The sequence below is a fragment of the Natrinema salsiterrestre genome, from assembly GCF_029502005.1.
In the GTDB taxonomy this organism is placed as follows: domain Archaea; phylum Halobacteriota; class Halobacteria; order Halobacteriales; family Natrialbaceae; genus Natrinema; species Natrinema salsiterrestre.
The window spans coordinates 283,415-337,978 of sequence record NZ_JAMQOT010000003.1 but is presented as its reverse complement, the minus strand read 5'-3'; the positions used below and the strand labels follow the sequence as shown (position 1 = coordinate 337,978).

Genomic DNA, 54,564 nt, shown 5'->3' with positions numbered 1-54,564 from the left:
GCGAGTTCCGGCAGCTGCTCGGAAACACGGCGAACGGCGAACTGTTCTACCGGCTGCAGTACAGCGAGGAGGTCGGCTCCGTCTGTCGGTGCGTCTACGGACACGATGGGACGGTTCTCGATGCCCGAATCACCGACGCCCAGTGGACGCTCCGGCTCCTCTTTCCGCACCGCGAGGAGCTTTCGAGCGCCGTGTCCGACATCGAAGACCGCGGCGTCCGGATCGACGTCAAACGAATGGTCGAGGCCGGTCAGGACGAGGAGCTCGAGACGACCGCAGCGCTGACCGAACCCCAGCAAGAGGCCATCGCCGAGGCCTACCGGCAGGGCTACTACGACGTCCCCAGGGAGATCTCGCTCGAGGAACTCGCGAACGAACTCGACATCTCCCATCAGGCGCTCTCCGAGCGCCTCCGCCGGGCGAACCGCGTCCTCGCGGGCGAGCAACTGGACGAGCCGGAAAGCGAGATGGCGACGCCCGATTGAGGCTCGATCGTACCGCCGGCGAGATCGGTTGGACGCGACGGGGTTAGACAGACGGCGGTCGTTTTTTGCACGTACTCGGTGGACGCTCGGCCATGGCGTACCACGATCCCGGCGCTGGCGATCCGCTGTCGCTCCACGGCGTCGTCCCGCCGACGGTCACCGCGTATCACGAGGACGAGTCGGTCGATTACGAGACGACGGCCGCTCACGCACGCTTCGTCGTCGACCGCGGCGCTCACGGCGTGTTCCCGCTGGGAACCAACGGCGAGTTCCCGCTGTTATCGGGCGAGGAACGCGACCGGGTGGTCGAAGCGGTCGTCGACGAAGTCGGTGACGAGGTGCCGGTCATCGCCGGCGTCGGCGCACCCAGTACGCATCGGACGATCGCCCGCGCCGAGCACGTCGAGTCGGTCGGCGCAGACGGCATCGTCGTCGTGACACCGTACTACTATCCTCTGGACCACCAGGGGGCCCTCGAGCACTATCGTCGGGTGGCCGAGGCCGTCTCCCTGCCGGTCTATATCTACCACATTCCGAGCAAGACCGGCAACGAACTGTCCCTCGAGACCCTCGCCGACCTCGCGGCGATCGACGCCGTCGCGGGGGTCAAGGACTCGAGCAAGGACGTCCCCTGGCTCGCCCGGGCGATCGACGCCCACCCCGACCTGACTTTCCTCGCGGGGTCGGACTCCCTGGTCTTCACCGGGCTCGAGATCGGCTGTTCGGGGGCGGTCAGCGCCGTCGCGAACGCCTTCCCGGAGCTCGTCGTCGACTGTTATGCGGCCTACGACGCGGGCGAGGAGGACCGAGCGCGCGAGCTCCAGAGCGACATCTTCCGGGTTCGCAACGCGTTCAAAACCGGCGGTGCGTACATGTCGGGCGTCAAGACCGCGCTCCGGATGCGCGAGTTCGACGCCGGGCCGCTCCGGAGCCCGCTTCGGCGCAAAGACGACGACTCCGCCGCGGAGATGCGCGAGCTGCTCCGAGGGCTGGATCTCGAGGGGATCTGAGGGCCGCCCGCCGACCCGCGAGTGAGACACGGAGATTTTTGCCACGGCCGTCGAATGGCCGCCATGGAGCTCACCGAGGAGCAGGCCGCGGTTCGCGACGTCGTCCGGGAGTTCGCCGGCGAAGAGATCAGGCCGACCGCGCTCGAGGCGGACGAGACGCAGGCGTTCCCGGAAGACGTCTGGGACGGGCTCGCCGAGCTGGACCTGACCGGGCTGACGGTTCCCGAGGAGTACGGCGGTTACGACGCGCATCCGGTCACGGCTGCCGTGGTCAACGAAGAAGTCGCCTACGGGATGTTGGCCGTAGCGACGGCCCTGTCGGTCCACTCGCTCGCGACCTCCTGTATCGCCGAGTTCGGTAGCGAGAACCAGCGGGAACGATGGCTGCCCGAGATGGCCGAGGGTCGTCCGGTCGGCGCCTTCGCGCTCTCCGAGCCCCACGCCGGCTCGAATCCCGCGGAGATGTCGACGGTGGCGAGGCGGGACGGGGACGAGTACGTCATCGACGGCGAGAAACAGTGGATCACGAACGGTCGGCGCGCCGGCGTCTACGTCCTCTTCGCGAAGACCGACCGCGACGATCCGTCGTCGGTCACGCAGTTTCTCGTCCCCGGCGACGTCGACGGGCTGACCGTCGGCGAGAAAGAGGACAAACTCGGCTTGCGCGCCAGCGACACGACGAGCCTGACGTTCGACGACGTTCGGATTCCGGCCGAAAATCGACTGACAGAGGAAGGAAAAGGCCTCTCGGCCGCGTTCCACATCCTCACCGGCGGCCGGATCGCCATCGCCGCCCAGTCGGTCGGCCTCGCACGGTGTGCCCTCGACGAGGCGACGGCCTACAGCCGGGAGCGCGAGCAGTTCGGCGGCCCCATCTCGGACATCCAGACGATCCGGCACAAACTCGCCGAGATGGCGACCAGGACGCGAGCCGCGCGATTGCTGACGCGGGACGCCGCCCGAAAGCGGGCGGCCGGCGATGCGGCGCTCGAGGCCAGCATGGCGAAGTACTTCGCGAGCGAGGCGGCGATGTTCGCGACCAACGAGGCCGTCCAGATCCACGGGGGCTACGGCTACGTCACGGAGGGCGAGGTCGAACGCCTCTACCGCGACGCCAAGATCACCGAGATCTACGAGGGGACGACGGAGATCCAGAAGACGGTCATCGCGCGGGAGTTGCTCGAGTGAGAGCGGTCGATCGACCTCGCGGTTCGCTCCGACCGAAGTCCCTATTCCCCTGTCGGTCGTATCACCGACAGTGACGGAGTACGATGCCGTCGTCTACGACCTGGACGGAACGCTCGTCGATCTCGACGTCGACTGGAATGCGGTTGCCATCGACGTCCGCGCGGTGTACGACGACGCGAACGTCGAACCGCCGAGCGACGGCCTCTGGGACATGCTCGAGGCCGCGGCCGACGTCGGGCTCGCCGCCGAGGTGGAAGCGGCCATCGCCAGCCACGAGCACGACGGCGCGCGGACCTCGGATCGGCTCGCCCACGCGGACGAACTGCTCGAGCGGTCGCTGCCGGCGGGCGTCTGTTCGCTGAACTGCGAGCGGGCCTGCCGGATCGCGCTCGAGGAACACGCGCTGGCGGCCGCGGTCGGCGCCGTCGTCGGCCGCGATACGGTCGAAACGTGGAAGCCCGATCCGGAGCCGCTGCTCGCGACGATCCGAGCGCTCGAGGTCGACCCGGAGCGGGCGCTGTTTATCGGTGATTCGGCGCGCGATCAGCGGACGGCGGAACGGGCGGGCGTCGACTTCGAGTACGTCGGCGACGGGCCGTCGGGCGTGTGAACTCGGGTCATCGCTCGCGGCGTCGCGTCGCTACGTCTGCTTGCGTCTGGCGTACGCGAAAACCACGAGCGACGTGACCAACCAGACGGGGGCACCGACCCGGATCGCGAACTCGACGCGGTCGGCCCACGTGGGGAGGGTCGCGGTCGCCGACAGCGCGGCGACGAGCGGTGCGCCGACGAGGATGGTAGCGACGAACGTCGTCTGCATCACCCAGCCGTAATCGACCCCGTCGGGAGTGGTCGTGTCGACGCGTTCGGGCACAGATGGGTATGACTACCGGGTCCTCTTAAATACGCCGGCTCGTCCGTGAACGCGTGACGAGAGCTATCAGAAAAACAACGACGTTTAATCGCGGGACACCAATCTGTGCGTATGCCTACCGTGCGGGACATCAGGGCAAACGCGGGCGAGGAACCGATTACGATGCTGACGGCCTACGATGCGCCCACGGCGTCGATCGTGGACGAGGCCGGCGTCGACATCATTCTCGTCGGCGACAGCCTCGGGAACACCAGTCTGGGCCACGAGAACACGCTCCCGGTGACCGTCGACGATATGGCCCGTCACACCGGGGCGGTCGCGCGTGCGACCGACGACGCGCTCGTCGTCGCCGACATGCCGTTCCTCTCGATCGGCGTCGACGAAGCGGCCAGCCTCGAGAACGCCGGACGGATGCTCAAAGAGGAGGACGCCCACGCGGTCAAACTCGAGTGCGGTCCGCACACCGTCGACCTCACCGAAAAACTGGTCGAACTCGGGATTCCAGTGATGGCCCACCTCGGGCTGACGCCCCAGCACGTCAACCAGTACGGCGGCTACCCGCGACAGGGGACGGAACAGGCGGCCGCGGAACGCATCCTCGAGCTGGCCCGGGCGCACGCGGACGCCGGAGCGTTCTCGCTCGTCCTCGAGCACGTGCCCTCGAACCTCGCGGCCGACGTGACGGCGGCGCTGGATATTCCGACGATCGGGATCGGTGCCGGCCCGGACTGTGACGGACAGGTGCTCGTGGTCGACGACGCGGTCGGGCTCAGCGAGTGGTCGCCCTCGTTCTCGAAGCAGTTCGGGAACGTTCGTCGGGAGATGGAATCCGCCATCGGGGAGTACGTGTCTGCAGTCGAGTCCGGGGAGTTCCCCGCCGAGGAACACAGCCACGAAGAGGGCGAACTCGAGGACATCTATTGAGCGGCCGGTGGTTGGGCCCGGGCTGACAACGTCACCGCGGCGTTTCGGATCGACTGGCGAGCGCCACACGGACTCGCGTTCGCGACGACTGTCAGCCCGTCGAGCGTAATAGGTGTATATTACCACATACAGATGGAGGCTGTATATGGAGACAGTATTTATATGTCGTGCGAGCGTGTCTCGAGACACAGCGCGGAGGATCAAACCATTTCAAACTCTTCGAGCCACACGCCCGGTGAGCGGGGCTGGGCTGCCGATCGGTCGTCGCGGTTACAACACGTCACCGTCGAGCAGGAGGACGTGGCCGTCTGTACGATGTTTCCGAAAGAGATCGACGAGGACGTGATGTCGACCCAGTGGATCACTGCCACCACGGATTCGTTCGTTCCGCTCGAGCAACATCGGTAGCACCGACGTCCGGAGACCCCGGCTCCGACGCTCCCCTCCTCTCGGTTTCTTAGTACCAGTCTCGGCTTCGTTCGCTATCGACTTCCGCGAGAAATTCGTCGACGACATCGTTGAACGCAGCCGGGCGTTCGACCATCGCCAGGTGTGCGGCGTCTTCGATTTCGGCCAGTCTGCCGCCGTCGATCTCCTCGGCCAGATACTCGTGGAACCACGGCGGCGTCAACTGGTCGTGTTCTCCGTACACCGCGAGCGCGGGAGTCTCGATCTCGGCGACGCGGTCGCGGACGTCGAACTCGTGGCAGGTCAGAAAATCCCGGCGCGTGACCGCCTGTCCGCACTCGCGCATCCGTTCCATCGATCGCTCTCGCTGGCCCGGGTCGGAGTCGTGGAAGAGCCGGTCCGGTCCGTGGAGGAACTCGAGCGCCTGTTCGAAGTCCGACTTGAGCCACGTCAGCAGGTCCTCGAGCACGCCGAGCCGGGCACCGGACCCCGTCAGGACGACCGCTTCGGGATCGTACTCGCGCTCGAGGAGGATCTGGAGAACGACGGCACCGCCGAGGGAACTTCCGATGAGGACCTCCGAGTCCGTTTCCTCGACGACGGCCAGGACGTCGTCGGCGTACGCGGACAACGCCGAGTAGCCGGCGCTCGCATCGATATCGTCGGAGTCACCGTGGCCGCTGAGATCGATCGGAACGATCGGTGCCTGATCCGCGAGCGCTCGCTGTCCCTCCCAGACGTCGCGTGACCCACCGCTCCCGTGAATACAGCAGATCGGCGGTCCGTCGTGACCTCGATCGACGACCTCGTACGCCGTTTCCCGGCCGTGATGTGATACCGTTACCATGTCGAACGACACGACCGGAACGGTGATAAAGACTCGATTCGGCCGGGGCCGGGAAACGCCACCAACGGGAATATATCCGTCCCGGCCCATTATCGCGGTACCGTCTCGGACGGGTAGTCGCGGTGATTCTACTGTGAACTACGAACAATCAACTCTCCACCGATATGCTGCCTTCATGCGGTATATCGACGAAAGATTTATATAGTGTCGGCGCTAACTTTGGGTTAGTTGAAGCATGACTCTCGAACAATTCTCCCCCGAAGAGGGGCAAGTGGCCCGACGGTACGAATACGACGACAGCACGGTGATGGCTGTCGACTTCGGTACCGAAGAGGCCGATGCGTCTGTCGACGTCGTCGACGACACGGTTATCGTCGTCCTCGCCGACGACCAGTACGAAATCGAACTCCCAGACGATATCGAGAACGCGCACACGTTTATGAAAAACGGGGTTCTCACTATCGAACTGGAGGAGGAACTATGAAACTCACTGTCAAACCACTCAAACAGAAGGACGCGGGCCGCGGACTGGCCGCGATCGACCGCGTCTCCATGAACGAACTCGACCTCGAGAACGGGGACTACATCGTCATCAAGGGCAAGGGCGACAATCAGGCCGTCGCCCGCGTCTGGCCCGGCTACCCCGAAGACGAAGGACGCGGAATCGTCCGCATCGACGGCCGCCTGCGACAGGAGGCCGACGTCGGGATCGACGACAACGTGTCCATCGAACCCGCCGACGTCAAACCCGCCAACTCGGTCACCGTGGCGCTTCCCCAGAACCTGCGCATCCGCGGCGACATCGGCCCGCTCGTGCGGGACAAGCTGAGCGGACAGGCGGTCACGGAGGGCCAGACGGTCCCGTTCTCGCTCTCCTTCGGGCCCATGGCCAGCTCCGGCCAGTCCGTCCCGCTGAAGATCGCGGGTACCTCGCCGTCGGGCACCGTCGTCATCACGGACTCGACGAGCATCGAAATTTCGGAGACGCCCGCCGAACAGGTCGAATCCGGCGGCGGCACCTCCGCGGAGGGCGTCCCGAACGTCGCTTACGAGGACATCGGCGGTCTCGACGAGGAACTCGACCAGGTCCGAGAGATGATCGAGCTGCCGATGCGCCACCCCGAACTGTTCCAGCAGCTCGGGATCGAGCCGCCGAAGGGCGTCCTCCTGCACGGCCCGCCGGGCACGGGGAAGACCCTGATGGCCAAGGCCGTCGCCAACGAGATCGACGCCCACTTCGAGACGATCTCCGGGCCGGAGATCATGTCGAAGTACTACGGCGAGTCCGAGGAGCAGCTCCGCGAAGTCTTCGAAGAAGCCGAGGAGAACGCGCCCTCGATCATCTTCATCGACGAGCTCGACTCCATCGCGGCCAAGCGCGAGGAAGCCGGCGGTGACGTGGAACGACGCGTCGTCGCACAGCTCCTCTCGCTGATGGACGGCCTCGAGGAACGGGGCCGCGTCACGGTCATCGCCGCGACCAACCGCGTCGACGCGATCGACCCCGCGCTCCGGCGCGGCGGCCGCTTCGACCGCGAGATCGAGATCGGCGTTCCGGACAAGGAGGGCCGCAAGGAGATCCTGCAGGTCCACACCCGCGGGATGCCCCTCGACGAGGGGATCGATCTCGATCAGTACTCCGAGAGCACGCACGGCTTCGTCGGTGCCGACCTCGAGTCGCTGGCCCGCGAGAGCGCGATGAACGCGCTCCGCCGGATCCGCCCCGAACTCGACCTCGAGTCCGAGGAGATCGACGCCGACGTGCTCGACTCGCTGGAAGTCACCGAACGCGACTTCAAGGAGGCGCTCAAGGGCATCCAGCCCTCCGCGATGCGTGAGGTCTTCGTCGAAGTCCCCGACGTCACCTGGAACGACGTCGGCGGCCTGGGCGAGACCAAAGAGCAGCTCCGCGAGACGATCCAGTGGCCCCTGGACTACCCCGAGGTGTTCGAGCAGATGGACATGCAGGCCGCCAAGGGCGTCCTCATGTACGGCCCGCCGGGCACGGGGAAGACCCTGCTCGCCAAGGCCGTCGCCAACGAGGCCCAGTCGAACTTCATCTCGATCAAGGGCCCCGAGCTGCTGAACAAGTACGTCGGGGAGTCCGAGAAGGGGGTCCGCGAGGTCTTCGAGAAGGCGCGGTCGAACGCACCGACCGTGATCTTCTTCGACGAGATCGACTCGATCGCGGGCGAACGCGGCCAGCGCCAGGGTGACTCCGGCGTCGGCGAACGCGTCGTCTCCCAGCTCCTGACCGAGCTCGACGGGCTCGAGGAGCTCGAGGACGTCGTCGTGATCGCCACGACCAACCGACCGGACCTCATCGACAGCGCCCTGCTCCGTCCCGGCCGGCTCGACCGCCACGTCCACGTGCCGGTCCCCGACGAGGACGCGCGCAAGGCGATCTTCGAGGTCCACACCCGCAACAAGCCCCTGGCCGAGTCGGTCGACCTCGAGTGGCTCGCGGGCGAAACGGACGGCTACGTCGGTGCCGACATCGAGGCGGTCTGTCGCGAAGCGTCGATGGCGGCCAGCCGCGAGTTCATCAACTCGGTCGACCCCGAGGAGATGGGCGACACCATCGGCAACGTTCGCATCAGTCGCGAGCACTTCGAACACGCGCTCGGCGAGGTCAACCCGAGCGTCTCACCCGACACCCGCGAGCAGTACGAGGAGCTCGAAGACGAGTTCCAGCAGGCCGAACCCGGACAGGACGAACAGCTCGGACGGACCTTCCAGTAAGGGCTGTCCCCGGCGACGACCGGCGTTGCCGCCGTTCGCGTTCCGCCTCCCGCCGTTCACATTATTCTTCGACCGCCGCACGATTCGCGTATCGTCGGTAGTAGTCTTCCCGCCGGCAGGTTCGAACTCGAGTACCACCGGTCGATACTCGAAGACGGGCCGGTCGCGGAGAAGCGAGTCCGCTCGGTCGATAGACCGCGGATCGATCCGTACGTATCAAAAAGTGACTTCTGAAGGAATCTGCTTCGTCCGGGCTCGCGTCTCAGTGGGCGATGTCCGCCGGCTGGAGGTCCGCGAGCACCTCGTCGGCGTGGCCCTCGGGCGAAACACCTTCGTAGACCGCCTCGATCCGTCCGTCCGGGCCGACGACGTAGGTGTTCCGGAAGACGCCGTCGAAAGTGTTCCCGAACATGCGTTTCTCGCCGTAGGATTCGTACAGGGTCGCGACTTCGCCGAACTCGTCCGAGAGCAGATCGAACTCGAGGTCGTAGTCGGCCGCGAAGTCGGCGATGTCGTCGACGGGATCGTCGCTGATGCCGACGACTGCGGCGTCGAGTTCGTCGAGTTCCGGGAGTGCATCGTTGAACTCGCAGGCCTCGGTCGTACAGCCGTCCGTGTTGGCGCGGGGATAGAAGTAGACGACGAGCCGCTGCCCGTCGAAATCGGAGCGGCGGACCGTCTCGCCGTGTTGGTTTTGCAGTTCGAACTCAGGTGCCTCGTCGCCGGCGTCGAGCATGAATGCGAGTTAGCGACGGGTAATGTATGCGTTACGGTTTCACACGACAGCTGTCCGCGGGGCCGAAACCGAGACCCCGATCGCCTCACTCGAGCCGTTCGGCGGCCTCCCGCTCGAGGAGCGGGGCGGCGTTTGCTTCCGGCAGCGTGACCACGTCGTCGCTCGACAGGGTGTACTCTCGATCGTCGACGCCGAGAATGGAGCCGATATCGGCGGTGATTCTGACGGTCGTGCGATCGACGTCGGCGGACGAGTCGTGTGGCTCGTCGGGTCCGGAACCGTCGTCGGGGTCCGAGACTGCTGAGTCGGCGTCGCGGTCCGACCCGTCGGAGCTCGGTTGCGCCGGGTCCGCAGCATCGACGGCATCGCCGTCCGCGGACCGAGGAGACGGTTCGTCGATGTCCCCGCTCGGTCGCTCGGTCCCATCGGGTCGGCCGGTTCCGGTCCCGTCAGTCGCGCCGACCGACGGTTTGTCGCCGCCCATGACGTCCGCTGGAGAGACGCCGCTCGAGTCCTCCGGGTCCGGTTCCGCCTCCGCCGAGGAAGGGTCGCCCGGTGACGGCTCCTCGGGCGGTGCCGGCGGCGGGTCGTCGGAAGCCGTGGTATCCGCTGATGGGTGGCCGGGAACCGACTCGGGATCCCCGCGCGTCTCGGCCGCGGCGGGATCGGAGCCGGCCGCCGAATCCGTGTTCGGACCCGGCCCGGCGTCCGGATCCGTGACGCCCTCGAGTACGTCCAGCACGCGGCTCTTGTTCGATCCGATACGGTCGACGAGGTCGTCGAAGAGGTCGGACTCTTCGGCGGTGAGGCCTTCGTCGTTGGCCGGCATGCCGGCCGCGGCGAGGCTGGCCTGCTTGACGAGTTTCCCCATCCGGCGCTCGTAGATCGCTTCGACCACGTCCTTGGCGGTCTCGATCTCGTCGGTCAGCTGCCCGACCTCGGGTTCGGAAAAGGGGTCCTCGGCCTGCTCGGCCACGCGGTCGCGTTCGTCCTCGAGATCGGCGATGTACTCGCCGACCTCCTGGTAGAACGAGGGGCGCAGGTTCTGGAGGCTATCCTTCTGGCGCTCCTTGCTCTGGACCGAACGCAGTTCGTCTAGATTCATTGCTTTGCTCACTCCCCGTTCCGGCGGGACGGTCGGCGGAACTCCTGACCGGAGTGAACAGTCTCCGGGGTTGTAAACATATCGTCGTCGGCGCGACGGTCGCTCACTCTCGGGCATCGGTCAGCCCGACGAGCCGACGACTATCGGACGGTAACCGGTCCCTCGGTCTCGATACCGATCACTCCTTTTCTTTCTCGGCTCGACCGCGTGCCATCAGGAACACGGCGACGTACTCGGGAAGCGATTGGACGCCCTCGGACACCGAAAACGCATCTCCGTTCAGCTCGACCTCGCCGCCGTCGCTCACGTCGACGGTAATCTCGTGGCCGACGAAGGTCTCCGGGACGGCGTCGATCAGGGGGTCGAAGTCCGCGATCTCGTCGCGCTCGAGGCGGACCGTTTTCAACCCGCTCCCGCCGTGCAGACTGCCCGGGAGCCGAATCAGTCGGTTCGTGTCCGTCGTGACCGGTTCGTCGATCGGCGCGTTGTCCCGCTCGACGGCCGTGCTCGCGAACCGTTCCGCGAGTTGCGCGATCGCAGTGTGGACGGTGACGTTGCCCGCCTCGAGCTCCTCGCGGTTGTTGCGGGCCGCGTTGAGGGTCGCCGTCGCTTTCCCCTCGCCGATGCCGTCGAACGCCTGGAGGCGCTCGAGGGCGGCGTCTTCCTCCAGTTCGAGCAACTCGTCGACGAACCCCATGAAGTGGTCGTGCGTCCGAGCGCCCCAGCCGCCTTCGATCTGTAGCGTGCGACGTTGCGTCGGGGTCTTCCGTCCGAGCCCGGCGACGGTCTCGGTCTCGATCAGGTCGTCGAACTCGAGGCCGATGCCGCGGACGTAGTCGACGATCTCGCGGCGGTGCTCCCGCTCTAAGTGCAGGACGTTCTCGTCGCGGACGTGGACGTGATAGCCGCGGCCGCCCGAGAAGACGATCTCGAGGTCTTCGAAGGCGAAGTCGTCCGCGAGGAAGTCGAGCAGCCGGAAGAGGGCGTCCTTACACTTCGCGAGCATCTCCCCGTAGCTGTCCTCGCCGAGCGTGACGCTCGGGAGGTGGTCGGCGTCGAGGTCGAAGACGAGATCCGCGGACTGCCAGTCCTTCTCGTTCATCGAGCTCGCGCCGGGGTCGCGAAAGCGCCCCGCGGAGAAGTAGACGTGTCGCGGGCGCTTTCGGACGAGGAACTCCGAGAGATCGCCCAGCTCGAGCAGCGAACGGTGGCGGACCATCGTCGTGTCTGGTCCCTCGGTCCAGGGGATGAATCCCCACTCGCGTTCGTTTGCCGCGGGCGGCGGCGTGAGCTCAGTCCGCCGATAGTAGTCCCGAAATCTCCCGCGGAGGTAGGCCCTCGTTCGCTCTTCCATACGCTTCGCCTACTCATCGTGGGTCGGGTATAATTGTATTGGACTGACCGTGTGAGTCCGGACGGGACCGACGGGTCGACGACGGTTATCCGTCGGCGCTCCGCTTCGTAGATCCGTCGACCGTGACGAACCCGTCACCGCGCAAGATCCGCTCGACCCGGCCGTGCCAGGCCTCGGCGAAGGCCGCGCGTTCGTCCGCGGTCGCCTCGCCGTCGATCAGCGACGGGAGGTGTCGCGTGGCCGGTCCGGCGTCCGGAATCTTCGAGGTGTCGTACGTGACGCGGACCGTCTCGTCCGTATCGGTTCGCGTGAACTCGTACGTGATGCCCGCCGTGCCGATGGCCCCGAACCGCAGCAGGTCCGTTCGGCCGCCGTGGCCTCCGGCCAGACCGCCGAATCCGTCCTCGCCGGCGGCACCCGTCACGTACGAGATCAGTCGCGACGTGACGCCGTAACTCGGATCGGTTCGCGGCCCGCCCGCGAGCACGGCGACCTCGCCGCGGACGGGGAGTTCGTCCGGATAGAGTGCTTCGAGCCCATCCTGAGCGATTCGGTACGCACCGGCCGCCGTGGGACAGGAGTGGCCGGCTATTTTGACGACGTCCCTGTACGTGACGACGAACGGGTCGCCGGGCTGGAGGACGGCGAGCGCTTCTGCAACGGGGTCTCGCAGTCGGATCGGCTCGACGTCGGTGTAGTCGACGGTCCAGTTCGTTCGGTCGGTTTCGTGGGTGGATTGAGTCATTGTCGGACGTGTGATCGCAGTGGGCGTCGTCAGTGCCGCAGCAGCCGCATCCCGTTGAGGATGACCAGTAGCACGCTTCCGATGTGGACGAGCATGCCGCCCGCCATGTGGACGTAGCCCGCGAAGACGCCGGCCAGCAGCAGGGCGACCGTCGCCACGGCGACGGCGACGTTCTCGAAGACGTTCCAGCGGGTCGCCTTGCTGAGCGTCACGGCATAGGGAATGCGTTCCAGGTCGTCCGCCATCAGCGCCATGTCCGCCGTCTCGATCGCGGTGTCGGTTCCGGCGGCACCCATCGCGATGCCGACGTCGGCGGTCGCCAGCGAGGGCGCGTCGTTGATGCCGTCGCCGACCATCGCCACGACGCGGCCCTCGTCTTGAAACGACCGGATGGCGTCCTGTTTCTCATCGGGCAGTAGTGCCGCCCGGTAGTCGTCAATATCGACTGTTTCGGCGACGCTGCGTGCCGTTCGCTCGTTGTCGCCGGTCAGCATCACCGTGCGGACGCCGGCGTCGTTCAGTGCCGCCACGACGCCGGCCGCGGCGGGACGGAGTTCGTCCCGGAGCGAAACGATACCGACGACCTTCCCGTCGAGAACGACGTGAACCGCGGTCTCACCGGACGCCTCGCGTTCGCGAAGGCGGTCGGTGATCCGGGTCGGAACGTCGATATCATGGTTTTCGAGGAGCGCGCGGTTGCCGACGAGGATCCGACGGCCGTCGTCCCGGGCGACGACGCCCTTCCCGGCGACGACTTCGAACTCGTCGGGATCGGGAATCGTCGGCCGTTCGACGACCGCGCCGCCGTCGGTGCGGTGCTCCGACGAGGGACGTCTCGTGCCGGTCGACTCACCGCCGTCAGTGGCGTGGGCAGTACCGGCTCCGTCACCCGCCCCGGCAGCCTCGAGAACGGCGTCTGCGAGGTGGTGTTCGCTCTTCTTCTCCGCGATAGCCGCGTAGCGGAGCACCTCGTCGTCGGCGGTACCGAACCCCTCGACGTGCGAGACGGTCGTCTCGCCTCTCGTCAGGGTCCCGGTCTTGTCGAACGCGACGAGGTCGATCTTGCCGGCCGTCTCGAGGTGCTCACCGCCTTTCATGAGCACGCCCGAGCGCGCGGCGTTGCCGATGGCGCTGACGATGCTGACCGGCGGGCCGATGACGAGCGCCCCGGGACAGCCGATGACGAGCAGCGTCAGCGACACGATGGCGTTCCCGGTACTCGCGTACGTCCCGACCGCCAGCACGACGATCGCGGGCGTGTAGTATTTCGCGAAGCGCTCGATGATCGTCTCCGTCGGCGCTTTCGCCTCCTGGGCCTCCTCGACCCGGCGGACGATCCGCTCGAGCGTCGTGTCCGAGCCGGTGTCGGTGGCGACGACCTCGAGTGCGCCCTCCCGATTGATCGTCCCGGCGTAAACCTCGTCGCCGGTCGATTTGTGGACGGGCGCGCTTTCGCCGGTGACGGGGGCCTGATCGATCGCACTCTCGCCGTCGGCGACCTCGCCGTCGACGGGGACCTTCGCGCCGGGCTTGACGATCACGGTCTCGCCCGGATCGACCTCGCGAGCCGGTACCTCGAGGGCTTCCCCGTTCCGGCGAACGATCGCCGTGTCCGGTGTCATCTCGAGGAGCTCCCGGAGCGCGCTTCGAGTCTTGCTCATCGTCCGCGCCTCGAGGTAGTTCCCGAGCGCGAACAGGAAGACGACGGCGCCGGCCTCCCAGTACTCGCCGATGACGATCGCGCCGATCGCGGCCAGGGTGACGAGTGTGTTGATGCCGACGGTGCCGCTGCGTAGCGTATAGGAGGCCTTCTTCGCGACGTCGTACCCGCCGACGACCGCCGCGAGGATCACGAGGACCGCGCTTGCCTGATCGAGGTCGCGGGCGTAGCCGAGGCTCCAGCCACCCGCGAGGAGCAGGCCGCTGGCGGCGACGATGACCGGCTGTCGGTGTTTCCGGAAGTACCGGTTGAGATTCACTGGCCGTCACCGTTCCCGGGGCGTATACCCCTGGTTCGAGATCGTCCGTTCGAAGACGTCGGGATCGACGGTGCCCTCGTCGTACTCGATTTCGACGCGTCCGGTCGTGTAATGGACTTCGACGCGCTCGACGCCGTCAGTTTTCGAAAGCGATCGTTCGACGTTGCTCGCACACGTCGGGCAGTCGAAGTCGGTCACGCGGTATTCTTCGGTTCGGGTCATTGCGTCTCGAATAGGCCTCCGTGCCCCGTCCGTAAATATATAACTAAGATGACTTGTTTGAATTCCATCACGGTCGATTCCACCGGTCAAACGACTCGTCTAGACGGTCGCGCGGTCTGAGCGACTTATACGGGTCGCGGCCCAACGACCGGGTAACCGATGCCCGAATTCACGTCGGACGTGACGATCGACGACATCGCGGTCCGGGACACGAACGTCTCGAGCGCCGTCGACGAACCGGTCCGTGCGATGATCCTCGACATGCTCGCCGAAGAGGCCCTCTCCGTGACGGAGATCGACGACGACCTGGAAGGGCGGGGCTACGACCGGACGCTCAATACGGTTCGTCACCACGTCAACGAACTCCGCGACGCGGGTCTCGTCGAGGTCGCCCGACTCGAGGAGCAAAACGGCGGGACGACGAAGTACTACCGTGCGAACACGATCGTTCTCTCGTACGCGCTTCCCGACGACGCGCGGGACGATATCGGGGAAATGGCCCACGCTCTCGCACCCGACGTGGCCGCTCTCGTGGCTGACCTCGAAGCGGAGTACGGCGAAACCATAGATCGGATCGCCGACGAGATGGCGCCCTGTGCGCACTGTCGGAGCCAGAAGTACGAAACGTACCTGCTGCTGACGGTTCTCCGTCGAGCGTTCGTCGAGGGAACCGTCCGGAACGAGCGGGACGACCCACCGACTCGGTGAGGGCCGCCGAGACCGCGAACCGCTCGTTACCGACGAATCAGATCCGAAATCCGGTCGGCGATGCCGACGTCGGAGCCGAGTTTCAGGTAGTACGCGTCGCCGCCGTCCTCGTAGTAGTCGTCGATCCGGCGCTTGATCTCGAAGCCGAGGTGTTCGTAGAACTGCAAGGCGTTCTCGTTGCTCGTCCGCGCGTGACACGTGATCGTGTCGTGATCGTCCGCGACGTGGGCGACGAGGCGCTTGCCGATATCGTTGCCGCGGAACTCCGGATCGACTGCCAGAAAGAGAATGTAGCCGTCACGTCGAACCGCGGCGAATCCGATGAGGTCATCGTCCTGAACGTAACAGTGTACTTTCGACCGACGATAGGCGTCAGTAAAGAAATCGTACCGCTGCTTGAGCACACCCTCCTGACGATTTATCTCCTCCTTCAGCTGCCAGGCTTCGTCGACGAAGTCGTCGCTCCCCGGCGCGACGACGCGACTGTCGATGTTGACGCTCACTACCACGACCTACCATCGTCGTCAATATAATTCCACCGGCAGTCGACGCTGCGGAACGTCAGACGCGATCGACATGTTCGAGACGATTTATAATAGCCACTGCAACTATTTACACACTGATTGCACAGCTGTCGTGCGATCAGGTGTGCATTGACTTGCAGCGGCTACTATGTCTATAATCGGACCTCTCAGAGAAACCGTCGGACCTGAAACGACGGACATAGGGACTCGGCCCGACAAGGGACCGCCACATGGGGTTCGAACTACGCGATCACACCGCCGACGTGGCAGTGTCGGCGACCGGCGACTCGCTCGAGGCGACCTTCGCGGCGGTAGCCGACGGCCTCGCCGCCGCCTCCTGCGACGAGATACCGGCCGGTGTCGGGGAGCGCTTTTCGCTCTCCGTGACGGCCGAGAACCGCGAGGCGCTGTTGTTCGATTACCTCGACGAACTGGTCTATCTGCGGGACGTTCGAGCTGAATTGCCCGTCGGCAATCGGGTCGAATCGATCGAGACGACCGGCTCAGACGACGGTCCCGGCCACGGTGATGAACCCGTCGAGTGGCGCCTCGAGGCGAGCGCCCGCGGCGTTCCCCTCGCCGAGATCGACGCCCGAGAGGTGAAGGCGGTGACGTACTCGGAGATGCGCCTCGAGCGAACCGGGGACGGGGAGTGGGAAGCCTACGTCGTCTTCGACGTCTGAGACCGTCGATGGGTGTCGGTACTTCTCATCACGGGAAGCGGGCCGTACGCCACCGATCGGCGACTCGAGACAGTGGAATCCGAGGCGGACGCGGAGCCGATACCGGAGCCCGCGTAATCGTGCCGCGGTTTGCCAGTGTGAGCGAGTGTCGAAGATACCGGAGAGACGAACACCTTTCATTACGGCGGTCCGAGTTCCCCGTATGACGACTTTCGACGCCAACGGCATCACGCTCGAGCGGGTACGCGAGTACGTCTGGGAGATTCCGCGGGAGGGCGACATGCGCGTTCCTGCCCGGGTACTGGCGAGCGAGGCGTTGCTCGAGGAGATCGAGGACGACAAGACCTTGGAACAGATCAAAAACACGACCCACCTGCCGGGAATTACGAATTACGCGATCTGCATGCCGGACGGGCATCAGGGCTACGGCTTCCCGGTCGGCGGGGTCGGCGCGCTCGACGCCGAAAACGGCTGTATTTCGCCGGGTGCGGTCGGATACGACATCAACTGTGGCGTCAGGATGATGCGGACGAACCTCACCTACGACGAGGTGCAGGGTCACGAGGAGGAACTCGTCGACTCGCTCTTCGCCAACATTCCGTCGGGTCTCGGCGGCGGCGGCATCGTCGAAGCCGGCGTCGACACGATCGACGAGATCCTCGCACGCGGCGTCGACTGGGCGCTCGAGAACGGCCACGCCGTCGAGGACGACCTCCTGCACTGCGAGGACGAGGGGATGCGCGAGGGCGCGGATCCGGACAAAGTCAGCCAGAAGGCCAAGGACCGCGGGAAGAACCAGATCGGCTCGCTGGGGTCGGGGAACCACTTCCTCGAGGTCCAGCGGGTGACCGACGTCTTCGATTCGGCCGTGGGCGACGCTTATGGGCTCGCGGAGGATCAGATCGTCGTGTTGATCCACTGCGGTTCCCGCGGGCTGGGCCACCAGACCTGCAACGACTACCTGCGGAAGATCGAGCAGCAACACAAGGGGCTGCTGGACCAGTTGCCCGACAAGGAACTCGCGGCCGCGCCTGCGGGCTCGCAGCTGGCCGAGGACTACTACGGCGCGATGAACGCGGCGATCAACTTCGCGTGGGTCAATCGCCAGCTGATCATGCACCGGACGCGACAGGTCTTCGAGCGCGTGTTCGATCGCTCCTGGGAGGAGATGGAGATGGAGTTACTCTACGACGTGGCCCACAACATCGCGAAGAAGGAAACGCACGCGGTGAACGACGAGGGCGACGAGCGCGAACTCTACGTCCACCGCAAGGGCGCGACGCGGGCGTTCCCAGCCGGCCACCCCGAGGTCCCCAAAGCCTACCGCGACGTCGGCCAGCCGGTGATCATTCCCGGGAGCATGGGTGCCGGGAGCTACGTCCTCCGTGGCGGCGAGAACTCGATGGACCTGACCTTCGGCTCCACCGCTCACGGCGCCGGCCGGCTGATGAGCCGTACGCAGGCGAAAAACGAGTTCTGGGGCGGCGACGTCCAGCAGGACCTCGAGGATCAGCAGGCGATCTACGTCAAGGCCCAGTCGGGAGCCACGATCGCCGAGGAAGCCCCGGGCGTCTACAAGGACGTCGACGAGGTCGTCCGCGTTTCGGACGAACTCGGCATCGGCGACAAGGTCGCGCGGACGTTCCCCGTGTGTAATATCAAGGGCTGATCGGGGTTCGTCCGTCACCGTACGACCAGCAGAAGAGTCATATATTGTTGTCGGGAATTCGACGTATGCGCGTCAGTGCCGACGACGGTCGTCTTTCGCTTCCGGAATCGGTTCAGGAACGGTTCGGCGAGGAGTTCGAACTCATCGAGCGCTCCGACCGGCTGGTACTCGTCCCGGTTCCCGACGATCCCCTCGAGGCACTCCGAGAAGCGGCTACTGAAAGTGACAAAACGGTAGCGGAACTCAAAGAGAGCGCACTGGACGAGGCACTCGAAGAAGCCGGTCGGTGACGAAACCGCAATTGTTGTTTCCTCCGGTCAGGCCACGACAACGACCCTGAGTAGACCGAATCGAATGAGAGGGGACGGACTATCGTCGAATCCGAGCACTATTTCAATCGATACGGACTTTCGTCGTCTTCCCCGTCCCCGTCGTCGTCTCCGCCCTCGTAAGGTTTTCGGGCAGTGATCGTCACCGTCGCTTCCGGGTCGTCCTCGTCGGCCCACGGGCTGTCGTAGGCCGAGATCTCGAGGTCGGTGACGTCCCATCCCTCCGCCTCGATGAGTTCTACGAGGCGACGCTGGTCCGCGAGCATGTCCTCGTCCATGGCTCGTCGTTCGAGCGTGGTCGGTGTAGGTCTTCCGCCGGCCGGAGAGATGGACCGCGCCAGACGTCACTCGTTGTCCCCGGGTCGTCCGATGTCGACGACCTCCTCGACGAGCCTTCGGTGGGCGCGGCGGAGCCGCTCGGACAGGGCCTGATGTGAGATACCGAGCTCGTCCGACAGTTCGTCCATGTCCGCCCCGCGAGGGATTTCGTAGTAGCCGTACTCGAGGGCGGCGACCAGCGTCTCGTGTTGGGCATCGGTGAGGCCGTATCGACCGTGGCGGTTCTCCTCGAGGCGGTGTATCTTCCGGACCTCGACGGAGAGGCCTCGATCGGTCGCGAAGTCGTAGGTCCGGGAGAGCGCGGCCCGTTCGGGGAAGAGAACCCGAAATCGCCACCGATCGGTTTCCACGTGTGCGTCGAGGACCGTCGCTTGCTCTTCGGTCAGCAGGTGGAGCGTGACGGTGACGTCGTCGACCCAGCTCATTCGGTAGAGACACTCGTCGTCGAGATCAGTGAGCCGTTCCGCGTCCTCGACGCTGGGATCGTCCGTGAGGGCGTCGTCCACGGTCCGGAGCGTCGGTTCGTCGCCGGAAAACCAGACGTAGGGGATGACCTGGTCCGGATTGTGCGCGACAACGCGCTCGATCTCGACGTCGAGATCGTCCGTCTCCTCGAGCGTGTGCCGGAGCGCGAACTCGGCGGTGGGGACCGCGAGTTCACCGATGGTACTCATGGGAACGGCCACCACGCGGACCGGTAAGATACCGGGGCCGTGCCGACCGCGTGAGACTGTCGTTTTTGTAACGCACTGACAGTAATCCGAAACCGAAATCGGTTACAGGAGACGGAATTCCCCGGCGTGTTTAAGCGGATCCGACTGCAAATCGATGGTATGCTCGCCGACGAATTCGGGCGGGAGGTCACTGGGGTACGCGTCTCTCTCACCGATCGGTGTAATTTCGACTGCATCTACTGTCATAACGAGGGGCTCGGGGACACTCGCGGACCGATGGATCCGCAGGACGACGAGATGTCGACCGACGACGTCGTCCGGTTTCTCGAGGTCGCCGCCGAGTTCGACGTCGACGCGGTCAAGTTCACCGGGGGAGAACCGATGTTGCGACAGGATCTCGAGGAAATAATCGAGCGCACGCCGGAGCAAATGGAGGTCTCGCTAACGACTAACGGCACGTTCCTCCCCGGCCGCGCCGAGGACCTCGTCGACGCCGGGCTCGAGCGGGTCAACGTCTCCCAGGACGCGCTCGATCCGGAGGACTTCGCCGCGGTGACGAAAAGCGGAGCGTACGAGAAGGTGCTCGAGGGCGTCGAAGCGGCGCTGGATGCGGGTCTCGATCCGGTCAAGCTCAACATGGTCGTCTTCGAGCACACCGCGGGGTACGTGCCGGAGATGGTTGATCACGTCGCGGAAAACGACGGGCTTCAGCTCCAGTTGATCGAGTACATGCCCGAGCTGACGGGCAAGCCGGAGTGGAACATCGACATCGGGCGGGTCCACGACTGGCTGGCCGAGCAGGCCGACGAGATCGAGCATCGAGAGATGCACGACCGAAAGCGGTACTGGGTCGATGGCGGCATGGTCGAAATCGTCGATCCCGTGGAGAACCCCACCTTCTGTGCGAACTGTCACCGCGTTCGGGTCACGCACGAGGGGTATTTGAAAGGGTGTCTCAACCGCAACGACGATCTCAAGTCGATGGGGGAGATGACGAAGCCGGAGATCAGGGAAACCTTCCGCGAGACCGTGGCAAACCGTGTCCCCTACTACGGCGAGTACATGATCCAGAACGACGAGGGCCAGTGGGAAATCAACGAGAAGTATATCGAAGAGTACGCGGGAGCGTAACCGGACCAGCGAATACGACCTCCTCGGATACGGCCGACCGGAACCGTCTCTTTCTCCGACTCGAGCGCGGATATCACGGTAAAGAGGGACACGCGAGCGGCCGCGACCTTTCGTTGCCCTTAAGTAGTCGACGGGGGTAGGTTCGGGTGCAATACGTGTAGGGGAGTGATCCCCGAGTCCGGGAGGGCGATGATAGACGGACGGTGTTGTGGTAGCCAAGCGGCCCAAGGCGCATGGTTGCTAACCATGTGGCGTCAAGCCTCCGGGGTTCGAATCCCCGCCACAACGTCGGACACTTCGCTGGCGTTTTCCCGCCAGTCGATTTGCAACGCTCGCAGACCAGACACAGATACACGACAATATGAGCGCCGAAGAACCTCAAGAACAAGAAGACGACGAAGATCTTCGATACTTCGTCCGCATCGGGCAAACCGACCTCGATGGGACGAAGTCCGTCGAGCGCTCGCTCTCGGAGATGAACGGGATCGGTCGCCGAACCGCCCGACTCATCGCCGACGAAGCGGGTGTCGACCGAACGGCGACGTTCGGCCGTCTCGACGACGACGTCATCGATGGCGTCATCGAAGTCGTCGAGAACTACGCTGCCGAAGTCCCGGACTGGCTCAACAACCGCCAGGACGACTTCTACAGCGGTGAAACGACCCACGAGATCGGGAACGATCTCCAGTTGACTCGACAGCACGACATCAACCGGATGAAGATGATCGACTCCTACAAGGGCTCGCGCCACAAGCGCGGCCAGAAGGTTCGCGGTCAGCGAACCAAGTCCACCGGTCGTACGGAGGGCACCATCGGAGTCAACGTCGAAGAGATCCGCGAAGAACAGGCCGAAGAGGCCGCCGCGGCCGAAGAAGAAGAGGACGAGGGTGAATAATGCCACTCGGCACTGACACCAAGCAATACGAGACGCCGAACCACCCCTACCAGGGTGAGCGCATTGCATCCGAACACTCCCTCGTCGACCGCTACGGGCTCAAGAACAAGGAAGAGCTCTGGCGAGCACAGTCCGAGCTTCGCTCCTACCGGCGCGAGGCCCGAGAGCTGCTCGGCCAGCCCCAGGACGACGAAACCGTCATCCGCCGCTCCGAGGAGTTCCTCGGTCGGCTCAAGCGCGTCGGCATCCTCGACGAGACCGACGAGCTTGGCGACATCCTGTCGCTCGAGATCGAGGACATCCTCGAGCGCCGACTGCAGACGATCGTCTACCGGAACGGACTGGCGAACACGACCCAGCAGGCCCGCCAGTTCATCACCCACGGCCACATCGTGGTCGACGGACAGCGCCACAGTATTCCATCCTACGTCGTCGACATCGACGAAGAGGACCTGGTGGCCTTCGACGAGAACAGTTCGCTCGCGGACGACCTCCACCCGGAACGCGCGGAGGGCCAGTAACATGAGTCAGGACGACGACAAATGGGGCATCGCCCACGTACACGCATCGTTCAATAACACCGTCATGACCGTGACCGACCTCACGGGCGCGGAGACGATCGCCAAGTCCTCCGGTGGGACCGCGGTCAAGCAAAACCGCGACGAGGCGTCGCCGTACGCGGCCATGCAGATGGCCGAGTCCGTCGCCGAAGAGGTCAAAGCGGCCGGCATCACGGGCCTGCACGTTCACGTGCGCGGCCCCGGCGGCAATCTCCAGAAATCCCCCGGTCCGGGCGCACAGGCGACGATCCGTGCGCTCGCCCGCTCGGGCATCGAGATCGGGCGCATCGAGGACGTCACGCCGATCCCGCACGACGGATCGCGCGCTCCGAAAGGGAAGGGCGGCTACTAGATCATGACTGCAGAGTACGACGTCGAGTTCGTCGAACGCGAGGATCGCGAAGCCCGATTCCTCGTCCGCGGCGTGACACCCGGGTTCGCCAACGGCATCCGTCGAGCGATGGTCGCCGACGTGCCGACGATGGCCGTCGACACCGTTCGGTTCGTCGAGAACTCGTCGGTGATGTTCGACGAGCAACTCGCCTTGCGACTCGGGCTCGTCCCGCTGACGACGCCGCCGGTCGGCGAGTTCGCCGAGGACGATACCGTCACGCTCTCGATCGACGTCGAAGGGCCGGCAACCGCCTACTCCGGCGATCTCGTCTCCAGCGACGATCTCGTCCGACCCGCGGACGAGAACATTCCGATCATCGAACTCAAAGACGACCAGCGCCTCGAGGCCGAGGCCGACGCCGTGATCGACCGCGGGAAGGACCACGCCAAACATCAGGGCGGGGTCGCGGTCGGGTACCGACACCTCCAGCGCGTGGAGGTCGACGGTGATCTTCCGGAGTTCGAGGACGAGGAGAGTCGGATCATTCGCGGCGTTATCGAGGACGAGGGCGAACTCGTGTCGACGAGCGAGTTCGACCACGATCTCTCGAACCGCTACCCGGGCAAAGAGGTCCGGGTCGAGGACGTGCCGAACGCCTTCGTCTTCCACGTGGAGACCGACGGCTCGTTCCCGATCGAAGAGCTCGTGACGCGGGCCGCGGATACGCTCGCGGAACGCGCGACCGAACTCGAAGACGCAGTACAGCTGTAAACATGAACCGACGCCCCCAACCCACTCAGGAGACGCCGCTCGCCGACGCCGTGAGCGACGAGACCGGCGATCGCGTCTCCGCCGGAATCGAAAGGGGTTTGAAGGGGCGACGGGTAGACGGAAGTGCGAGCAGGGATAGCCAAGTTAGGCCAACGGCGCAGCGTTCAGGGCGCTGTCTCGTAGGAGTCCGCAGGTTCAAATCCTGCTCCCTGCATCACTTCTCTACGACCGAGCGACAGTCGGGACGGAGCCGATCGTGGGTCGATCACGATCGCTTCGCGACCGGGTTCGTTCGGCAGTACAACAATTTCGATTCCACAGTCGGCGGCGCAGTTCCTCGCGTCGTCGATCAGTTAGCAGTTGGAGGATACCAATGAGTAGCAAGACTAATCCGAGGCTCAACGATCTCATCGCCGAGCTGAAGTCGACGTCCCGCGAAGCGGGCGCCGACGTCTGGCGAGACGTTGCGGATCGACTCGAGAAGCCCCGGCGCACACACGCTGAGGTGAACCTGGGCCGTATCGAGCGATACGCACGCGAAGAAGAGACTGTCGTCGTTCCCGGCAAAGTGCTGGGATCCGGCGCACTACAGAAGAACGTCACCGTCGCCGCCGTCAACTTCTCTTCGTCCGCAGAGACGAAGATCGAACAGGTCGGCGAGACGGTCCCCCTCGAGGAAGCCCTCGAGGACAACCCCGAAGGGTCTAACGTCCGGGTGATTCGATGAGTCTCGCAGAGTTCGACGCAGATCTCGTCGTCGACGCACAGGACTGTATTCTCGGCCGAGTCGCGAGCGAGGTCGCCCAGCGCGCGCTGGACGGCGACCGCGTCGCGATCGTCAACGCCGAGGACGCGGTTATCACCGGCGACGAGGAAGACATCTTCGAGACGTACCGAACGCGGCGAGACCTGGGCTCGGACCGCGGGCCCTACTATCCCAAGCGACCGGACACGATCTTCAAGCGGTCCGTTCGCGGGATGCTGCCGTACAAGAAACCCCGTGGCCGCGAGGCCCTCGACAGCGTCCGCGTCTACGTCGGCAATCCCTACGAGAACGACGACGACCACGAGTCGGAAGTCATCGAGGGAACGTCGCTGGACCGCCTGTCGAACATCCGCTTCGTCCACCTACACGAAGTGTCCGAACAGTTAGGTGCTAACGTCACATGGTAACCAACACGAGTGGCAAGAAAAAGACGGCCGTCGCTCGCGCCACGGTGCGCGAAGGCGAGGGTCGCGTTCGAATCAACTCCCAGCCCGTCGAACTGGTCGAACCCGAGATGTCCCGGCTCAAGATGCTCGAGCCGTTCCGCATCGTCGACGACGACCTGCGCGACGAGATGGACATCGACGTTCGCGTCGAGGGTGGCGGCATCAGCGGGCAGGCAGACGCCGTTCGAACCGCGATCGCACGCGGGATCGTCCAGCAGACCAACGACGCCGAACTCCGCGACGCGTTCATGGAGTTCGACCGCTCGCTGCTGGTCAACGACGTTCGCCAGTCCGAACCGAAGAAGTGGGGCGGCCCGGGCGCTCGGGCGCGCTACCAGAAGTCCTACCGCTAAGGTGATTCAGACATGATGGTACCGGTCCGGTGTTTCACCTGTGGCAACGTCGTCGCCGAACACTGGGAAGCGTTCGACGAGCGAGCCAACGAGGGCGACGAGGACCCCGAGAAGGTCCTCGACGAGCTCGGTGTCGACCGCTACTGCTGTCGGCGCATGCTCGTCAGTCACAAGGACCTCGTCGACGTCGTCTCCCCGTACCAGTAACAATGCAACAACAACAGCACAACCGCTACGAGAAGGCACGCATCCTCGGCGCTCGAGCGCTGCAGGTCTCCTACGGCGCGCCGGTGTTGATCGAGACGGAGCAGACCCAACCGATCCTCATCGCCGCCGAGGAGTACGACGCCGGCGTGTTGCCCTTCACCGTCAAGCGGGGGTACGACCGGAAATGACGCTCATCACCGACGTCCGGCTCCGCCGGATCCTCGACTCTCGAGGAAACCCGACGGTCGAAGCCGACGTCGTAACCGAGAGCGGCGGGTTCGGTCGCGCTGCGGCACCCAGCGGTGCCAGCACCGGCGAGTACGAGGCCGTCGAGCGACCGCCGGGCGAGGCGATCGCGGCGGCTCGAGAACACGCCGTTCCCCGGCTCGTCGGCGAGGCCTACGCGGGCAACCAGCGCGACGTCGACGCTATCCTGCACGCCGCGGACGGCACCGACGACTTCTCGGAGATCGGCGCCAACAGTGCGGTCGCCATCTCGATGGCGGCCGCCAAGGCCGGCGCCGACGTGCTCGGCGCCCCGCTCTTTCAGCACCTCGGTGGCACGTTCCGCGGCGACAACTTCCCGGTTCCGCTCGGGAACGTCGTCGGCGGCGGCGAACACGCCGCCGACGCGACCGACATTCAGGAGTTCCTCGCCGCACCCGTGGGCGCGCCAAGCGTCGAGGACGCGGTCTTCGCCAACGCGGCCGTCCACGCCGCCGTCGCCGACCTGCTCGAGGAACGCGATCTTCCCTGTGGCAAAGGTGACGAGGGCGCGTGGGCGCCGTCGATCGACGACAGCGAGGCGTTCGAACTCGTCGCCGAGGCGGTCTCGATGGTGCAGGACGAAGTCGGCTTCAACATCGGCTTCGGACTCGACGTCGCGGGAGCCGAACTGTACGATTCCGATTCCGGAACGTACGAGTACAGCGATCGGAGCCGCGACACCGACGAGCAGATCGCCTACATCGCCGAGCTGGTCGAGGAGTACGACCTCGTCTACGTCGAGGATCCCCTCGACGAGGACGATTACGACGCCTTCGCCGACCTCACGGACGAAGTCGGCGACCAGACGCTGATCTGCGGTGACGATCTGTTCGTCACCAATACGGACCGTCTCGTCGAGGGAATCGACCGCGGCGCGGCCAACAGCATCCTGATCAAGCCGAACCAGATCGGGACGCTGACGGACGCGTTCGACGCGATCGAACTCGCGACGGAGAACGGCTACGACTCGGTCGTCTCCCACCGCTCGGGCGAGACCGAGGACACGACGATCGCACACCTCGCCGTCGCGACCGACGCGCCCTTCATCAAGACGGGTGCCGTCGGCGGCGAGCGAACCGCAAAGCTCAACGAGCTCATTCGAATCGCAGACGACGCGACATGACAGAGAACGATGCAACCCAGGAAGGGCTCGACGCCGCCGAGGAGGCGATCGACGAGGAGCCAGCCGAAGGGGCTGGCCCCGCCGCCGACGCCGACGACGTCGAGCCAGTAGACGAACAGCCCGCCGACGCCGAGGGAGCGCCCGCGGCCGACGCCGAAGAAACCGACGACGTCGACGAGGAGGACGCCGGTCCGACCCTCGACGACGACGTCATGTCCGACGAGGAGGCGGACCTGCTGATCCCCGTCGAGGACTACCTCGGCGCCGGGGTCCACATCGGGACCCAGCAGAAGACCGAGGACATGGAGCGGTTCATCCACCGCGTCCGAACCGACGGCCTCTACGTCCTCGACGTCTCGAAGACCGACGGCCGTATCCGCACGGCCGCGGACTTCCTCGCAAACTACGACCCGGAACAGATTCTGGTCACCTCGAGTCGCCAGTACGGTCGGTTCCCGGCGGAGAAGTTCGCCGAGGCCGTGGGCGCTCGCGCCCGCACCGGCCGCTTCATCCCGGGCACCCTCACGAACCCGAAGTACGACGGCTACATCGAGCCGGACGTGCTCGTCGTCACTGACCCGATCGGCGACGCCCAGGCCGTCAAGGAGGCCATCACGGTCGGCATCCCGGTCATCGCGATGTGTGACTCGAACAACCAGGTCAGTAACGTCGACCTCGTCGTCCCGACGAACAACAAGGGTCGCAAGGCCCTCTCGGTCGTCTACTGGCTCCTCGCCAACGAGGTCCTCGACCGCCGCGGTGCCGAGCCGTCCTACTCCCTCGAGGACTTCGAAAGCGGCGTCTAATCCGCTCGAATTCGACGCGATACTGTTTCGTTTTCTCGCTACGTATCCCGCGGTAGCCTGCGCTGTGTAGCCATACACCGACTATCCGACAGCGCGTGGGCACCCCATCGGTTCCGGCGTCGATAGCTACCGCTACCAGTACCGTGCGGGGTCGTCGAAGGGGTGGCCTACGCCGTGCGTCTCGAGGGCGCAGTTACTGGGATGCGGTCTCGAGCAAGTCCCCGATCAGTTCGGCGGCCTCGACCGCTGTCGACCCGAAGACGTAGGTCGCGGGTTCGATCCCGAACGCGCCGCGGTGGTAGGCGATGCGCGGGACCGTACCGCGGTCGGCGAACTGAGTCTGCAAGTGGTCACCGCGGTCCTCGTAATCGGCGTCGAACTCGAGGGGGTCGATACCGATCGCCCGTGCGGCCGCGAGCAGGTCGTCGTCGGTGGCGATATTGATCGCGCTGTGGACCTCGGAGTCGACGGCAGTCGCGGCGAGGACCGCCGTCGCGACGTGTTTCGACGCGCCGAATTCGGGATTCGCCGGGATCTCGATTCGGCCGCCCATGGCGTAGATTCGGCCGGGGATCGCGGCGACGTCGGTCTCGTCGCGGGGATCGGGCAGGCACATGCCGACGTTGGTTCCCACGTTCGGGATGTAGTCCGCCATGCCGGGAATCGAAGCGAGCGTGCGTGCGGCGGTGCGGACGTTCGCGAGGACGTCCCGTTCGGCACGCACGTCCGGATCGAGTCCGCGAACGCAGAGGTCACAGCCCAGACCCCGCAGTTCGGGCATCGCCTCCTCGTGGAGTTCGCAGATCGGACCGCGGTCCTCGAGCGTTCGGACGAGCGAGAGGAGTTCGGCCAGCGCGTCGTAGCCGTCCATCTCGTCGCCGGCGAGTCCGGCGGCGATGCGGTCGACGGTGGCGACGGTTTCGGGGTCCTCGCGGAAACGGTCGTCGCCGCCGCTCTCGCCGCCGACGTACTTGCTGACGGCGGCCTGGGTGACGCCGAGTTCGGCGGCGATCTCCTGTTGGGTGAGGCCGCGCTCGGCGAGTCGGGTGGCGAGCATCGACCGCACGGTCGGGAGGAACCGATCGACGACGAGTTCACTCGGGAGGACGAGCGACATACGATCGACGTCCGACCGCAGCGGCATAAGTCCGACTACCGACGGCCCTCGAGACGAACGGTCCGACCGGATATCACCTCCGAGACGGTCGACGGTCCGCATCGAGAGCCGTTCGAAGGCGATTCGCCGCGGCTTCGACGCTCACGATGAGGAGCAGAATGATGACGATGGCCGCCATCACTCGCGTGTAGTTGCGCGCCCGAAACGCCATAATAAGCGGATACCCGATTCCGCCCGCACCAACGATTCCGAGGACCGAACTCTTTCGCGCGTTGAGTTCGAGGTAGAACAGCGTCCAAGCCACGTACGCGGTCGTGACCTGCGGGAGACGTGCGGCGGACGTCGTCGCGAGGAGACCCGCACCGCTCGAGGCGACGGCTTCGACGGGAGTGCGGTCGATCTCCTCCATCTCGTCGGCGAACAGTCGTCCGAGATCGCCGATCGTTCCCATCGCGACCGCCAGAACCCCGGCAACGGGCCCTAACCCCGCGAGAATCACGAACAGGAGTGCATACACCATACTCGGCACTGCACGGAGTCCACCCAGGAGGAGCCGCATCGGACCATACACGAGCCGCGGCGTGACGTTGTTCGCCGCCAGAACGCCAAAACACAGCGCGAGCGGCGAGCCGATCGCAGTCCCGACAGTGGCGATGGCAAGGGTTTCGAATGCCGCTGGCACCAGTGTCGGTGCATCACCCTGCAGTTGCTCCCAGAGCTGTGTCGGAGCGAGCATCTCCTCGAGCAGGACCGACGTGAAGTTCTCCCGGTGGGCGTAGAGGTAGGCGAGATCGAAGCCGAGCCATCGGGCTGTCAGGACGACACCCAGAACGAGCCCGGCGACGAGGACGATTCGACTCGTCATTCGACGTCGCCACTGCCGTCGGATGCGGTCGAATTCGGTGTCGATTGTAGCCGAGGCCCCCGCTGTTCCTCCGCCGTTCGTTTCCGCTTGGACCTCGGTCTCTCCACCGTCGCTCCGTTCTGCCGCTATCGCCCCGGCACTCGTGTCTCCGGATGGCTCGTCCGAGTCCGGTTCCGTGCAGCCGTGACTCGGATCAGTCATCGTACACCGCCGCAATACGCGCTTCGTCGACGTCGCTCGCTGGTGCATCGAGCGTGACTCGACCATCGGAAAGGCCCAGATACCGATCGGCGACGCCACCGGCGAGTCGGGGCTGGTGGAGACTCACGAGTCCGACGAGATTCCGTTCGCAGACGACGGCGGCGAGGCGCTCGAGCACCGATCGAGCCGTTGCGGGATCGAGAGCAGCGACGGGTTCGTCGGCGAGCAATGCTCGGGGTTCCTGCTGGAGCGCACGAGCGATCCCGACGCGCTGGCGTTCGCCACCGGAGAGATCGCCGACGCGCCGAGCCGCGTCGCCGGCCAACCCGACGGCGTGCAATCGCTCGATCGCCGCGCGCTTTTCGCCGGCCGTGTGCCAGCCGAGTAGCTCCCGCCACACCGGTTCACGACCGAGTGCGCCGTCGAGGACGGTCTCGAGTGCGGACTTGCCGTCGATTAGCGCACCCGTCTGGAAGACGAGCGCGATGTCCGTCGGGTCGGGTCGCGTTCCGTCGAGTCGAACTGTCCCCGAATCGGGTCGCTCGAGTCCGTCGAGACACCGCAGAAGCGTCGTCTTGCCGGCTCCCGATCGGCCGATCAAGACGGTTAGGTCACCGGGCTCGAGATCGAAATCGATACCGCGGACTGCGGGTGCGTCTCCGTAGCGTTTCTCGAGGGAGGCGACGCTGAGCATCGGTTGTTGGCTTATTGGCTTTCGTTCTCCTCTCCCTCGTCCGCGTCCTCCTCGAGATCCGCGATCTCGACGCCCATCTCCTCGGCGACGTCTCGAACCGGGTCGTAGGTTCCGGGTTCGACGGGGCCGTATCGGTCGACTCGGTGGTCTTCGAGCGCGTCGTCGGGGGTCTTGATGAGCCGCTCGCTCAACTGGTCGCGGACCGTCTCGGGGGTGTCCGGTTTGACGACGATCGGATCGAACGGGATCGGCTCGCTCTCGGCGACTTTGACGATTTCATCGCCGCCCGGATGCTGGAAGTCGCCGTAGGCCGCCGCGTCGACGTGACCGTTTTCGAGCGCCTGCAACGCGGCGTCGTGGCCGAACGACCATTCGACGTCGAAATCGGCCGGCTCGGTGTTGATATCACCCGCATCGAGCCCGGCTTCGGCGAGCATGTACCGCGGGAACAGCCCGCCGCTCGAACTCAGCGGATCGACCATCGCGACCGTCGCTCCCTCGAGGTCCTCGAGGGTTTCGACGTCCGTCTCGGCCCGCGTGGCGATATAGGAGTGGTACGCCTCACTGCCGTGGGACCAGTTTATCGCCAGCGGGTGGATACCCTCGTCGCGCGCGATAACGTAGATGACCGGCGAGAGATTGGCTAATTCCGTGTGCCCCTGCACGACGCTCTCGACGACCGCACTGTAGCTCGTCGTCGGCGTTCCCTCAACCGAGTCGACTTCCTCGAACCCGTCGGCGAGCCATTCGAAGGTTCCTGCGTACTGTCGCTCGAGTTCTTCCGCGTCCTGAAACGGTGGCAGTCCGAACTCGATCGTTCCGTCCGCCCACGCGCCGATCGGGTGTTCGTCGCTATCGATATCGTCTCCGTCGAGATCGCCCAGACAACCGGCAGCGCCGACCGCCACGCCACTCGTAAGGACGCCGAGATACGTTCGTCGGTTCACAGACGGAGTCGTTACTACCCGGATATAACACCGGAGAATACGATCGGCCTGCGATTGAGTGGCGAATCATCGCCCGTTCACGAACAAGGATAGGTATTAACCATCGTCGGACGAACGCCCCGCCATGACACGCTCGAGCGCTCCCGGGAAGGTGTACCTGTTCGGGGAGCACGCGGTGGTTTACGGCGAACCCGCCGTTCCCTGTGCGATCGAACGGCGGGCGCGGGTCGAGGTAGAACGACGAGACGACGGGCATCTCCGGGTCAACGCCGAGGATCTCAGTCTGAACGGGTTCACGGTGGAGTACGGGGCCACCGCCGATAGTCGACCCGACGTCGACGTTCCGGAGTCGCTCGTGACGGCGGCGACGCAGTACGTCGACGGCGCGATCGAACAGGTCCGCGCGGTCACCGGCGCGGAGGACGCCGGCTTCGACGTCACGATCGAGAGCGACATTCCCCTCGGTGCGGGCCTCGGCTCCTCGGCCGCGGTCGTCGTCGCCGCAATCGACGCCGCGACCCGCGAACTGGGCGTCACCCTCGAGCCAGCGGAACTCGCCGCTCGAGCCTACCGGACGGAGTCGCAGGTCCAAGACGGCCAGGCGTCGCGAGCAGATACGTTCTGCTCGGCGACCGGCGGTGCGGTCCGGGTCGAAGGCGAGGACTGTCGATCGCTCGAAGCCCCCGATCTGCCGATCGTGATCGGGTTCGACGGCGGGGCGGGGGATACCGGCCAGTTGGTCGCCGGGGTTCGCAGCCTGCGCGAGGAGTACGACTTCGCGGCCGATACGGTCGAAGCGATCGGGGACGTGGTTCGGAACGGCGAAGACGCGCTCGCCGACGGCGACGTCGAGGAGATCGGTCGGCTGATGGACTTCAACCACGGCCTCCTCTCAGCGCTGGGGGTCTCCTCGCGATCGCTCGATACGATGGTCTGGGCGGCTCGCGACGCGGGCGCCCACGGCGCGAAGCTCACCGGAGCCGGCGGCGGCGGCTGTATCGTCGCCCTCGATCCGACCGACGAGACGGAAACGGCCCTCTCGTTCACCCCGGGCTGTGAGGACGCCTTCCGCGCGGAACTCACCGAAACGGGGGTGGAGCGACTCGAATGATCGTCCTGAAACTCGGCGGCAGCGTCGTCACCGAGAAGGACCGGCCGGAGACGCTCGACGGCGAAGCGCTCGGACGAGCGGCAGACGCCATCGCGGCGGCGATCGACGGCGGGCTCGAGGACCTCGTCGTCGTCCACGGCGGCGGGAGCTTCGGCCACCACAACGCCAGCGAACACGGCGTCAGCACGACCGAGGGGACGCGCGACGCGACCGCGGTGCTCGACATCCACGGCGCGATGAAGACCCTGAACCAGTTCGTTCTGGGACGGCTGCTCGAGCGCGACGTCCAGGCGCTGCCGGTCCATCCCTTCTCGGCGGCCGCTCGCGATGACGAAGGGGAGCTCGATCTGCCGACTCGGCAGATCGAAACGATGCTCGCGGAGGGGTTCGTGCCGGTGCTCCACGGGGACGTGATCGCTCACGCCGGCGCGGGCGCGACAGTCGTCAGCGGCGACGAACTCGTGGCGGACCTCGCCCGGACGCTCGAGGCCGACCGCGTCGGCCTCTGCTCGACGGTCCCCGGCGTGTTAGACGAGGAGGACGCGGTGATCGACCGCATCGACGAGTTCGACGCCGTCGCCGCGGTGCTCGGCGCGAGCGACGCGACCGACGTCACCGGCGGGATGGCCGGCAAGGTCCGGACGCTGCTGGCACTCGAGGCCGAGGCCGCTATTTTCGGCCTCGAGGCGCTCGAGCCCTTCCTCGAGGGCGAGAATCCGGGGACGACGATCGACTGAGAAAATAGCGAAGACGGAGAGAGCGAATACTGAGTGCGCTTTTTACCGGGTCCAGAACCCGCCGGTGAACATGACCAGGACCGGGATTATCTCCAGCCGGCCGATCCACATGAGGAAGATCATCAGGAGTTTCGACGGTATCGGGAAGTCGGTGTAACTGCCGAAGGGGCCGAGGAATCCGAAGCCGGGACCGATGTTCCCGATCGTCGCGAGGCTCGCGCTGAAGGCCTCGAGCGGCGTCTCGATCAGATGGTTGGCGTCGAGCGCGATGAGCAGTGTCGCGAGGGCGAAGACGAAGAGGTACATGAACGTGAAGCCGAGCACGCCGCGAATGGCGTCCTCGTCGACGACGTTGCCGCCGAGTCGAATCGGACGGACGACCTCCGGGTGGGAGGCTGTGAACAGTTCCCGACGAAGCATCTTGAACACGATCAGCCACCGGACGACCTTGACGCCCCCGCCGGTCGAGCCGGCACAGCCGCCGACGAGCATCGCGAAGAGGAGCACGATTTTGCCCGTCGACGACCACTCGACGAAGTCACTGGTCGCGTAGCCGGTCGAGTTCAGTAGCGAGACGACCTGGAAGGCGCTCTGTCGCAGCGAGTTCTCGAACGCACCCGCAGTTACGCCGCCGAGTTTCCCCAGTTCCGGCGCGGCACCTGCATAGAGGATTCCCGCGAGTAAAACGGTCAGCCCAACGATAGCGCCGATGTACGCCCGAAACTCGGAGTTGCGGACGAAGCACCGTCTCTCGCCGCTGAAGACGTGCCAGAACAGGGCGAAGTTGGTTCCGGCGATAACGATGAACGGGATGAACGTCCATTGAACGATCGGTGAGAACGCCGCGATACTCCTCGATTCGGGCGAGAATCCGCCCGTCGGGAGCGTCGTGAATCCGTGAGCAATGGCATTGTAAAGTCCCATGTTGGGGGCCAGACCCACCTGATTCAGGCCGTAGAGGATTCCGATGAAGACGACGGTAAAGGCGAAGTAGACGAGCCAGAGGATGCGCGCCGTCTCGGCGATACGCGGCGTGAGTTTCTGTAACTGCGGTCCCGGCGCTTCCGACTCGACGAGCTGTGCACCGCTGACCGCCAGCTCGGGAAGGATCGCGACCATCAACACGATGATCCCCATCCCGCCGAGCCACTGGGTGAGCTGTCGCCACATCATGATCGCGTGCGAGTGACGTTCCACTGAGATCGTCCCGAGAACCGTCGCCCCGGTCGTCGTGAACCCGGACATCGACTCGAACACGGCGTTGACGGGATGAGCGAGCGTCGATTCGGTTCCCAAACCCGCGAGCACGTATGGCACTGCGCCGACGATCGCGACCGCGAGCCACGAGATCGCGACGAACAACATCGCCTCCCGGACCTGCAGGTCCGGCTCCGGTCTGAGCCGCTCGAGGCCGTAGCCGAGAGCGATCGTGAGCGCGATCGTCGCGACGAAGGGGAAGACCGGCTCCGAATAGACGAGTGCCACGACGATCGGAAACGCGAGCGGGACGGAGAGATACTTCAAAACGGTGCCGACGAACGCCAAACTGGCGCGCCAATCAGTACGGATCCGCATAGCACACCACCGGCTGATAGTCTCGTCTGGACACGATATGTAACGGCATCTAGGTTCGGTCTCATTAATCCATCGTGACGCTGTCACCGTCGGAGACGGGGTGACTGGTCGGGCGTGGCTCTCACATCGGGGGTCGGTCCGTCGCCTCGCCGTCGCTGAGCACGTGTCCAGAACCGCGAGGACGGTGTGCTATCTATATACGTACCGCGCGTAGAACCCGCATGGTCGCTCGACTACCGAACGTTCGGCACCCCCGTTCGTTCTACGACGTATTCACCGTCGTCGCTGCTGCTGTGGCTATCATCGGTCTCGTCCTCGCCGTTCGCTACGGGTCCGTCATCCGGCTCGAGATGGCCGTCTTCATGGCGATCGTCTTCGTGTGGGTCGGCTGGGCGATCGGCAGAATCCTCGAGCGATCCGAACCGCAATCGAACGGCGGTCACTCGGAACGGGGCAGGAGACGGAAATTGTAAAGCAGGGGACTCGACCGGGAGAGCGGGGCCGACTGCGGTCCGAGTGAACAGCCGTGTTTCGCGGGCGAAGGGAGAACCGACCGACCGAGGACGGCAACGGAACGGAACCGGGCGTCAGGCGCAGTGTCGCTAGATCAGTTTGAGGACATCGTCGAGGGCGCCCGCATCGACGAAGACGATCACGTGATCTCCGGGCTCGACGACAGTCGATCCACGCGGCGTGATGTGTTTGCCGCCCCGGGAGATCGCGCCGATGACGACGCCCTCCGGGAGGTCGTTCGTCGCCGCCGCGATCTCCCGTCCGACGAGAACGCTGTCCTCGTCGACCTCGATCTCGATGACCTCCGCGAGGTCGTGCTCGAGCATCGCGACTTTCTCGGTGTTGTCCGCCCGGGTAAAGCGGACGATCTCCTCGGCGGTCTCCTCGCGGGGATTGATCGCGACGTCGACGCCGACGGTCTCGAAGAGGTCGGCGTACTCGGGGGTCTCGATGACGGCGACGGTCCGGTCGACGCCGAGGCGATCGGCGAGCAGGGAGACGAGCAGGTTCTTCTCGTCGCTGTCGAGGGCGGCGATCACGACGTCGGCCTCGTCGACGTGTTCGCGAGCGAGGAAGTCGGCGTCCGTCGCGTCGTTCTCCATGACCATCGTATTGGGAAGGTCCTCCGCGACTTCGCGAGCCCGGTCGTGATCCCGTTCGATCAGCCGCGGCCGGAAGCCGTGATCCTCGAACTCTCGGGCGGTCTGGAACCCGATTTCGCTGGCCCCGACGATAACGACCTCTTCGGCTTCGTCGGGCGTCGTGGCGACCTCCTCGGCGAAGTCGTTGATCGACTCCGGGCTCCCGATGACGACGACTCGGTCCCCGGCCCGAATGACGGTGTTCCCTCTGGTGACCACCATTTCGTCGTCGCGAAAGATCGCCGCGAACGTGAGCGAATCGTAACAGTCGGCCTCTTTGACCGTTCGATCCGCGATCGGGCTGTCCGCCGGGATGTCGAACTCCGCCATCCGGATGAGGCCGCCGGCGAACGTATCGACGTCGTGGGCGCTCGGCAACCCGGAAATACGGAAAATAGCCTGTGCCGTCAACAGGTCGGTACAGACCATAAAGTCCACGCCGAAGGCACCCTCCGAGCCCTGCCACGTCTCGAGCAGCGTCCGACGGCGCACCCGTGCGATGGTAAACACGTCGGTCGCAGCCTTCGCGGCCCCGCAGACGACCGCGTTCGTCTCGTCGTTGTCGGTACAGGCGATGACGAGACCGGCCTGCTCGAGACCGGCCTCCCGAAGCGTCTCGAGGTCGGTCCCGTCGCCACAGATCGCGAGCACGTCGAGCGAGTACGTGAGTTCTTCGACGGTTTCGGCGTCGCGATCGATCACGGCCACGTTGTGGGTCTCCTCGAGGTTGGCGGCGATCGAGCGACCGACCTCGCCTGCCCCGACGATGATTACGTACACGACGGACCCTCCGAAATCATAGTTATTGCATCGGATTTCGGGGCGACCGGCAAATGAATTGCGGTGTCAGAAAGGGCGGGGCCGGTACCGCCGAGGTGCCCTAAATCGGCCGCAGCGGCGACGCCGCGGCGGGCGCGCTAACCCACTGCGTTTTTAACACCCGGGCGTGTAATGGGTAACTAGCGAAACCCGCGGGCAAGTGCGTTCGGGACTCACGGCGTCGTGAGTCGTCGAAGACGGAACCGCCGTCGCGCCGAGCGCATAGCGGGATGGCCGACGCGCTGCAAGACGCCGGGGCCGGACGGCTAGGCGTCCGCGGACAGTTTCGATGAGAGTCCAGTCAGCGGCTTTCAGTACGAGGAACTATGGAAATCGAAATCGCAACCATTGGCGGCTACGAAGAAGTCGGACGGCAGATGACTGCCGTCCGAGCCGGCGACGACGTCGTCATCTTCGACATGGGTCTGAACCTCTCGCAGGTCCTGATCCACGACAACGTCGAAACCGAGCGGATGCACAGCCTCGATCTGATCGATATGGGCGCTATCCCGGACGATCGGATCATGAGCGACCTCGAGGGCGACGTCAAAGCGATCGTGCCGACCCACGGCCACCTCGACCACATCGGTGCCATTTCCAAGCTGGCACACCGATACGACGCGCCCGTCGTCGCGACGCCGTTTACGATCGAGCTGACGAAACAGCAGATCGAGAGCGAACAGAAGTTCGGCGTCGAGAACGACCTCGTCAAGATGGAGGCCGGCGAGACGATGTCGATCGGCGACTCCGGCCAGATCGAACTCGAGTTCGTCAACGTCACGCACTCGATCATCGACGCGATCAATCCCGTGCTTCACACCCCCGAGGGAGCGGTCGTCTACGGGCTCGACAAGCGGATGGATCACACGCCCGTCATCGGCGACCCGATCGACATGGAGCGCTTCCGCGAGATCGGTCGCGAGGGCGAGGGCGTCCTCTGTTACATCGAGGACTGTACCAACGCGAACAAGAAGGGGCGAACGCCCTCGGAGAGCGTCGCCCGCGAACACCTCCGGGACGTCCTCTACAGCATGGAGGACTACGACGGCGGCATCGTCGCGACCACCTTCTCCAGCCACATCGCCCGCGTCAAATCGCTCGTCGAGTTCGCCGACGACATCGGCCGCCAGCCCGTCCTGCTCGGCCGCTCGATGGAGAAGTACTCCGGCACGGCGGAACGACTCGACTTCGTCGACTTCCCCTCCGATCTGGGAATGTTCGGTCACCGCAAGTCCGTCGACCGCACGTTCAAACGGATCATGAACGAGGGCAAGGAAGACTACCTGCCGATCGTCACCGGTCATCAGGGCGAGCCCCGCGCGATGCTCACCCGAATGGCTCGCGGCGAGACGCCCTACGAACTGGACGACGGCGATAAGGTCGTCTTCTCCGCCCGCGTGATTCCCGAGCCGACCAACGAGGGCCAGCGCTATCAGGCCGAGAAACTTCTGGGCATGCAGGGCGCGCGGGTCTACGACGATATCCACGTCTCGGGCCACCTCAATCAGGAGGGCCACTACGAGATGCTCGACGCGCTCCAACCCCGGAACATCATTCCCGCTCATCAGGACATGAAAGGCTTCTCGAGCTACGTCAACCTCTGTGAGAGCGAGGGGTACAAGATGGGGCGAGATCTCCACGTCACCCGCAACGGGAATCTCATCCAACTGGTCGACTGATATGACGAGTCCCGAGGCACGCGAAGAGGCGGTACTCGAGGCGATCCGGCAGCGCCGCGAGCAGGTCAACGAGGCGATTCCCGAAGAGCTGCCGATCCAGCGACCCGAACGGCTCTACGAGGCGTCCCGATACCTGCTGGACGCGGGCGGCAAGCGGCTACGGCCGGCGGTTCTCCTGACGACCGCAGAGGCATTAACCGACACCGAGCCGCTCTCGGCGGCGTATCGGTCGCTCGACGCGCTCGACGACAGCGGCCCGGTCGACGTGATGGCCGCCGCCGTCAGCGTCGAGGTCATCCAGTCGTTCACCCTAATTCACGACGACATCATGGACGACGACGACCTCCGTCGCGGGGTTCCCGCCGTCCACGAGGAGTACGACCTCGAGACGGCAATTCTCGCCGGCGACACGCTCTACTCGAAGGCCTTCGAGATCATGCTCGATACGGGCGCGGAAGCGGACCGGATCGTCGACGCGCTTCGCGTGCTCGCGACGACCTGCACGAAGATCTGCGAGGGGCAGTCCCTGGACGTCACCTTCGAACAGCGAACCGACGTCTCGCCCGAGGAGTACCTCGAGATGGTCGAACAGAAGACGGCCGTCCTCTACGCCGCCTCGGCGGCTATTCCCGCGATCTTGCTGGGGGCCGACGACGAGACGATCGACGCGCTCTACGGCTACGGCCTCGACATCGGCCGCGCCTTCCAGATTCAGGACGACGTCCTCGATCTGACGGTGCCCAGCGAGCAACTCGGCAAGCAGCGGGGAAGCGACCTCGTCGAGAACAAACAGACGCTGATTACCGTCCACGCCCGCAACGAGGGCGTCGACGTCGACAACCTGGTCGACACCGACGACGTCGACGCGGTCACCGAGGCCGAGATCGACGACGCCGTCGCGGCACTCGAGGCGGCCGGATCGATCTCCTACGCCAACGAGACCGCCCGCGACCTGGTCGAGCAGGGGAAGAACCGCCTCGAGGTGCTGCCGGACAACGAGGCGCGCGAACTGCTCTGCGAGATCGCGAACTACCTGATCGAACGCGGGTACTGAGCGGGTTCCGACGCGTCGAGTCGTCGCCCGATCCTCGATGGCCCGTTTTCCGGATCAGTCCCGCTCGAGAAGGCGGTTTCGTCCGGTCGGTGCGGCCGAACTCACCGTTCGATATCGTCCGGGTCTTTTTGCGACTGCCTAACTGATCGAGGAGTATGACTGACGATAGTCCCAACGGATCTGCCGGCATCTCCTCCAGGCGACGATTTCTCTGCGCGGCCGGGACCGCCGGAACGGCCGTGACTGCCGGCTGTGCCGGGTCGATACTCGGGACGTCCGAATCGGACGAGAACGAGATCGAACCCGAGGAGCCGAGCGAGCCGCGAGCCGGAACGCCGGGAGAGTTTTACACGCTCGTCGAGCGAAACGACATTCCGGTCGAATCGCTCCGGTGGGACGGGTCGGATATGGTCCTGAAGTACGTCTCTGACGCCGAAACGGAGGCTGAGTCGAAAGAAGAGATCGAGATTATTACGACGGTCTACAACGAGAATCTCGTGAAACACGACGCCGGAGTCGGCACCCTCTTTGCGGAGATCACGAACCCGTTCGAGGAGCAGGCACACGGCTGGGGCGTCAAAACGGAGTGGTGTGAGCGATATAATGCGGCTGTCGAGGATAGTGAGGGAGAGAGCGACGACGGAACCAGTAGCGACGGGGACGGCGACTCGAGCGCCGGAAACGAGACTGACGGCGACGGATCGGACGGTGGCAACGAGACGGACAGTGAGAACAGCACCACCGAGACGGAGGGTGGAAACAGCACCGACGAGACCGACGGCGATGGCGGGTCCGCGGATATGGCCGCGGTCGTTCTCATTAGCAACGTCCTCAACACGCGAGTGTACGCGGAAGACCTCGAGGAGTGAAAGCGACGGCGATCGCGTGAGGGGCCGCGACCGGCGACGTGGCACCGGGAAGAGAGCGAATCGCGAGGGTTTTTGGCCGGGCGCGAATAGCGGCGAGTAATGGACGACGAGTTACGCGAGCGCGTCGAGCGCGAGGCCGAAAAGCACGCGCTGTTGAACGCCGTCAAACACGAGAGCGACGCCGCGGTCGGTGCCGTCATGGGGCCGCTGATGGGCGACAACCCGGACTTTCGCGAGCACTCCGACGCCGTCCCCGGCGTCGTCGGCGGCGTCGTGAGTCGGGTCAACGACCTCGCGTACGAGGAGAAACGCGCCCGCCTCGAGGAACTCGCGCCCGAGGAACTCGCCGAGATCGAGGCCGAGGAGGAGGAAGACGAACACGAGCTGCCGGCGCTGCCGAACGCCGAGGAGTACGACGAGATCCGGATGCGGTGTGCGCCGAACCCGAACGGCCCCTGGCACGTCGGTCACGCCCGAATGCCCGCCGTCATCGGTACCTACCGCGAGCGCTACGACGGCTGGTTCTGCGTGCGCTTCGACGACACCGACCCCGAAACCAAGCGGCCGGATCTCGACGCGTACGACGCGATCCTCGAGGATCTCGACTATCTGGGCTTCGAGCCGGACGCGACCTACAGGGCGAGCGACCGGCTCGAGACCTACTACGATCACGCCCGCGAACTGATCGAGATGGGCGGGGCCTACACCTGCTCGTGTTCGGGCGAGGAGTTCTCGGAACTGAAGAATTCGGCCGAGCCGTGTCCCCACCGCGACAAGGACGCGGACACCGTCCTCGAGGAGTTCGACGCCATGCTCGAGGGCGAGTACAGCAGCGGCGAGCTGGTCCTGCGGGTCAAGACCGACATCGAGCACAAGAACCCAGCGCTGCGCGACTGGGTCGCCTTCCGGATGATCGATACGCCCCATCCCCGCGAGGCGGCGAGCGAGTACCGGTGCTGGCCGATGCTGGACTTCCAGTCGGGCGTCGACGACCACCTGCTCGAGGTCACCCACATCATCCGCGGGATCGACCTGCAAGACTCCGCGAAGCGCCAGCAGTTCGTCTACGACTACTTCGGCTGGGAGTACCCCGAGGTCATCCACTGGGGCCACGTCCAGCTCGACGACTACGACGTCAAGATGAGCACGTCGACCATCGCCGAGCTGATCGAGGAGGGCGAGCTCGACGGCTGGGACGACCCGCGAGCGCCGACGCTCAAGAGCCTGCGCCGACGCGGCATCCGGGGCGAAGCGATCGTCGAGGCGATGACCGGGCTCGGCACCTCGACGACCGACGTCGACCTCGCGATGAGTTCGATCTACGCGAACAACCGCGACCTGATCGACGAGGAGACCGACCGCCGCTTCTTCGTTCGGGACGGGAACCAGATTCCCCTCGCCGGAGATCCGCCCGCCGAAGCGAATCCGCCGCTCCACCCGAACCACGAGGAGCGCGGCGTCCGCGAGATTCCGGTCGGCGACTCCGTCATGCTCGAGCTCGGAGACATTCCCGACGACGGAGACGAGGGAGACGACCAACGGATCTGGCTGAAGGGACTGGGCTGTTTCCGATTCGACGACGGCGTCCTCCGATACACGGCCGACGACATCGACGCGGTCCGCGAGGGCGGCGTCGACGTCGTCCACTGGGTTCCCGCGACCGGGCGGGTCCCCGTTCGAATGCGGACGATGGACGGCGACGTGACGGGCCACGCGGAGCCGGGCGTCGCCGACCTCGAGCCGGACGAAATGGTCCAGTTCGAACGCGTCGGCTTCGCGCGAATCGATCGGCACGAGACCGACGAAGATGACGAGGAGACGGTCGCGTACTACACACACCCCTGAGTCGGAGCGATCCCAGTCGACGATTGCGAGCCCGCTCCGGCGCTGTCGTTACGTATCCTCCGACCGGAGCGCAACGGTCAGCTCCGTCGTCCGGCCGAATTTGACCTGAACACCACCCGCGACCCGCTCGTACCCCGCTGCACTGACCGCGATGCGGTGGTGGCCGTGCTCGAGCTCGCGTTCGAACGCACCGTCGCCGCCGGTCGACGTCTGCACGCCGTTCGTGCGGACAGTCGCGTCGTCGATGGCGGTCCCTGTCTCGTCGACCACGCTCCCCGCGATTGTCCCGGTTTCCGGAATTCCGTCGTCGCCCTCGGCGAGTTGCACCCAGCCGAAGGCCGTTTCGCCGTCCTCGACCAGCACCTGCCCATAGCCGTCGCTGTATCCCTCGGCGCTCGTGACGAGAATTTCCCACCAGCCCTCGCTCACCTCGAACCCCTTCCCCCAGGTTTCGTTGTCGGGAACCGACCCGCGTGAGGCAGTGACTCCGTATCGCTCGTCGCCGAAGACGTCGATCTCGCAGGGAATCGTCTTGCCGCCGCCCGCCGGCGTCGCGGAAACCTCGAGCTCGCCCGTACCGGGCCCCCACTTGCGCTCGAGGCGAACGTCTCTCGTGACCGTCTCGCCGTCCCGGGTGCGGACCGAACTCGATCGCGAGGCGTAGCCGGGTGCGGTCACCTCGAGTACGTACTCGCCGCTCTCGACCACGACCGAGTACGTCCCGGTCTCGTCCGTCACGGTGCTCGTTTCGCTGTCGATCCTCACCGTCGCGTCGGCGACCGGCGCACCGAAGTGGCGCACCGTGCCCTCGATGCGCGCGCTGGCGGTGGCATCGAGGTCGGCCGCACCGGAGTCGGCCGTAGCGGTACCCGTCGCGGCTCCGGCCAGTCCCGAGCCGAGGAGGGCAGTCCGTCGGAGAAACGTTCGGCGATGGTTCGACATATGGATCGACTGAACGAGAGTGCGAACCACTCATAACCCTTCGGTCCGAGAAATCGGCCTCTGAGGCCGAATGACGCGGAATACCGTATTTCAATCGAGCGTGAATGTCGGGCTGCTCCCGATTCACCGCAGTCGGATCGGTCAGTAGTCGCTACTCGAGCGCGTCACGCGACGGACGCCGCCGATCGTGACTACTCGAGAAGCTCGTCGGCCCGCTCAGGGAGCGGATCGGCGACGACGCCGTCCTGTCGGCCCAGGACGCGAGCGTGGGCCGCACAGACGAGCCGGTTTCCGTCCCAGGGGACGTGCAACTCGACCGCGGCGGGGCGTTCGCAGTCGGACTCGGAACACGTCATTCGTCCGTGCAAACGACGGCCAGGGATTCAGTGTTTTCCCCGCCGCTCAGAACAGGAAGACGGCGATGAGGAATCCGAAGAGGATCGACGCCGTCAGCAGGACCTGGACCGCCGTCGAGGCGAGCACGCCGACGGTGGTGTAGGCGGCCGAGCGCGTGCTCCCCTCGAGTTCGCCGTTGCGGACGAACTCGAGGACGAAAACGGTCCCGAAGAGGCCGAGGAGTAGTCCCAGCGGGCCGGTGACGATCATGAGGACGATCCCGACGACGGCGGCGACGGCGGTGGTCAGCCAGGACGCGCCGCCGGCTCTGGCGGCGATCGAGCCGCCGAAGAACTCGACGAGCGCGGTGACGACGGCGATGAGGGCGAGGACGACGAACGTCAGGGCACCGAGTTCGGCGAAGCCGGCTCCCCACCAGTAGACGACGAGTCCGGCCAGCGAGAGGAGACCGCTGGGGACCATTGGGACGGCGGCACCCACGATGGCGCCGGCGAGCAACGCGATCGCGACGACGGTAACGACATCGACCATACCGGTGGGGACGACGGACCGCGGCAAAGGCGTACCGTCTCCAATACTGTTACGTAACAGGTCCCGAACCTGTGGGGTATGACAGAATCACGCGGTGCGATCGTCGTCGGCGCATCGTCGGGCATCGGCGAGGCCCTCGCCCGGCGGCTGGCCGACGACGGCTACGAGATCGGGATGGCGGCCCGTCGAACGGAGCGGATGCGACAGATCGGCTCGGAGCTGCCGACCAAAGCCTACGTCGCGACGATGGACGTCACGGCGACCGAGGACGCCCGCCGGGGGTTCTACGAACTGACCAACGCGATGTCCTCGGTCGACGTCGTGATCATCAGCGCCGGCGTCGCCTCCGTCAATCACGACCTCGAGTGGGAAGAGGAGCGACGGACGATCGACGTCAACGTCCGGGGCTTTACCGCGATCGCGACGGCCGCGATGGACTACTTCGAGCACAACCCCGATCACGCGAGCGAGACGGACGGCCACCTCGTGGGGATCTCCTCGGTCGCGGCCCACGTCGGGACCGGCGGCACGCAGGCCTACAGCGCCTCGAAGGCGTTCGTCTCGACCTATCTCGAGGGCCTGCGGAACCGGGAGGCGAACGAGAACGGCGACATCGCGATCACGACCATCGAACCCGGGTTCGTCGACACCGATCTCTCCCTGGGCGGGTTCTGGGAGTGTTCGCCGGAGACGGCGGCCGACCAGATCGCGAGGGCGATCTACAAGGAGCGCTCGCACGCCTACGTCACGCGGCGCTGGCGGCTCGTGGCGTCGTTCCTGGATCACGCGCCGAACTGGCTGCTCCGGCGGCTGTTCTGAGTTCAGCCTCGGACGCGGTCGATCCGTGCCGACCGATTGCGACGGGGCTCACGGTTCGGCGAACCGATCTCGCACCTCGAGCGCCGCGTCCGTTCCGTAGTACTCGACCAGTGGGCGGAAAGCGTCCCCGAGCGCTCGCTTGCACTGGCCGGTGGAGTGATACGCGAGCCGGTCGGCGACGGCGTCCCAGTCGCGTCCCTGGAGGACGCGGGTGACGAGCAGTCGCTCCTCGCGGTCGGTCAGGTCGACGGTCGCGGGGTCGTCGACGAGATACCGGACGGCGAGCGGGCGAAACGCCCCGGGATCGACGTCGAACAGTCCCGGCCCGTAGGCGGCACCCGCGACGACGCGCCACTCGTGGTCGGTCAACGCGAGTGGCGGTCCGGCGTCGGCGTCGACGCTCCGGAGGGCCGCCCGGGCGACGTCGGGCTCGAGATCGTCGAGCGCGTCCGAACTGAGCGCGGCGAACCGGCGGACGAACCAGTCGGCGTGGCGGTCGCGCAACGCCGTTCCCTCGTCGGTCATCGGCGCGAGCATGAGCGCGGAGTACTCGCCGCTGGCGTCGTTGCGCGTCGTCGAGACGTGGACGGTTCCGTAGCCGTTCTCGCGCCAGAACTCGAGGAGGCCGGGCGTCGCACCGAACCCGGTGCCGAGCCAGTCGATCGCGTGGGTTTCGTCGGCGTTCTCACTGACGACGCTACCGTCGCCGCCGTCCGCGAACTCCCGTTCGATCCGCTCGAGCAGGCGCGACCCGAGCCCCCGCGACCGGACCGCGTGGTGGGTCGCGATGCGGACGACGCGGAGACCGGCCGGCTCGCCCGCCGCTTCGTCTCGCAACTGGCTCGTCAGCACGTCCGGCAGCATGTTGCCGCGAACGCGACCGCCCTCGTACATCATCGCCCGGGTTTCTCGGGAGAGGGTCCCCTCCCGGGCGAGCAGGGCGACGGTGACGACGTGGCCGTCGTGGACGAGCGCGCGGGCCTCGAGGTTCGGCGCGTCGAGCAGGCGCGCGAGGTCGTTGGGTTCGGTCCGGTAGTGTGCGAGCACGAGCAGGCCGAAGGCCTCGCGGAGCAGTCCGTCATCCGCGAGGAGTTCGTCCGGCTCGAGTCGTCTGTACTCGACGGTCTCGGGCGCGGCGTCCGCCACGAGCGGGTCGACCGGTGGCCGCGCGTCGAGCAACAGGGCGCGAAACGCCCACACTTCGATCGGGTCCCCCGCCGCGTACCGAATCGGCTCGACGAGCGTGCAGTCTGTCACCTCGTGGTCGCTCTCAGCGAGTCGGTCCCGAAAGCGGACCGAGAACCCCCGCCCCGCCCCCTCGTAGCCGTGGATCGTCGTCGCGAACGCGACGCGGTCGGCGGCGAGCAGCGACTCGAGGGTCGCGACCGGAAGCGCGGCGGCTTCGTCGACGATAACGACGTCCGCCGACTCGAGGTGATCGACGGCGTCGGACGGCTCGCGGAACCGGATCGAGCCGCCGGCACCCGTTTCTATCGTGCGGGATCCGACGGTAACAGCGTCGCCCTCGAGACACTCGCAGAGTTCCCCCGCCCGGTCGAACAGTTCGGTCGCGTTCCGCGCCGCCGGAGCGGTCACGAGGACGCGCTCGCCCGCGAGGGCGAACGCCCCCGCGGCCAGTCCCGCCGCGCTGGACTTGCCGCGACCGCGATCCGCCTCGAGGACGACCGCCCGCTCGTCCTCGCAAAGCGACTCGAAGGCAGCGACGGCCTCGATCTGATCGCTCGTCAGGCACGCCTCGTAGGCGGCGGTCGGAAATCGATGGTCCGGCGGTGGCGTCGGCGCACCCCCCGGAAGGCGGGGAGCCGGGTCGGTCAGTCCGTCCGCCTCGAGACGACCGTCATCGAGATCGACGATCGCGATCCCGCGGTGTGCTCGGAGCGTCTCGACGAGGCGCTTTCTGAATCGGCCGGTGACGTCCTCGAGCTCGAACGGCGGAATCGCGAGCGACGCGTCGAACTCGCCCCGGCGGTCCGGCCAGTCCTCGAGCGGCGGCGCCAAGAGGATCAAGAGGCCGCCGCCGTCGACCGCCCCGGTGACTTTCCCGAGCGCGTTCGGCTGGAGCTCGTCGTGCGTATCGACGGCGATCACCTCCCGCGTCGTTCCGAGGAGGTCGCTAGCGGTGACCTGCGGGAGCTGTTCGCAGCGAAGCCGATCCTCGGGACCGACGAGCGTGGTCGCGGTGATCGGGACCGAGAGCGAATCCAGGATCGACTCGAGGGCGTCGTACCCGCGCTCGCGATCGCCCGCGAGTACCAGTAGCCGTCGCTCGTTCGCGCGCTTAGCTTCCTCGCGGAGCGATTCGGCGAGGCCGACCGCGTCGACGTCCATGCGTGCGGGTTGGGACGGCGAGGGTATAGTAGCCAGCGATCGCACATGTACGGGACCATCGTTACTGGGCCCCGGACCGAGACGGCGGTATGGCTACCGAGTACGACGATCTCCCGCTGGTGTACTCCTGTTCGGGATGCTCGAGCGCAGCGCAGCTGGCGAACGATCTGGCCGTCTCCCTCGACAGGGACGAAATCGCCGAGATGTCGTGTATCGCGGGCGTCGGCGGCGGCGTGGCTCCGCTCGTCGAGACGGCCACGTCCGGCCGGCAGATCGTCGCGATCGACGGTTGTCCGCTCGAATGTGCGAAGCAGTGTCTCGATCACCACGACGTCTCGCCCGACCTCCATTACAACCTCGCGAAAGAGGGCGTCCCGAAGGAGTATCACACGGACTACGACGACGAGGAGGCCGCACGGCTGCGCCGCGAACTGGAAGCGGACGTCGAGGAACTCGCGAACGCGGATTGACGGTCCGCTCACCGTCGCGATCGATATCGGCGTGCGGTGGTATCCCACGGCCTCCATCGTTTGAACACGCTTTTAAGGAGGGCAGCGCTATTCGGGTGTACACCCTACGCGGGGTTGATGATGCTCCTAGCTTCACAGGACTTCGCCGGGACCGGCCCGGCACGGGTACCCAGTGCCCGGACGGCAGGGGAGCGCGAGCCCACGTGTAGGAGAGGTGAACAACCAATGTCAGTTTACGTAACCACCGACATCCCAGCCGACCTCGCAGACGACGCCCTCGAGGCGCTCGAGGTCGCTCGAGACACAGGCCGAGTAAAGAAAGGAACGAACGAAACCACGAAGGCGATCGAGCGCGGCAACGCCGAGCTCGTCTACGTCGCCGAAGACGTCTCCCCCGAGGAGATCGTCATGCATCTGCCCGAACTCGCCGACGAGAAGGGTATTCCCGTCGTCTTCATCGAGACCCAAGACGACGTCGGCCACGCGGCCGGCCTCGAGGTCGGCTCGGCCGCCGCGGCGATCGTCGATGCAGGCGAGGCGGAAGACGACGTCGAGGACATCGCCAGCAAGGTCGAGGACCTCGACTGAGGTGATCAAAGATGAGTGCTGAAGAGGAAGAAAGCGGCTCCACGCCCGCCGAGGTCATCGAGATCGTCGGCAAGACCGGCATGCACGGCGAAGCCATGCAGGTCAAATGCCGAATCAAGGAGGGCGAGAACCAGGGACGCATCATCACCCGTAACTGCCTCGGGCCGGTCCGCGAAGGGGACGTACTCCAGCTCCGCGAGACCGCCCGCGAGGCCGACTCCATCGGAGGACAATAATGGTCGAGAAACGAACCTGCGACTACACGGGCGAAGAGATCGAACCCGGTACGGGCATCATGTACGTCAAGAACGACGGCTCCGTACTCCACTTCGTCGACTCCAAGGCGGAGAAAAACTACAAGCTCGGGCGCGAACCGCGCGACCTCGAGTGGACCGAGGACGGTCGTCGCGGCAAGGGTCCCTCGCAGGCGGAGACGACCGCTGACGAGGAAGCCGACCAGACCGACGAGGTCGAGGCCGGCGAGGACGAGGACCTCGAATCTGAGGCTGAAGCGGTCGACGAAGACGACGAAGACGTGTCCGCCGAGGACGAACCCGTCGACGAGACCGAGGAAACCGAAGCCGACGAGGCTGACGAGGCCGACGAGGCCGAAGCCGAGGAAACCGAAGCATGAGCGATCACGAACGCACCTTCGTGATGGTCAAGCCCGACGCCTTCGCACGCGGGCTCGTGGGCGAAGTCGTCTCCCGACTCGAGGACCGCGGGCTCAAGCTCGTCGGGATCAAGGTCGAAAACATGCCCCGCGAACGGGCAGAGGAACACTACAGCGAACACGAGGACAAGCCGTTCTACGACGATCTCGTGGACTTCATCACCTCGGGACCGGTCGTCCCGATGGTCTGGGAGGGCCAGGACGCGACGCGGCAGGTCCGCCAGATGATCGGCGAGACCGACCCGCTCGAGGCCGAGCCCGGAACGATCCGCGGCGATTACGCGCTCGACCTCGGTCGGAACGTCGTTCACGCGGCCGACCACGAGGACGAGGGCGCAAACGAACGCGAAATCGGCATCCACTTCGACGACGACGAACTGATCGAGTACGATCAGCACGACGCCGAGTGGCTCTACGAGTGACCACGACACCGGTCCGACGACCGTAATTTTCTGTCACGTCGGACCGAGACCGATTTGCACACAGCTGTCTTCGCGATGGGGACCCGTCCGAAGTGCCATCGGTGGGAGAGCCACGCCCCGACAGCACCTGTACTCAGGGATCGAGAGGCCTCGACCGACAGTCACCGGACCGTTCGGCAGCACCGCCCGTGAGCGACTGGGAAACGCGCGGGGCGGTTTCAGCCTTCGACTCAGACGCAGCAGGCGACCGGATACGAGCGCGAACGGTTCGATGTCGGGGAAATCGAGCGGCGCAGAGGACTCGGAGCGACGGCACCCCGTCAGTGTCGGCTCACTACCGCTATGCCCGGAAAATAGACATACCGATCGTTTTCACAAAATTCGTAATCGATGTGTACAGCAAGTGAGGTTATTATATTCTTATTTTTGTATTATTTAATTCATTTATCGTGCTAAGAAGACGTAAGGCCTAATGTGACGGGTGGAGAAGAGGCCGGTGGTGGTTTCGAATGGTAACATACGGTAGGTGGTTCGTGGATGCGTGAAACGAAGGGTGGAAGAACAGGATTACCGGCGAGTACGACACCGTCACTGGATCTCCTTTTCGATCTGCTCTCGAATAGTCGACGGCGGTACGCGCTCTACCATCTCAACGATCAACCGGATGGTGTGTCGACGATCGAAGAGCTCGCGTCGAACATTGTCACACTCGAACGGACGACAGAGACCGGTGATGTGAGTGGGAACCAGACTGTAGGAGGAGCGCTCGAGACCGACTCGTCGGAGTTGCAATCGGGGGTGCAGCTGGAACTCCAGCACGTCCACCTGCCGAAACTCGAGGAGGCGGGCGTCATCGAGCACGATCGACGAAGCGAGACGGTCCGTTACTGGCAGCAACCGTCGCTCGAGGAGTGGCTCGAACACGCCCAGTACAAGGAGATCGGATAAGGAGGGGACCGAATCGGCAGCGTCTGCGTGGTGGGAGGCCTGCCGAGCGGAACCGTTGAAAGGTTTAATATTTAGCCCGTGGTGGATCCGGTGGAGCGTCGGTGAATCGCGAGAAGGGACGATCGTACCTTTGTGGGGTGTGATATCGTCTCACTCCTCAAAACTTAACAAGCGAGATACCGATACAGCACGTGAGGTGCATACTATGACTGAACACGAACTTCCACCACTTCCGTACGACTACGACGCGCTCGAGCCGGCACTGTCCGAGCAGGTACTCACCTGGCATCACGATACGCACCATCAGGGATACGTCAACGGCCTCAATTCGGCCGAGGAAACCCTCGCGGCGAACCGCGAAGAGGGCGACTTCGGCTCGACGCCCGGCGCCCTCAAGAACGTCACCCACAACGGCTGTGGGCACTACCTCCACACGCTGTTCTGGGAGAACATGTCGCCGAACGGCGGCGGCGAGCCGGAGGGCGACCTCGCCGACCGCATCGAGGAGGACTTCGGGTCCTACGAGGGCTGGAAGGGCGAGTTCGAAGCCGCGGCCGGTGCCGCCGGCGGCTGGGCACTGCTGGTGTACGACCCGGTCGCCAAGCAGCTGCGCAACGTCGCGGTCGACAAACACGACCAGGGCGCGCTCTGGGGCTCCCACCCCATCCTCGCGCTGGACGTCTGGGAACACTCCTACTACTACGACTACGGTCCGGACCGCGGGGACTTCATCGACGCCTTCTTCGACGTCGTCAACTGGGAGAAGGCCGAAGAGGAGTACCAGACGTGTCTCGGCCACTTCGAGTAACGTCGCCTGCGACCCAGCGACGAGCCAGTCAATCTCGTATTTTTGGACCGATCGCCGCTGAGCGACCGCATCGTCTCCGATAGTCGGACGCTTCGACCCGCTGACTCGTGAGATCCGCGTATCAGCACTCGACGGGAGCCGCTGCCGTCTCGATCTCGGTGAACTCGAAGGCAGCACCGCCCGACTGACTCTCGGTCACGCGTACCTCCCAGCCGTGGGCGCTCGCGATTTGTTCGACGATCGCCAGCCCCAATCCGGTTCCCTTACCGGTCGTGTATCCTCCCTCGAGCACCTGATCCCGTTCAGCGGCGGGAATCCCGGGACCGTCGTCCGAGACGACGAACCCGTCCCCCGTCGGCGTCGTGTCGACTCGCACGGAGACGTCGTCGCCCCCGTGTTCGACGGCGTTACGGTACAGGTTCTCGAGCAGTCGCGTGAGCGGTTCGGGATCCGCCAGGACGGACACCTCGGGCCTCCCCTCGAGCGTCGCATCGCCGGTATCGACCGTCTCCCAGGCCGTCCGAGCGATGCCAGCGAGGGAGACGGGTTCGGGGTCGATGGCGTCCTCGTCCGCCCGGGTGAGCGTGAGTACCCCGTCGATGATCGCGTCCATTCGGTCGAGGGATCGGTCGACTTCCTCGAGCACCGTGAGGTCCCCGGTGTCCCGAGCGATATCGACGTAGCCGTCGGCGACGTTCAGCGGGTTACGGAGGTCGTGACTGACGATCGCGGCGAACTGGTCCAGTTGTTCGTTGCGACGCTCGAGGACGCGCTGCTGGCGTTTCTGCTCGGTGACGTCGTGGAGCAGGAGCAACGTTCCGCCGGCAGCACCGTCGACGCCCTCGAGCGATCTCGTCACCGCCTCGACGTGTCGATCGTCGAGCGTCAGTTCGGTTCGTTCTCCGGTAGCCTCGGCGTACCAGTCGCGGAGCTCCGGTACCGTCTCGAGGGCGTCTTCGGCCTCGAGGCCGATGGGGTCCACGTCGTTCATGTCTATGAACCGTCGTCCGGATCGATTCGCGTCGATCAGCCTGTTCTCGGGATCGAACAGGAGCACGCCGTGATCGATGGACTCGAGCACCCGATCGCGGGCGACCGGCACGAGATCCATGAATCGGTAGCGTCTGAACGCCCAGGTGTACGCGACGCCGGCGACGACGAGCCCGACCGGCGTGACGTCGACGGTGAACGGGCCGAACACGGTGGCCGCATTCGCGACGACCGTGGCCATCGTTCCGGCCGCGAGTACGAGGTACTGACCGCGGTACCGGTTCTGCGACTGGGCGTACGAACCGAGAAACAACCCCGAGACGATCCCTGTCAGCACGTACGAGGTCACGACGTGCCCGTAGAAGGCGGGGCCGAATTCGAGTGCGAACCCACCCAGTGCCGTCGGATCGGCCTCGAACGTCTGGAAGAAGACGCCGTTCGGATTGACCGTCGCGACCGAGAGAACGAGAACCGGATAGCACGCCGCCAGGACGATCGTCTTGGTGGTTATATACCGGGAGAGACCGGTGTAGTCCAGTGCGAACAGGAGCATTCCCACCGTCGCGATGGACGAGGTGAACATGGTCCGAAGCGCGATCGCACCGATCGTCGGATCGGTCGTCACGGAAAAGATGAACAGCGACCCGCCCCAGAGTGCGGTTCCGATGAGCACGACGATCAAAAACCGAGCGCCCGGATTGTCGCGGTGTTTCCAGGCGATGTAACTGAGCCCGATCGCGATCGGCGGCGACAGCGCGTTTATCGCCAGCACGATCAGGACGAAGAGCTCAGTCATCATCCGTACTCGTCGAGACAACACATAAAAGGCTACGGCCGATTCGACCGGCACGAGAGCGTTACGTTCGATTCGACGGAGTCGGGCCGCCCGTATGGGGGCTCGGTTCAGGGCTGCAACTACGGCTAACTGTTTTGGTCGTGTACTCCGGGGATAGCATATGGCACTTGAGCACAGGGACCACGCTCGTTCCGCCGAGGGCACAGTGGGACGTGAGGACGACCGCTCGCTTCCGGCGGCCCTCCGCGCGGCCGTCGACGGCGACGTGCGGTTCGACGAGTACACGCGCGTCCTCTACGCGACGGACGGTAGCATTTACAGCGCCCAGCCGGCCGGCGTCGTCTTTCCGCGGGACACCGACGACGTCCGCGCGGCGATGCGCGTCGCGGCCGACCACGGCGTGCCGGTCCTGCCGCGCGGAGCCGGTTCGTCGCTCGCCGGACAGGCGGTCGGTCCCGGCTGCGTCGTCCTCGATCTGTCGCGCCACATGGACGACATCCGGGACATCGACCCCGACGAGCGGACCGCCGTCGTCCAGCCGGGCGTCGTACAGGACGATCTCGACGCCGCACTCGAGCCCCACGGCCTCCGCTTCGCGCCCGACCCCGCCTCCTCGAATCGGGCGACGATCGGCGGCGGGATCGGGAACAACTCGACCGGCGCTCACTCCGTGCGATACGGCATTACGGACGCCTACGTCGACGAGTGCGCGGTCGTCCTCGCGGACGGCTCGCTGATCCGGACTCGAGATATCGTCCTCGATAGCCCCGAATGGGACCGAATCGTGTCGAAAGACGATCGCGAGGCCGAACTCTACCGGACGGTCCGAGCGCTCGTCGAGGACAACGCCGACGAAATCGAGTCGCGGTATCCGGACCTCAAACGGAGCGTCAGCGGGTACAACCTCCAGAAGGTGATCCGCGAGGCCAGCGAGGAGAGCGAGGCGGTGACGGCCGCCTCGGAAGGCCGAGCGGGCGAGGGCCGCGAGGAGGGTGCTCGGATCATCAACCTCTCGAAACTCCTCGTCGGGGCGGAGGGTACCCTCGGCGTCGTCGTCGAAGCCACGCTCTCGCTCGTGACCCGGCCCGACGAGACCGCGCTCGCGGTCTACTGTTACGACGACCTGCTCGAGGCGCTGGCCGCGGTCCCGGACGCGCTCGAGCTCGAGGCCAGCGCGGTGGAGCTCATGGATCGAGAGGTGTTCCGGCTCGCCGCGGAGTCGGGGGAGTACGCCGAGTACGCGGAGCCCATTCCCGACGGGACCGAGGCGTCACTGATGCTCGAGTTCGATTCCGAGGTCGTCGAGGACCTGTCGGAGGCGATCGGAGGCGCGACGACCGCGCTCGTCGACGGCGGAAACGCGTTCGGCTCGATCGAGGCGTTCTCGCGGGCGAAACAGGATCGACTCTGGAAGCTCCGGAAGGCTGCCATCCCGCTGTTGATGAGCATGGAGGGCGACCCGAAGCCCTACCCGTTCGTCGAGGACGCCTCCGTGCCCCCGGACGAGCTCGCCGAGTACGTCGCGGGCTTTCAGGAGATCCTCGAGAGCCACGACACGACGGCCGCCTATTTCGCACACGCGGGCGTCGGAACGCTGCACATTCGGCCGGTATTGAACCTCAAAGACGGGGACGACGTCGAGACGATGCGCGCGATCGCCGACGACGTCACCGACCTCGTCCGCGAGCACAACGGCTCCTTCTCGGGCGAGCACGGCGACGGCCTCGCGCGGACGGAGTTCAACCCCAAGCTGTACGGTCCCGACCTCTGGGAGGCCTTTCAGGACCTCAAGTCGGCGTTCGATCCGGACTGGCGGCTGAACCCCGGGAAGGTCGTGTACCGGGAGGACGATCCCACCGACATCCGCGAGCATCTCCGGTACGGGCCGGACTACGCCTCGCTCGAGCCCCGGACGGCGCTGGATTTCGACGACGACGGCGGCTTCTCTCACCTCGTGGAGCTCTGTAACGGCTGTGGCACCTGCCGGCAGACCGACGGCG

General features: G+C 65.5%; 62 protein-coding genes and 2 tRNA genes (2 of these 64 only partly in view). 42 read left to right on the top strand and 22 right to left on the bottom strand.

Features of this window, described 5'->3' with window-relative positions; genetic code table 11:
* The 4 genes from NDI89_RS11195 to NDI89_RS11180 form a co-directional block, all read left to right on the top strand.
* Window positions 1-485 carry the 3' portion of a helix-turn-helix domain-containing protein gene (locus NDI89_RS11195; protein WP_277521657.1) on the top strand. Its footprint begins 196 nt before the window's first position, so 485 of the gene's 681 nt are visible here — the last part of the coding sequence; its start codon lies off the left edge, out of view; the stop codon is at window positions 483-485.
* A gap of 92 nt (window positions 486-577) precedes the next feature.
* The gene (locus NDI89_RS11190; RefSeq protein WP_277521656.1) at window positions 578-1,495 is read left to right on the top strand and encodes a dihydrodipicolinate synthase family protein; all 918 of its coding nucleotides are present in this window, start codon (window positions 578-580) and stop codon (window positions 1,493-1,495) included.
* Between the two features lie 63 nt (window positions 1,496-1,558).
* Window positions 1,559-2,683, top strand: a complete 1,125-nt coding sequence (locus NDI89_RS11185) for an acyl-CoA dehydrogenase family protein (protein WP_277521655.1) — start codon at window positions 1,559-1,561, stop codon at window positions 2,681-2,683.
* 70 nt (window positions 2,684-2,753) lie between these two features.
* Window positions 2,754-3,293, top strand: a complete 540-nt coding sequence (locus NDI89_RS11180) for an HAD family hydrolase (protein WP_277521654.1) — start codon at window positions 2,754-2,756, stop codon at window positions 3,291-3,293.
* Between the two features lie 30 nt (window positions 3,294-3,323).
* Here NDI89_RS11180 and NDI89_RS11175 read toward each other — a convergent pair whose 3' ends face one another.
* The gene (locus NDI89_RS11175; protein ID WP_277521653.1) at window positions 3,324-3,557 is read right to left on the bottom strand and encodes a DUF5822 domain-containing protein; all 234 of its coding nucleotides are present in this window, start codon (window positions 3,555-3,557) and stop codon (window positions 3,324-3,326) included.
* Between the two features lie 111 nt (window positions 3,558-3,668).
* Here NDI89_RS11175 and panB point away from each other — a divergent pair, with 111 nt between their 5' ends.
* Together panB and NDI89_RS11165 are read left to right on the top strand one after the other, a co-directional pair.
* Complete coding sequence (gene panB, locus NDI89_RS11170; protein ID WP_277521652.1) at window positions 3,669-4,481, top strand: 3-methyl-2-oxobutanoate hydroxymethyltransferase; 813 nt, start codon at window positions 3,669-3,671, stop codon at window positions 4,479-4,481.
* Between the two features lie 162 nt (window positions 4,482-4,643).
* The gene (locus tag NDI89_RS11165; protein WP_277521651.1) at window positions 4,644-4,889 is read left to right on the top strand and encodes a DUF7511 domain-containing protein; all 246 of its coding nucleotides are present in this window, start codon (window positions 4,644-4,646) and stop codon (window positions 4,887-4,889) included.
* 49 nt (window positions 4,890-4,938) lie between these two features.
* On the opposite strand, the gene NDI89_RS11160 is transcribed toward NDI89_RS11165, so the two are convergent.
* Entirely contained in the window at window positions 4,939-5,736 is a 798-nt protein-coding gene (locus tag NDI89_RS11160) for an alpha/beta fold hydrolase (RefSeq protein WP_277521650.1), read from the bottom strand.
* A gap of 235 nt (window positions 5,737-5,971) precedes the next feature.
* Here NDI89_RS11160 and NDI89_RS11155 point away from each other — a divergent pair, with 235 nt between their 5' ends.
* Both NDI89_RS11155 and NDI89_RS11150 read left to right on the top strand, forming a co-directional pair.
* On the top strand, window positions 5,972-6,220 hold the full coding sequence (locus NDI89_RS11155) for a DUF7127 family protein (RefSeq protein ID WP_277521649.1): 249 nt from the start codon (window positions 5,972-5,974) through the stop codon (window positions 6,218-6,220).
* Entirely contained in the window at window positions 6,217-8,478 is a 2,262-nt protein-coding gene (locus tag NDI89_RS11150) for a CDC48 family AAA ATPase (protein WP_277521648.1), read from the top strand. The genes NDI89_RS11155 and NDI89_RS11150 overlap by 4 nt, the downstream gene beginning before the upstream one ends.
* Window positions 8,479-8,740: 262 nt before the next feature.
* Here the strand turns inward: NDI89_RS11150 and bcp are convergent, their stop codons facing one another.
* From bcp to NDI89_RS11120, 6 genes are all read right to left on the bottom strand, one after another.
* Window positions 8,741-9,214 carry a thioredoxin-dependent thiol peroxidase gene (bcp, locus tag NDI89_RS11145; protein WP_277521647.1) on the bottom strand — a complete coding sequence of 158 codons (474 nt, stop codon included), beginning with the start codon at window positions 9,212-9,214 and terminating at the stop codon, window positions 8,741-8,743.
* A gap of 85 nt (window positions 9,215-9,299) precedes the next feature.
* A complete protein-coding gene (locus NDI89_RS11140) occupies window positions 9,300-10,319 on the bottom strand; it encodes a DNA replication complex subunit Gins51 (protein WP_277521646.1) in 1,020 nt (339 codons plus the stop codon).
* Between the two features lie 178 nt (window positions 10,320-10,497).
* Window positions 10,498-11,673, bottom strand: coding sequence for a DNA primase small subunit PriS (gene priS, locus NDI89_RS11135; protein ID WP_277521645.1), 1,176 nt, complete (start codon window positions 11,671-11,673; stop codon window positions 10,498-10,500).
* A gap of 85 nt (window positions 11,674-11,758) precedes the next feature.
* Window positions 11,759-12,418: a hypothetical protein gene (locus NDI89_RS11130; RefSeq protein WP_277521644.1), complete on the bottom strand. Its 660-nt coding sequence runs from the start codon at window positions 12,416-12,418 to the stop codon at window positions 11,759-11,761.
* Window positions 12,419-12,447: 29 nt separating this feature from the next.
* Complete coding sequence (locus NDI89_RS11125; RefSeq protein ID WP_277521643.1) at window positions 12,448-14,397, bottom strand: heavy metal translocating P-type ATPase; 1,950 nt, start codon at window positions 14,395-14,397, stop codon at window positions 12,448-12,450.
* A 6-nt stretch (window positions 14,398-14,403) separates the two neighbouring features.
* Window positions 14,404-14,619, bottom strand: a complete 216-nt coding sequence (locus NDI89_RS11120; protein WP_277521642.1) for a heavy-metal-associated domain-containing protein — start codon at window positions 14,617-14,619, stop codon at window positions 14,404-14,406.
* A 159-nt stretch (window positions 14,620-14,778) separates the two neighbouring features.
* Here NDI89_RS11120 and NDI89_RS11115 point away from each other — a divergent pair, with 159 nt between their 5' ends.
* Window positions 14,779-15,327, top strand: coding sequence for a winged helix-turn-helix domain-containing protein (locus NDI89_RS11115; protein WP_277521641.1), 549 nt, complete (start codon window positions 14,779-14,781; stop codon window positions 15,325-15,327).
* 26 nt (window positions 15,328-15,353) lie between these two features.
* Here NDI89_RS11115 and NDI89_RS11110 read toward each other — a convergent pair whose 3' ends face one another.
* A complete protein-coding gene (locus tag NDI89_RS11110) occupies window positions 15,354-15,830 on the bottom strand; it encodes a GNAT family N-acetyltransferase (RefSeq protein WP_277521640.1) in 477 nt (158 codons plus the stop codon).
* A 251-nt stretch (window positions 15,831-16,081) separates the two neighbouring features.
* On the opposite strand from NDI89_RS11110, the gene NDI89_RS11105 reads away from it, so the two are divergent.
* The 3 genes from NDI89_RS11105 to NDI89_RS11095 all read left to right on the top strand — a co-directional run bounded on the left by NDI89_RS11105 (window position 16,082) and on the right by NDI89_RS11095 (window position 18,493).
* A complete protein-coding gene (locus tag NDI89_RS11105) occupies window positions 16,082-16,534 on the top strand; it encodes an archease (RefSeq protein ID WP_277521639.1) in 453 nt (150 codons plus the stop codon).
* A gap of 202 nt (window positions 16,535-16,736) precedes the next feature.
* Window positions 16,737-18,203: an RtcB family protein gene (locus tag NDI89_RS11100; protein WP_277521638.1), complete on the top strand. Its 1,467-nt coding sequence runs from the start codon at window positions 16,737-16,739 to the stop codon at window positions 18,201-18,203.
* Between the two features lie 65 nt (window positions 18,204-18,268).
* Entirely contained in the window at window positions 18,269-18,493 is a 225-nt protein-coding gene (locus NDI89_RS11095) for an AbrB/MazE/SpoVT family DNA-binding domain-containing protein (RefSeq protein ID WP_277521637.1), read from the top strand.
* 98 nt (window positions 18,494-18,591) lie between these two features.
* Here NDI89_RS11095 and NDI89_RS11090 read toward each other — a convergent pair whose 3' ends face one another.
* Entirely contained in the window at window positions 18,592-18,810 is a 219-nt protein-coding gene (locus tag NDI89_RS11090) for a hypothetical protein (RefSeq protein ID WP_277521636.1), read from the bottom strand.
* Between the two features lie 66 nt (window positions 18,811-18,876).
* Window positions 18,877-19,545, bottom strand: a complete 669-nt coding sequence (locus tag NDI89_RS11085) for a helix-turn-helix domain-containing protein (RefSeq protein WP_277521635.1) — start codon at window positions 19,543-19,545, stop codon at window positions 18,877-18,879.
* 159 nt (window positions 19,546-19,704) lie between these two features.
* Between NDI89_RS11085 and moaA the strand changes: the two genes are divergently transcribed.
* The 14 genes from moaA (at window position 19,705) to rpsB (ending at window position 27,204) form a co-directional block, all read left to right on the top strand.
* Window positions 19,705-20,676, top strand: a complete 972-nt coding sequence (gene moaA / locus NDI89_RS11080; RefSeq protein ID WP_277521634.1) for a GTP 3',8-cyclase MoaA — start codon at window positions 19,705-19,707, stop codon at window positions 20,674-20,676.
* Between the two features lie 205 nt (window positions 20,677-20,881).
* A tRNA-Ser gene (locus tag NDI89_RS11075) sits at window positions 20,882-20,964 on the top strand.
* A 73-nt stretch (window positions 20,965-21,037) separates the two neighbouring features.
* Complete coding sequence (locus tag NDI89_RS11070; protein WP_226007181.1) at window positions 21,038-21,571, top strand: 30S ribosomal protein S13; 534 nt, start codon at window positions 21,038-21,040, stop codon at window positions 21,569-21,571.
* A complete protein-coding gene (locus NDI89_RS11065; RefSeq protein WP_277521633.1) occupies window positions 21,571-22,092 on the top strand; it encodes a 30S ribosomal protein S4 in 522 nt (173 codons plus the stop codon). Before NDI89_RS11070 ends, NDI89_RS11065 begins: the two co-directional genes overlap by 1 nt.
* 1 nt (window position 22,093) lies before the next feature.
* Entirely contained in the window at window positions 22,094-22,483 is a 390-nt protein-coding gene (locus tag NDI89_RS11060; RefSeq protein ID WP_124177304.1) for a 30S ribosomal protein S11, read from the top strand.
* 3 nt (window positions 22,484-22,486) lie between these two features.
* A complete protein-coding gene (locus tag NDI89_RS11055; RefSeq protein WP_277521632.1) occupies window positions 22,487-23,236 on the top strand; it encodes a DNA-directed RNA polymerase subunit D in 750 nt (249 codons plus the stop codon).
* A 129-nt stretch (window positions 23,237-23,365) separates the two neighbouring features.
* Window positions 23,366-23,450, top strand: a tRNA-Leu gene (locus NDI89_RS11050).
* 159 nt (window positions 23,451-23,609) lie between these two features.
* Window positions 23,610-23,963 carry a 50S ribosomal protein L18e gene (locus NDI89_RS11045; protein WP_226007185.1) on the top strand — a complete coding sequence of 118 codons (354 nt, stop codon included), beginning with the start codon at window positions 23,610-23,612 and terminating at the stop codon, window positions 23,961-23,963.
* On the top strand, window positions 23,960-24,409 hold the full coding sequence (locus tag NDI89_RS11040; protein WP_277521631.1) for a 50S ribosomal protein L13: 450 nt from the start codon (window positions 23,960-23,962) through the stop codon (window positions 24,407-24,409). The genes NDI89_RS11045 and NDI89_RS11040 overlap by 4 nt, the downstream gene beginning before the upstream one ends.
* Window positions 24,403-24,801 carry a 30S ribosomal protein S9 gene (locus NDI89_RS11035; RefSeq protein WP_277521630.1) on the top strand — a complete coding sequence of 133 codons (399 nt, stop codon included), beginning with the start codon at window positions 24,403-24,405 and terminating at the stop codon, window positions 24,799-24,801. Before NDI89_RS11040 ends, NDI89_RS11035 begins: the two co-directional genes overlap by 7 nt.
* A 12-nt stretch (window positions 24,802-24,813) precedes the next feature.
* Window positions 24,814-25,008, top strand: coding sequence for a DNA-directed RNA polymerase subunit N (locus NDI89_RS11030; protein WP_277521629.1), 195 nt, complete (start codon window positions 24,814-24,816; stop codon window positions 25,006-25,008).
* A gap of 2 nt (window positions 25,009-25,010) precedes the next feature.
* Window positions 25,011-25,196, top strand: a complete 186-nt coding sequence (locus NDI89_RS11025) for a DNA-directed RNA polymerase subunit K (protein WP_006184680.1) — start codon at window positions 25,011-25,013, stop codon at window positions 25,194-25,196.
* A complete protein-coding gene (eno, locus tag NDI89_RS11020; protein WP_277521628.1) occupies window positions 25,193-26,398 on the top strand; it encodes a phosphopyruvate hydratase in 1,206 nt (401 codons plus the stop codon). The genes NDI89_RS11025 and eno overlap by 4 nt, the downstream gene beginning before the upstream one ends.
* Window positions 26,395-27,204, top strand: a complete 810-nt coding sequence (rpsB, locus tag NDI89_RS11015) for a 30S ribosomal protein S2 (protein WP_226007190.1) — start codon at window positions 26,395-26,397, stop codon at window positions 27,202-27,204. Before eno ends, rpsB begins: the two co-directional genes overlap by 4 nt.
* 193 nt (window positions 27,205-27,397) lie before the next feature.
* Here the strand turns inward: rpsB and NDI89_RS11010 are convergent, their stop codons facing one another.
* The 4 genes from NDI89_RS11010 to NDI89_RS10995 all read right to left on the bottom strand — a co-directional run bounded on the left by NDI89_RS11010 (window position 27,398) and on the right by NDI89_RS10995 (window position 31,028).
* Complete coding sequence (locus NDI89_RS11010; protein WP_277521626.1) at window positions 27,398-28,321, bottom strand: thiamine-phosphate synthase family protein; 924 nt, start codon at window positions 28,319-28,321, stop codon at window positions 27,398-27,400.
* 73 nt (window positions 28,322-28,394) lie between these two features.
* The gene (gene phnE / locus NDI89_RS11005; RefSeq protein ID WP_425607759.1) at window positions 28,395-29,387 is read right to left on the bottom strand and encodes a phosphonate ABC transporter, permease protein PhnE; all 993 of its coding nucleotides are present in this window, start codon (window positions 29,385-29,387) and stop codon (window positions 28,395-28,397) included.
* Window positions 29,380-30,081: a phosphonate ABC transporter ATP-binding protein gene (locus NDI89_RS11000; RefSeq protein WP_277521624.1), complete on the bottom strand. Its 702-nt coding sequence runs from the start codon at window positions 30,079-30,081 to the stop codon at window positions 29,380-29,382. The genes phnE and NDI89_RS11000 overlap by 8 nt, the downstream gene beginning before the upstream one ends.
* 11 nt (window positions 30,082-30,092) lie before the next feature.
* Window positions 30,093-31,028, bottom strand: coding sequence for a phosphate/phosphite/phosphonate ABC transporter substrate-binding protein (locus NDI89_RS10995; protein ID WP_277521623.1), 936 nt, complete (start codon window positions 31,026-31,028; stop codon window positions 30,093-30,095).
* Window positions 31,029-31,152: 124 nt separating this feature from the next.
* Between NDI89_RS10995 and mvk the strand changes: the two genes are divergently transcribed.
* Window positions 31,153-32,139: a mevalonate kinase gene (mvk, locus tag NDI89_RS10990; protein ID WP_277521622.1), complete on the top strand. Its 987-nt coding sequence runs from the start codon at window positions 31,153-31,155 to the stop codon at window positions 32,137-32,139.
* Window positions 32,136-32,876 (top strand): isopentenyl phosphate kinase, encoded by a 741-nt coding sequence (locus NDI89_RS10985; RefSeq protein ID WP_277521621.1) that lies wholly within the window; start codon window positions 32,136-32,138, stop codon window positions 32,874-32,876. The genes mvk and NDI89_RS10985 overlap by 4 nt, the downstream gene beginning before the upstream one ends.
* A 42-nt stretch (window positions 32,877-32,918) precedes the next feature.
* On the opposite strand, the gene NDI89_RS10980 is transcribed toward NDI89_RS10985, so the two are convergent.
* On the bottom strand, window positions 32,919-34,451 hold the full coding sequence (locus tag NDI89_RS10980) for a TrkH family potassium uptake protein (protein ID WP_277521620.1): 1,533 nt from the start codon (window positions 34,449-34,451) through the stop codon (window positions 32,919-32,921).
* 221 nt (window positions 34,452-34,672) lie between these two features.
* Between NDI89_RS10980 and NDI89_RS10975 the strand changes: the two genes are divergently transcribed.
* The gene (locus NDI89_RS10975) at window positions 34,673-34,924 is read left to right on the top strand and encodes a hypothetical protein (RefSeq protein WP_277521618.1); all 252 of its coding nucleotides are present in this window, start codon (window positions 34,673-34,675) and stop codon (window positions 34,922-34,924) included.
* 129 nt (window positions 34,925-35,053) lie between these two features.
* On the opposite strand, the gene trkA is transcribed toward NDI89_RS10975, so the two are convergent.
* Window positions 35,054-36,385, bottom strand: a complete 1,332-nt coding sequence (gene trkA, locus NDI89_RS10970) for a Trk system potassium transporter TrkA (RefSeq protein ID WP_277521616.1) — start codon at window positions 36,383-36,385, stop codon at window positions 35,054-35,056.
* A 365-nt stretch (window positions 36,386-36,750) separates the two neighbouring features.
* On the opposite strand from trkA, the gene NDI89_RS10965 reads away from it, so the two are divergent.
* From NDI89_RS10965 to NDI89_RS10950, 4 genes are all read left to right on the top strand, one after another.
* The gene (locus tag NDI89_RS10965; protein ID WP_277521614.1) at window positions 36,751-38,103 is read left to right on the top strand and encodes a ribonuclease J; all 1,353 of its coding nucleotides are present in this window, start codon (window positions 36,751-36,753) and stop codon (window positions 38,101-38,103) included.
* 1 nt (window position 38,104) lies between these two features.
* Window positions 38,105-39,157 (top strand): geranylfarnesyl diphosphate synthase, encoded by a 1,053-nt coding sequence (gene idsA3, locus NDI89_RS10960; RefSeq protein WP_277521612.1) that lies wholly within the window; start codon window positions 38,105-38,107, stop codon window positions 39,155-39,157.
* A 155-nt stretch (window positions 39,158-39,312) separates the two neighbouring features.
* Window positions 39,313-40,026: a DUF8159 domain-containing protein gene (locus tag NDI89_RS10955; protein ID WP_277521610.1), complete on the top strand. Its 714-nt coding sequence runs from the start codon at window positions 39,313-39,315 to the stop codon at window positions 40,024-40,026.
* Between the two features lie 99 nt (window positions 40,027-40,125).
* On the top strand, window positions 40,126-41,871 hold the full coding sequence (locus NDI89_RS10950; RefSeq protein WP_277521609.1) for a glutamate--tRNA ligase: 1,746 nt from the start codon (window positions 40,126-40,128) through the stop codon (window positions 41,869-41,871).
* A gap of 48 nt (window positions 41,872-41,919) precedes the next feature.
* On the opposite strand, the gene NDI89_RS10945 is transcribed toward NDI89_RS10950, so the two are convergent.
* The 3 genes from NDI89_RS10945 to NDI89_RS10935 all read right to left on the bottom strand — a co-directional run bounded on the left by NDI89_RS10945 (window position 41,920) and on the right by NDI89_RS10935 (window position 43,701).
* The gene (locus NDI89_RS10945; protein ID WP_277521607.1) at window positions 41,920-42,813 is read right to left on the bottom strand and encodes a carboxypeptidase-like regulatory domain-containing protein; all 894 of its coding nucleotides are present in this window, start codon (window positions 42,811-42,813) and stop codon (window positions 41,920-41,922) included.
* A 191-nt stretch (window positions 42,814-43,004) separates the two neighbouring features.
* Window positions 43,005-43,169 carry a DUF8014 family protein gene (locus NDI89_RS10940; protein ID WP_277521605.1) on the bottom strand — a complete coding sequence of 55 codons (165 nt, stop codon included), beginning with the start codon at window positions 43,167-43,169 and terminating at the stop codon, window positions 43,005-43,007.
* 46 nt (window positions 43,170-43,215) lie between these two features.
* Entirely contained in the window at window positions 43,216-43,701 is a 486-nt protein-coding gene (locus NDI89_RS10935; protein WP_277521604.1) for a DUF456 domain-containing protein, read from the bottom strand.
* A gap of 78 nt (window positions 43,702-43,779) precedes the next feature.
* Here NDI89_RS10935 and NDI89_RS10930 point away from each other — a divergent pair, with 78 nt between their 5' ends.
* Window positions 43,780-44,520, top strand: a complete 741-nt coding sequence (locus NDI89_RS10930) for an SDR family NAD(P)-dependent oxidoreductase (RefSeq protein WP_277521603.1) — start codon at window positions 43,780-43,782, stop codon at window positions 44,518-44,520.
* Window positions 44,521-44,568: 48 nt separating this feature from the next.
* On the opposite strand, the gene tmcA is transcribed toward NDI89_RS10930, so the two are convergent.
* Entirely contained in the window at window positions 44,569-46,869 is a 2,301-nt protein-coding gene (gene tmcA, locus NDI89_RS10925) for a tRNA(Met) cytidine acetyltransferase TmcA (protein ID WP_277521601.1), read from the bottom strand.
* An 89-nt stretch (window positions 46,870-46,958) separates the two neighbouring features.
* Here tmcA and NDI89_RS10920 point away from each other — a divergent pair, with 89 nt between their 5' ends.
* From NDI89_RS10920 to sod, 7 genes are all read left to right on the top strand, one after another.
* A complete protein-coding gene (locus NDI89_RS10920; RefSeq protein ID WP_277521599.1) occupies window positions 46,959-47,339 on the top strand; it encodes a putative zinc-binding protein in 381 nt (126 codons plus the stop codon).
* Between the two features lie 225 nt (window positions 47,340-47,564).
* Window positions 47,565-47,927 carry a 50S ribosomal protein L7Ae gene (gene rpl7ae, locus NDI89_RS10915; RefSeq protein ID WP_226007206.1) on the top strand — a complete coding sequence of 121 codons (363 nt, stop codon included), beginning with the start codon at window positions 47,565-47,567 and terminating at the stop codon, window positions 47,925-47,927.
* 11 nt (window positions 47,928-47,938) lie between these two features.
* Window positions 47,939-48,163, top strand: coding sequence for a 30S ribosomal protein S28e (locus NDI89_RS10910; protein WP_006064297.1), 225 nt, complete (start codon window positions 47,939-47,941; stop codon window positions 48,161-48,163).
* Window positions 48,163-48,561, top strand: a complete 399-nt coding sequence (locus NDI89_RS10905; RefSeq protein WP_277521598.1) for a 50S ribosomal protein L24e — start codon at window positions 48,163-48,165, stop codon at window positions 48,559-48,561. The genes NDI89_RS10910 and NDI89_RS10905 overlap by 1 nt, the downstream gene beginning before the upstream one ends.
* Window positions 48,558-49,022 (top strand): nucleoside-diphosphate kinase, encoded by a 465-nt coding sequence (gene ndk / locus NDI89_RS10900; RefSeq protein ID WP_277521597.1) that lies wholly within the window; start codon window positions 48,558-48,560, stop codon window positions 49,020-49,022. The genes NDI89_RS10905 and ndk overlap by 4 nt, the downstream gene beginning before the upstream one ends.
* A gap of 537 nt (window positions 49,023-49,559) precedes the next feature.
* Window positions 49,560-49,970 (top strand): DUF7344 domain-containing protein, encoded by a 411-nt coding sequence (locus NDI89_RS10895; protein ID WP_277521595.1) that lies wholly within the window; start codon window positions 49,560-49,562, stop codon window positions 49,968-49,970.
* A gap of 205 nt (window positions 49,971-50,175) precedes the next feature.
* Window positions 50,176-50,778 (top strand): superoxide dismutase, encoded by a 603-nt coding sequence (gene sod / locus NDI89_RS10890; protein ID WP_277521594.1) that lies wholly within the window; start codon window positions 50,176-50,178, stop codon window positions 50,776-50,778.
* Window positions 50,779-50,899: 121 nt separating this feature from the next.
* Here the strand turns inward: sod and NDI89_RS10885 are convergent, their stop codons facing one another.
* Complete coding sequence (locus NDI89_RS10885; protein WP_277521593.1) at window positions 50,900-52,564, bottom strand: sensor histidine kinase; 1,665 nt, start codon at window positions 52,562-52,564, stop codon at window positions 50,900-50,902.
* A gap of 160 nt (window positions 52,565-52,724) precedes the next feature.
* Between NDI89_RS10885 and NDI89_RS10880 the strand changes: the two genes are divergently transcribed.
* Window positions 52,725-54,564, top strand: the 5' portion of a protein-coding gene (locus tag NDI89_RS10880) for an FAD-binding and (Fe-S)-binding domain-containing protein (protein ID WP_277521591.1). Its footprint extends 1,223 nt past the window's final position; only the first 1,840 of its 3,063 coding nucleotides appear in the window; the start codon lies at window positions 52,725-52,727; its stop codon lies beyond the right edge, outside the window.

Bases quoted from the DNA above. Each gene is read 5' to 3' on its own strand.
- NDI89_RS10940 (WP_277521605.1), bottom strand. From the start codon at position 43,169: ATGACGTGTTCCGAGTCCGACTGCGAACGCCCCGCCGCGGTCGAGTTG.
- priS (WP_277521645.1), bottom strand. From the start codon at position 11,673: ATGGAAGAGCGAACGAGGGCCTACCTCCGCGGGAGATTTCGGGACTAC.
- NDI89_RS11115 (WP_277521641.1), top strand. From the start codon at position 14,779: ATGCCCGAATTCACGTCGGACGTGACGATCGACGACATCGCGGTCCGG.
- NDI89_RS11065 (WP_277521633.1), top strand. From the start codon at position 21,571: ATGCCACTCGGCACTGACACCAAGCAATACGAGACGCCGAACCACCCC.
- NDI89_RS11105 (WP_277521639.1), top strand. From the start codon at position 16,082: ATGGGGTTCGAACTACGCGATCACACCGCCGACGTGGCAGTGTCGGCG.
- NDI89_RS10935 (WP_277521604.1), bottom strand. From the start codon at position 43,701: ATGGTCGATGTCGTTACCGTCGTCGCGATCGCGTTGCTCGCCGGCGCC.
- NDI89_RS11190 (WP_277521656.1), top strand. From the start codon at position 578: ATGGCGTACCACGATCCCGGCGCTGGCGATCCGCTGTCGCTCCACGGC.
- moaA (WP_277521634.1), top strand. From the start codon at position 19,705: ATGCTCGCCGACGAATTCGGGCGGGAGGTCACTGGGGTACGCGTCTCT.
- NDI89_RS11100 (WP_277521638.1), top strand. From the start codon at position 16,737: ATGACGACTTTCGACGCCAACGGCATCACGCTCGAGCGGGTACGCGAG.
- NDI89_RS11055 (WP_277521632.1), top strand. From the start codon at position 22,487: ATGACTGCAGAGTACGACGTCGAGTTCGTCGAACGCGAGGATCGCGAA.
- NDI89_RS11040 (WP_277521631.1), top strand. From the start codon at position 23,960: ATGAGTCTCGCAGAGTTCGACGCAGATCTCGTCGTCGACGCACAGGAC.
- NDI89_RS10945 (WP_277521607.1), bottom strand. From the start codon at position 42,813: ATGTCGAACCATCGCCGAACGTTTCTCCGACGGACTGCCCTCCTCGGC.
- NDI89_RS11045 (WP_226007185.1), top strand. From the start codon at position 23,610: ATGAGTAGCAAGACTAATCCGAGGCTCAACGATCTCATCGCCGAGCTG.
- rpl7ae (WP_226007206.1), top strand. From the start codon at position 47,565: ATGTCAGTTTACGTAACCACCGACATCCCAGCCGACCTCGCAGACGAC.
- NDI89_RS11155 (WP_277521649.1), top strand. From the start codon at position 5,972: ATGACTCTCGAACAATTCTCCCCCGAAGAGGGGCAAGTGGCCCGACGG.
- phnE (WP_425607759.1), bottom strand. From the start codon at position 29,387: ATGACTGATCCGAGTCACGGCTGCACGGAACCGGACTCGGACGAGCCA.
- rpsB (WP_226007190.1), top strand. From the start codon at position 26,395: ATGACAGAGAACGATGCAACCCAGGAAGGGCTCGACGCCGCCGAGGAG.
- bcp (WP_277521647.1), bottom strand. From the start codon at position 9,214: ATGCTCGACGCCGGCGACGAGGCACCTGAGTTCGAACTGCAAAACCAA.
- NDI89_RS10920 (WP_277521599.1), top strand. From the start codon at position 46,959: ATGGCTACCGAGTACGACGATCTCCCGCTGGTGTACTCCTGTTCGGGA.
- NDI89_RS11130 (WP_277521644.1), bottom strand. From the start codon at position 12,418: ATGACTCAATCCACCCACGAAACCGACCGAACGAACTGGACCGTCGAC.
- NDI89_RS10965 (WP_277521614.1), top strand. From the start codon at position 36,751: ATGGAAATCGAAATCGCAACCATTGGCGGCTACGAAGAAGTCGGACGG.
- NDI89_RS10985 (WP_277521621.1), top strand. From the start codon at position 32,136: ATGATCGTCCTGAAACTCGGCGGCAGCGTCGTCACCGAGAAGGACCGG.
- NDI89_RS11000 (WP_277521624.1), bottom strand. From the start codon at position 30,081: ATGCTCAGCGTCGCCTCCCTCGAGAAACGCTACGGAGACGCACCCGCA.
- NDI89_RS11090 (WP_277521636.1), bottom strand. From the start codon at position 18,810: ATGGACGAGGACATGCTCGCGGACCAGCGTCGCCTCGTAGAACTCATC.
- NDI89_RS11070 (WP_226007181.1), top strand. From the start codon at position 21,038: ATGAGCGCCGAAGAACCTCAAGAACAAGAAGACGACGAAGATCTTCGA.
- NDI89_RS10930 (WP_277521603.1), top strand. From the start codon at position 43,780: ATGACAGAATCACGCGGTGCGATCGTCGTCGGCGCATCGTCGGGCATC.
- sod (WP_277521594.1), top strand. From the start codon at position 50,176: ATGACTGAACACGAACTTCCACCACTTCCGTACGACTACGACGCGCTC.
- NDI89_RS11120 (WP_277521642.1), bottom strand. From the start codon at position 14,619: ATGACCCGAACCGAAGAATACCGCGTGACCGACTTCGACTGCCCGACG.
- NDI89_RS11085 (WP_277521635.1), bottom strand. From the start codon at position 19,545: ATGAGTACCATCGGTGAACTCGCGGTCCCCACCGCCGAGTTCGCGCTC.
- tmcA (WP_277521601.1), bottom strand. From the start codon at position 46,869: ATGGACGTCGACGCGGTCGGCCTCGCCGAATCGCTCCGCGAGGAAGCT.
- NDI89_RS11165 (WP_277521651.1), top strand. From the start codon at position 4,644: ATGTCGTGCGAGCGTGTCTCGAGACACAGCGCGGAGGATCAAACCATT.
- NDI89_RS11185 (WP_277521655.1), top strand. From the start codon at position 1,559: ATGGAGCTCACCGAGGAGCAGGCCGCGGTTCGCGACGTCGTCCGGGAG.
- NDI89_RS10895 (WP_277521595.1), top strand. From the start codon at position 49,560: ATGCGTGAAACGAAGGGTGGAAGAACAGGATTACCGGCGAGTACGACA.
- NDI89_RS10955 (WP_277521610.1), top strand. From the start codon at position 39,313: ATGACTGACGATAGTCCCAACGGATCTGCCGGCATCTCCTCCAGGCGA.
- NDI89_RS11035 (WP_277521630.1), top strand. From the start codon at position 24,403: ATGGTAACCAACACGAGTGGCAAGAAAAAGACGGCCGTCGCTCGCGCC.
- NDI89_RS11010 (WP_277521626.1), bottom strand. From the start codon at position 28,321: ATGTCGCTCGTCCTCCCGAGTGAACTCGTCGTCGATCGGTTCCTCCCG.
- ndk (WP_277521597.1), top strand. From the start codon at position 48,558: ATGAGCGATCACGAACGCACCTTCGTGATGGTCAAGCCCGACGCCTTC.
- NDI89_RS11060 (WP_124177304.1), top strand. From the start codon at position 22,094: ATGAGTCAGGACGACGACAAATGGGGCATCGCCCACGTACACGCATCG.
- NDI89_RS11025 (WP_006184680.1), top strand. From the start codon at position 25,011: ATGCAACAACAACAGCACAACCGCTACGAGAAGGCACGCATCCTCGGC.
- NDI89_RS11030 (WP_277521629.1), top strand. From the start codon at position 24,814: ATGATGGTACCGGTCCGGTGTTTCACCTGTGGCAACGTCGTCGCCGAA.
- NDI89_RS10885 (WP_277521593.1), bottom strand. From the start codon at position 52,564: ATGACTGAGCTCTTCGTCCTGATCGTGCTGGCGATAAACGCGCTGTCG.
- NDI89_RS11140 (WP_277521646.1), bottom strand. From the start codon at position 10,319: ATGAATCTAGACGAACTGCGTTCGGTCCAGAGCAAGGAGCGCCAGAAG.
- NDI89_RS10975 (WP_277521618.1), top strand. From the start codon at position 34,673: ATGGTCGCTCGACTACCGAACGTTCGGCACCCCCGTTCGTTCTACGAC.
- NDI89_RS10910 (WP_006064297.1), top strand. From the start codon at position 47,939: ATGAGTGCTGAAGAGGAAGAAAGCGGCTCCACGCCCGCCGAGGTCATC.
- NDI89_RS11095 (WP_277521637.1), top strand. From the start codon at position 18,269: ATGCGCGTCAGTGCCGACGACGGTCGTCTTTCGCTTCCGGAATCGGTT.
- NDI89_RS11150 (WP_277521648.1), top strand. From the start codon at position 6,217: ATGAAACTCACTGTCAAACCACTCAAACAGAAGGACGCGGGCCGCGGA.
- eno (WP_277521628.1), top strand. From the start codon at position 25,193: ATGACGCTCATCACCGACGTCCGGCTCCGCCGGATCCTCGACTCTCGA.
- idsA3 (WP_277521612.1), top strand. From the start codon at position 38,105: ATGACGAGTCCCGAGGCACGCGAAGAGGCGGTACTCGAGGCGATCCGG.
- NDI89_RS10950 (WP_277521609.1), top strand. From the start codon at position 40,126: ATGGACGACGAGTTACGCGAGCGCGTCGAGCGCGAGGCCGAAAAGCAC.
- panB (WP_277521652.1), top strand. From the start codon at position 3,669: ATGCCTACCGTGCGGGACATCAGGGCAAACGCGGGCGAGGAACCGATT.
- NDI89_RS10980 (WP_277521620.1), bottom strand. From the start codon at position 34,451: ATGCGGATCCGTACTGATTGGCGCGCCAGTTTGGCGTTCGTCGGCACC.
- mvk (WP_277521622.1), top strand. From the start codon at position 31,153: ATGACACGCTCGAGCGCTCCCGGGAAGGTGTACCTGTTCGGGGAGCAC.
- NDI89_RS11160 (WP_277521650.1), bottom strand. From the start codon at position 5,736: ATGGTAACGGTATCACATCACGGCCGGGAAACGGCGTACGAGGTCGTC.
- NDI89_RS10905 (WP_277521598.1), top strand. From the start codon at position 48,163: ATGGTCGAGAAACGAACCTGCGACTACACGGGCGAAGAGATCGAACCC.